A 44,611-nucleotide genomic window follows, 5' to 3' on the forward strand; every position below is an offset into this window, starting at 1 on the left:
CACCACGCGATCGACACCTTGACCCGGGCGGTTGGATCCCCCTCAACCAAGTGTCCACTGTGGATGATCACGACACATCTGTGACACGAACACCCTGTGGGGCTCGTAAATCAGATTCGGCTACGCTGCCTGCGAGTATTCGTTGATCAGTCCGCCCAGGATCGAGCGTCGTTGGACGCGAGCGGCGGTGAGGTCGACGACCTGTGGTGACGGGTTCGGTGGTTGCTGGCCGAGTGATCGGTGTGGGCGGTGGCCGTTGTAGTGCTCGGTGTACTCGGTCAGGACGCTCGTCAGGTGCCGTTCGCCGGCGATGAGGATCCGGTCGGTGCACTCGCGTCGGACCGTACCGACCCAGCGCTCCGCGAAGGCGTTCGCCTTCGGCGCCTGTGGTGGTGTTCGAACCACGTCGATGCCGGCTGCGGTGAAGACCGCATCGAAGGCGGCGGTGAACTTCGCGTCCCGGTCTCGCAGCAGGAACCGCAGCCTGTCGGCGTGCTGGTCGAGGCTCATGAGCAGGTTCCGGGCCTGCTGGGTAACCCAGTCGCCGGTCGGGTGTGCGGTGACACCGACGATGTGGACCTGCCGGGTGGCGAGCTCGATGAAGAACAGCACGTAGATCCGTTTCAGGAGCACGGTGTCTACGGTGAAGAAGTCGCAGGCCAGGATTGTGTGGGCCTGGGCGGTGAGGAACTGCTGCCAGGTCGGTCCCGTTCGGCGTGGGGCCGGGTCGACGCCGGCCTGGTGCAGGATCTTCCAGACCGTGCTGGCCGCTACCTGGTAGCCCAGTCGAGCCAGTTCACCCTGCACCCGGCGATGGCCCCAGGTCGGGTTCTCCGCGGCCAGACGCAGGACCAGTTCCCGGATCTCACGAGCGACGGATGGCCGGCCGGGTCGCGCGTGCGGGAAGGTCCAGTGTCGTGCGATCAGCTGTCGATGCCAGCGCAGCAGGGTCGCGGGGGTGACGAAGAACGCCGCCCAGCGTTGCCGGGGCAGCAGCCGTGACAACGCCGCCAGCACTACCCGGTCAGCGGGTTGCAGATCGGGCCGGTGTACCTGCCGGCGTAACACCGCCACCTGATGCCGTAACACCAGCAGTTCGACGTCCTTTGCTCCACCGTCTCGGGCGAGCTGGGCCAACATCTGCAGGATCTGACGCAGCAGCAGGTACACCAGCGACGCACTCATGGCCTGGATTATCGTCGACGTCCTCCGGTGAGCCTCGCACAAACCGCACGTCACAGCCTTCGGACCAGATTTACGAGCCCCACAGGACGGCCTGCACGACGACACGGTCGCGCGGCGGTGACAGGTCGAGCACAGCGGCGGCCAGCGTCTGAGGTTCCTGTTCGGCGAGCGCACCGCACACGTGGATGTGTGGAGTTGGTATCGCGGTACATCGGTCGGTCCGTACTCGGCGATGAGCGCGCTCCTGGCGATGGAACGTGTCGCTGACCATTGGTTGAGCCAGGGTGCATCGCCGAGGAAAATCGTCGAGATACATCTGGACGGGTGCGAGAATCTGGCGGTCCCAGGGATGCTTTTCGGTCTACTGGTGCGCCACGTGGAGAACCTCGACACCGAGCTCGACCCGTTCCTCGCCGAACCGGTCGTCTGGAAGCTGGAGTTGCACCGCCGCACGAGTGAGTCCTCCGGGTTGCGTGCAACAACTGAAGGGCTCGCAAACCTGGAGCGTCGTCAGTGGACACCGCGTGAGGTGGCCGTATGGCTGATGACTCACGGCGGCGAGGCACGCGCCGAGGTATTGAAGAAGGTCGCCGAGCAATTCGTCAAGAATGGCGACCGGCTCGGCTTCAGCCAGGAGCTTACGAAGAATTGGGCCGCAAGCCTGGACTCCGACCAGTACCGAATCACGCAGCACGGCGACAATTACTACATCGAGGTCGTTGCGCCACCCGAGCTCCAGGCCGCGCAAGAGACGCACGTAGCGTACCAGGAGGTCGTGCAGGCCACCCTGCGACTGCAGAACCGGTACTGAGGCTCGGCCAAGCAAGATGCCAACTACGCGCCCCCTTCCTCGGAGGAGATCGCCGCGGACCTGGCTGCCGGCCGTTCATTACTCGAGTCCGGTGGCGACCAGATGCCGATCCGCCCTGTAGACGCGGTAGCCCACGTCGTCCGTGCAGCGGTCGCACGAGCCGCGGCCGGTGATATGGATGCGTTGGGTGACCAGGAGAGCTTCGCAACTGAGTTCGTTCTCTGGATTGCGTTGTCGTTCCAGGACGCCGAAGACCAGCGCCACGAAGGTCAGTACTTTGACCTAGGCGCCGACCGGGCCGTGGCCCAAGCCCTGCCGGCGTTCCTCACATCTGCGATGACCGCACCCTTGCAGGTGGCGGGACGCTCGACCGACGATGTCGCCGAGGCCGGCCTTGCGATGGCAGGCAAGGCATCCCTGGAGACACGGCTGTATCTGGCGCGCGGATGCGATGTCGTCTGGACGGCGCCCTGCCACGGCGACCCTTGCATCCACCGGACCGCGTTGAACTGGTTGGTCAAGACCGCCCGTGTTGCAGAAGTCGGACCATGGGACCAGCGCGGTCAGCGCCGGCTGAACGTCCAAATCGTTGGCGACGTCGCCGAACGCCTTCAGGAGTTGGCTGGAGACTCCATCGACATCGCCGTGCTCGACGCAGCCATTCGAGGACTCGGCGCAGCCGCGTCCTCGGACCACTGCTGCACCCATGACGCAGCCACAGTGCTCATCAGCCTTCTCGACGTCGAGCGACGTGCCATGGTCACCCAGAAAAAGAAGGGCTGGACAGCGGACCATCAAGGGGCACACAGGCTCGTCGCCGCACGAGCCCTCCTCGAGGGATTTGCAAAGAACGGTGACGTCAGTTCGGTGCTTGAACACCTCGACGTCCTTCGCGCTGACGGAGGACTGATGTCGAACTTCCTCCGCGGTCTCGCGGCAGCCGGCGCAGAGAACGAACGCCTGGCCGAAGCTGCCCGAGAAATCTGGCCACCGTTGCTGCGCCACGCCACCGGGTACTTGCGCGATGACCCGAGCCCTTACCGTGACCGCCACTGGGGCGACTGGGCCGCCGACGCTCTCCTGCCGAACCCGCTTCCGTGGACGCAAGGCCTGTACAACGAGGTCGTCGGTGCACCCATCGACTGGGTCCGTGCTGAGGACCTCGTCGAACTGATCGACGACTGGTTACCCGCTGCTTGCGGAGAGGTCAAGTGCGTCGACGGACTCATCAACATCCTGCACAGGCTGCCGGCAGAGGTGCAGGTCACTCGCGGCCTGCGCTGGGTGTCCGATCTGTGCATCCAAGACGGCCGTGTCACCGTCAAGCAGTCATGGCTGTCGAACAACTGGCTCAAAGAGATTCGCAGCACGGCGGAGGAACTCGACCACCTGAACGAGCGGCAGATGCTTGTCGATGCCTTGGTTGTCGCCGGGAACGAAGGGCTGGCGCCCTACAGCAGGTGACGTCTCAAGCCCTTATCCGAACTCTACTGACGGACTTCTGGATCCACAGCTCGAACGAGCCCGTCCGGCTCGCTGGGTCTGGTCCCGTTGCGCCTGTTCGGGGTTTCGGGGAGGGCGGGGGTAGAGGTGACGGGGAAGGTGTCTCAAGAGTGTTAGCCGTCACCGAAGGTGACGACGAGTTTGTTCTTGTCCGTCATTGATCTTGAGGGTGTCTGTAGCGCGGTCTGGTGGGGTTGCGTTTTTTGGTGCGCGTCATCACCGTGAGGACGTTGTTGCAGGCAGCGGCCCTCCCGGTGTTCCTTGGCCGGTCGTTCGGGAGGGCTGCCTCGGTGCGGAGGCACCTTGGTGATGACGGTAAACGACGACCCGGTTGGGGTCGAACGTCAGCTCGTGGTGGGTGGGTTGCGCTGCGGGGCGTGTGCGGGCCGGTTGACCGGGTGGGGGTGGGCGCGGCCGCGGGTGCTGCGTGGTGAGGCGGGTGCGCGGTGGCTGCTGCGGCCACGGCGTGTTCGCTGTGCTGGGTGCTCGGCGACGCATGTGCTGCTGCCGGTCGGGGTGCTCCTGCGCCGAGCGGACACGGTCGCTGTGATCGGTCGGGCCCTGGCTGCGAAGGCGTCCGGGCTGGGTGCGCGGCCGGTCGCGGTGGTGCTGGATCGCCCGTTGGAGACGGTGCGGGGCTGGTTGCGCCGGTTCGCGGGGAAGGCGGAGCAGGTCCGGGTGTGGTTCACCGGGCTGCTGGTGGCCGTGGCGGCGGATCCGGTGATGCCTGAGGCGGCCGCGACGGTGTTCGCTGATGCCGTGGCTGCGGTCGAGGCCGCGGCGCGGGCGGTTGCCGGCCGGTTCGTGCTGCGCATGGTGACGGCGTGGCGGGTCGCTGGCGTGGTGTCGCAGGGCCGGTTGCTGTCTCCGGACTGGCCACCAGAGTCGATCAACACGAGTTCGCCCTGGCCGGCGGCCGTGTGACCGGCAACCCTCAACATTTGTCGATCTTCAGACGACTGTTGAGGAGGCTGTTGTTGACGACCGTCGATGACGAGACGCGGGTGCGGGCCGACCGCGCCCGCCGGATCGCGTTGTGGCGCTACCAGCTGATCCGGGAACCGGCCGATCCGGCGTATTCCACCCGCCAGCGCGGCCGGATGGTGCGCCAGCTCGCTGGTCCTGGACCGGGCGAACCCGCGGACCAGGGCGACCGCGACGGCGACCCCGACGGCGGCGGAGGTGAAGTTCTGCACGGCGAGGCCCGCCATCTGCACGAGGTGGCCCATCGTCGACTCGCCCGAGTACGACTGCCAGTTGGTGTTGGTGACGAAGCTGACCGCCGTGTTCCACGCCTGGTCGGGCTCGACCGGGTCGAAGCCCAGCGACAGCCACAGGTGCTGCTGGACCCGCTGGAACACGTACAGGAACAGGATCGAGACGGCGGAGAACGCCAGGACGCTGCGGGCGTAGACGCCCCAGGCCTGCGCACCGTCGGGGTTCACGCCGACCGCCTGGTAGACGAGCCGCTCGAAGCGGCTGTGCCGGGTGGCGGTCACCGTCCGGTACATGTGGTCGCCGAACGGCCTGTAGAGCAGCACCAGGGCGATGAGCAGCGAGGCGACGAACACGGCGCCGGCCGTTGTGGTGCTCATCAGAACTTCTCCGGCAGGAGCAGGGCCGTCACCAGGAACGCGGTGAGGGCGACCGCGAGGATGAGACCGATGAGGTTCTCGGCGTTCACAGCCGTTCCACCGCCCGCACCGCCAGGCCGAGGACCGCGAACGCCGCGATCGTCAGCAGTACGAACCACAGGTCAGCCACGAGGGGATCTCCTTGCTTGTCCTTCACGGCGGCCGACGACCGGCCGCACCCGAAGTGCATCCCCGCGGGTCTGCGCTGCCCAGGTGCGTTGACGGATTCCATACGCCGGTCACCCGGTTCTTGACGCCTTCTTAACGAGGTGCCGGCGCCGGCCCGCGTGTACCGGGCGCGGGCGGCCGGGTGATGGGTAGGGTCGTGGGGTGGCGACTGGGATCGTGTTCGAGACGCATTCGTGGAGTGAGGACAATGACCAGGGGGTGGCCACCGGCTGGCTGCCGGGTCGGTTGTCGGCGCGGGGGCGTGACCTCGCGGTGGAGCTGGGTGGGCGGCGCAAGGGTGACGTCGATGTGGTTTTGACGTCTGACCTGCGGCGCGCGGTGGAGACGGCGGAGCTCGCGTTTCCGGACGGTGCGGTGCCGATCCTGCACGACTGGCGGCTGCGGGAGTGCGACTACGGTGACGGCAACGGGATGCCGGCGGCGCAGCTGCACGAGCACCGCGAGCGGTATCTGGACGAGCCGTACCCGAACGGGGAGAGCTGGCGGCAGGCGGTGCGGCGGGTGGAGGGCGCGCTGCGGGACATCGCCGAGCGCTGGGACGGGCGGCGGGTGCTGATCATCGGTCACGTGGCGACCCGCTGGACCCTGGATCATCTCGTCGACGGGGTACCCCTGGAGGAGCTGATCACCGCCGACTTCGGCTGGCGGGAGGGCTGGGAGTACCGGTTGACGGTGTGACGCCGTCGCCGATGCGGCGGTTCGGGTCGTCGACGAAGGCCCGCAGTGCCTCGCACAGGTCCTGGCCGAACCGCCGCACGGTCTCCTCGTCGAACAGGTCGGCGCTGTATTCGAAGTAGCCGCTGATCCCGGCGGGGGTGCCGGCGGCGTCGCGCCGTTCGGTGCCGACGAACCACAGGTCGCACCGGCTGGTGTCGGTGTCGGTGAACTCGACGGACGAGGTCACCCCCGGCAGGTCCAGCAGGTGCTCGGGCCGGTCCGTGAGCGACAGCCCGACCTGGAACAGGGGGTTGCGGTTGCCGGCCCGCTGCGGGTTGACGGCCTGGACGACCTGGTCGAAGGGCAGGTCCTGGTGGTCGTAGGCGGCGAGGTCGACGGCGCGGACGCGGTCGAGCAGGTCGGCGAACGTCGGGTCGCCGGCCGTGTCCGTGCGCAGCACGACGGTGTTGACGAAACAGCCGACGACGTCGAATGTCTCCTCGGTGCGGCCCGCGACGGCGGTGCCGATCGGCAGGTTCGTGCCGGCGCCGTGCCGGGTGAGCAGCGCCGCGAAGGCGGCGTGCAGCAGCATGAAGACCGTCACGCCGCGGGCGCGGGCGAGGCGCTGCATCCGGACGTGGGTGTCGGCGTCGAGGTGCAGGTGGCTGGTCCCGCCCCGGAACGAGGTGATGTCCGGCCGTGGCCGGTCGGTGCGCAGGGGCAGCTCCTGCGGCAGGTTCGCCAGCTGCGCCCGCCAGAACCGGCGTTGCCGGTCGAGGGTCGAGCCGGGCTGTTCGTCGTCGAACAGGTCGCGCTGCCAGCCGGCGTAGTCGATGTACCGCGTCGGCAGCGGCTGCCACGCCGGGGCGCGGCCGCCGGTGCGGGCGGCGTAGGCGACGCTCAGGTCGGCGCCGAGCACCCGCAGCGACCAGCCGTCGGCGGCTCCGTGGTGCAGCAGCAGCATCAGGACGTGCTCCTGCTCGCCGAGCAGGAACAGGGTGGCCCGCAGCGGCGGCTCGCTGTCCAGGGCGAACGCGTGCCGGCTGGCGGCCGCGAGGTGCTGCGGCAGGTCGGCCTCGGTGGTCGTGGTGATCTTCAGCTTCGGCCTGGCCTGCGGCGGCGGCAGCACCCGCTGGTACGGCTCGCCGTCGACCTGCGGCAGGACGGTGCGGAGGATCTCGTGGCGGTCGACGACGTCGGCGAGCGCGGCCCGCAGCGCGGTGAGGTCCAGGCGGCCGGCGAGCCGGATGGTCAGCGGGATGTTGTAGGTCGGGCTCGGGCCCTCCATGGTCTGTGCGAACCACATGCGCCGCTGCGCGTAGGACAGCGGCGGCCGCTGCGGCGCGACCCGGTCGGGTGACGCGACGGTACGGGTCGCCGGCCCGGTCAGCCGGCCTGCCACCGCGGCGGGCGTCGGGTGGTCGAAGACGGCGCTGACCGGCAGGTCGACGCCGAGCAGCGCGCGGATGCGGCTGGTCAGCCGCACGGCGAGCAGCGACTGCCCGCCGAGTTCGAAGAAGTTGTCGTGGACGCCGACGCCGGACAGGCCGAGGACCTGCGCGAAGACGTTGCAGAGCACTTCCTCGTGGGGCGTGCGCGGGCTGGCGGCGCCGCCCCCGATGTCGGGTGCGGGCAGCGCCGAGCGGTCCAGCTTCCCGATCGAGGTGAGCGGCAGCCGGTCGAGCACGACGATCGCCGGCACCATGTAGTCGGGGAGCTGTTCCCGGAACAGGTCGCGCAGGGAGTCCGCCAACGCCGTCAGGCTGTCCGCGGCGGCGCGGTGGTTGGCGTAGCGCGCCAGCGGGGCGTTGTCGTCGGCGGGCGCCGGCCGGTAGACGTTGGTGGGTTGGAACGCCGCCGGGTCCGGCGCCGTCGCGAACAGCACGTCGAGCAGGTCCGCGCGGGGTGGGGGCGACCAGGTGACGGCGGTCCACAGGCCGAGACGCCGGCCGAGGGCGTGGAAGTCCTCCGGTTCGGGTGGTTGCGGCCCGTCGGGGTCCGGTGCCGGGGTGTCGTCGGCGGGCCACAGCCGTGCGGAGGCGGCCAGGTCGGCGGTGAGGCGGCGGTTCGGCACACCTGTGAGCCGCAGCCGCAGCGGTGCGCCGGCGGCGGCTGCGGCGTCGAGGGCGGCGGTGAGCTCGGCGGCGAGGGTGTCCAGGTCGGCGACGCCGGTGCCCCAGGCGCGGGTGGTGGCGGTGCCGAGGTCGGCGTCGTGCGGTGCCGCGGTCCGCAGGACCACCTCGTACCGGTAGCGGCTCAGCTCGTTGTGGGCGCGGCCGTGCTTGAGCCGGACGTCCACGGTGGTCGTCTCCGGCAGGCGGCGGGCGAGCGCGTGGAAGAACTCCGGGTCGAGCAGCAGCTCCTTCTCCAGCAGCACCCGCTGCTCGACCAGCCGCCGCAGCGCCTCCGGCGCGGTGCCGTCCTCCGCGCGGTACACCTCGATCGCGGCGTGGAAGGTGCGCAGCAGGCGGGCGTTGCGGATGTCGCCGATGTACAGCGCGCCGCCCGGTGCGAGCAGCCCGACGGCGCCGCGCACGACGCGCTCCAGGTAGTCCGGCGACGGGAAGTACTGCACGACGGAGTTGAGGATGATCGTGTCGAAGTAGCGGGCCGGCAGCCCGTCGACGTCGTCGGCGGCCTGGTGCCGCAGGTGCACCTTGCGGGCCAGGTCGGGCTGCCCGGCGAGCGCGGCGCCCAGCGCGTCGACGGCCTCGGCGGAGAAGTCGGTGGCCCAGTAGGAGGACGCCTGCGGGGCGAGGTGCGCCAGCAGCAGGCCGCTGCCGACGCCGATCTCCAGGATGCGCGACGGGCGCAGCTGCCGGATGCGGGTCACGGTGGCGTCCCGCCATTCGCGCATCTGCTCCAGCGGGATGGGTGCGGTGTCGTAGCTGGAGTTCCAGCCGGCGAAGTTCTCGCCGAGGGGGAGCTGGCCGGCGTCGCTGTACATCTTCTCGTAGATCTGCAGCCACTCGGCCACCCGGTCCGTCTCGTCAGTGGCCGCTGTGGTGCCGGCAGTGGTGCCGGTGCGGTCGGGGACGACGTATGCCACGACGCGCTTGTCGCCGGTGCCGGTCGGGCGGGCCACCACGGCGGCGTGCGAGACGCCGGGGTGGCTGACCGCCAGCGACTCGATCTCGCTGAGCTGGATGCGGAAGCCGCGGATCTTGACCTGGTCGTCGGCCCTGCCGATGAAGTGCAGCGTGCCGTCGGCGCCCCACCGCACGAGGTCGCCGGTGCGGTACATGCGCTCCTCGGGGTGCAGCAGGTCCTGCAGGAAGCGCTCGGCCGTCGCCTGCGGCTGTCCGAGGTAGCCGAGGGACACGCCGGGGCCGCCGATGAACAGTTCGCCGACCGCGCCGGCGGGCACCGGTTCGAGGTCAGGGTCCAGGACGTAGACGCGGGTGTTGTCCATGGGCAGGCCGATCGGGACCGGGCCGGCCGGTGCGTGCCGCAGGTGCAGCCGGGTGGCGAACGTCGTGGTCTCCGTCGGGCCGTACACCGCGACGACGGTCAGGTCCGGGCAGGTGGCCTGGACGCGACGGACGGCGTCGGGTGACACGATGTCGCCGCCGGTCCACACCTCGGCCGCGCCGGCGAGGCAGCCGGGGTCCTCGTCGGCAAGGACACCGAACAGCCCGGAGGTGAGGAACACCGCGGTGACGCCGGCCGCGCCGATCTGCTCCCGGAGCATCGGCGCGTCGACCGGCCGGTCGGGTGCCACGACGACGGTGCCGCCGTTGAGCAGCGGGATCCACAGCTCGTAGGTCGAGGCGTCGAACGCGTGCGGGGAGTGCAGCAGCACGCCGCGGTGCGCGGGGGTCTGGAAGTCACGGTCGGCGGCAAGGGCCAGGACGTTGCGGTGGGTGACGATGACACCCTTCGGGTGTCCCGTCGACCCCGAGGTGTACATCACGTATGCGACCTGGTCGGCGTCCAGCTGCGGCAGCGTCGTGGCGGCGGCCGGCGCGGGGGTGTCGGGGGTCAGGGTGGTGAGGCCGCGCCGGGCCGCGAACGGGTGCGCGGCGGTGTCCCGGTCGATGACCAGGACCTTGGCGTCGCAGTCCTGCACGACGGTCTGCATGCGCGACGCCGGGTAGCGGATCTCCAGGGGGACGTACACGGCGCCGCTCTGCACGATGCCGAGGACCGCGGCGACCAGGTCGGGGGTGCGGCGCATCAGCACCGCGACGGCGTCGCCGGTCCGCACGTGGCAGGCCGCCAGCCGGGCGCTCCACTCGTCCGCCGCCGCCTGCAGCCGGCGGTAGGTCAGGGTCTGCGCGCCTGATCGGACCGCGACGGCGTCGGGGTGGGCGGCGACCCGGGCGCGGAACGCCTGCGGCAGGGTCCCGGCCGGGACGGGGCGGTCGGTGTCGTTGTGCCGGGTCAGCAGCCGGTCGCGTTCCCCGGCCGGGACGAGCGTCAGGTCGGTGACGAGCCCGTCCGCGCCGTGCTCGACGATGCGGTGCAGGACCCGGGCCAGCCGTTCCCGGTGCGCCGTCACGTCCTGGACCTGGTAGAGGGCGGGATTGGCGTCGAAGTCGATCGTGAGGCTGCCGTCGGCGAAGTCGTAGCAGACGATCGACAGGTCGTCCACCGGCATGATCGAGATGTTGTGCGTCGTCGCGCGGCAGGGGCCGAACGCGACGGACCTGGTGACGGGGATGAAGTTCACCAGGGGTCCGAAGAACCGGCCCGGGACGTCGGGGCGGATCTCGCGCCGCAGGGTCTCGCCGCGGAAGCGCTGATGGCGCCGCATGTCGCGGTAGCCGCCGTTGATGTCACGCGCCAGTGTCCGCCACGTGTGCCGCGGGGTGAGCTGGACCCGCAGCGGCAGCACGTTGGATGCCATCGTGGGCACGGCCCGGCTCGTCGGGGTGGCTCGCCCGGTGACGGACAGGCTCAGCACGACGTCATCGGTGGAGGTGACGCGCCCGACGTAGGCGGCGACGGCGGCGATTAGCAGGCCGAGCCAGGTGGTGCCGGCCTGCCGGGCCGCCGCGCGCAGCGGCTTGGCCTGCTCGGGAGTGAGCGTCCAGCGCTGGCGGATGATGTCGCGGCTGACGTCGGCGGCCCCGTCGGACAGCGTCGGCTGCCGGGTGCGGTCGGCGAACCGGTCGTACCAGTACCGCCGGTCCGCCGCCCACTGCGGCGAGTCGAGGTAGGCGGCCTCCTCGTCGAGGTGTTCCCGCAGGGACGGCAGCGCGCCGCCGGTGTCATCGGGGTCGTCGTACAGCGCGGCGGTCCGGCGGATGAGGAGGTCGACGCCGGCGCCGTCGATCACGAGGTGGTGGTAGTCCATGAAGAACAGGGCCCGCTCGGCGGACAGCCGCAGCAGCGCGAACCGGAACAGCGGCGCGGCGGTGACGTCCATGGTGACGGCCGGCCACTGCCGCATCCACGCGTCCGCGGCGGCGAACGGGTCGGGCTCGCCGGTGAGGTCGAGGACGGGGCAGACGTCGTCGGGGACGTCGCCGACGCACTGCCATGGGACACCGTTGTCGGTGCCGAACCGCGCGCGCAGGCCCTCGGCCTCGGTGACCGTCTGACGCAGGGCGGCGCGGAACCGCTCGGCGTGCAGCGGCCCGGCGAGGTCGACGTATCCGGTGACCTTGTAGACCGGGCTCTGCGGATCGCTCTGCTGGGCGAACCAGACGCCGAGCTGCGCGCTGGACAGTGGGTACTGCTCCCGGGGGGTCCCCGACATGCTGTGCGCTCCCTTCAGTGATGCTCGGACCGCACCGGGCCGGCGACGGCGTCGCGGACCGCGGCGGCCGCCTCCGGGCCGGCCAGCAGGCGCGTCCGGGGCAGCTCCAGGCGGTGGGTCCGTCCGGTGGTGGTGGGTGCGGCGGTACCGCCGGCGGGGTGTTCCTGCGACAGCAGGGTCATCGCGGCGCCGTCCGGCCGGTCGGGGTACGCCGCGGCGGTGAGCAGGTAGCCCGCGTACGCGGTGAGCCGGTCCCGGAGCTGGGCGACGAGGGTGTCGTCGAGCCGCAGCCGTCCGGCGGCCTGCGCGAGCAGATCGGCGTACTGCTCGGCGAGCGTCACAGCGAGGGTGGTGAGCCCGGCGGGGCCGGCGGACTCGGCGTCCTGCAGGGCCTTCCTGGCGATGCTGCGGGCGTGGTCCGCTTCGGCGGGCAGCTGGCCGGCCAGGGAGTCGGTGGCGGCGACGAACGGCCAGTACAGGGTCTGCGGCACGACCGGGCTGGGGTCGATGAGGATCGCCGGCGGGGGGTCCGGCGCGCCGGCGGCCACCGCGGCCGCCAGTGGTGCTGCCAGTGCGGCGCCGGCGCAGTACCCCATGACCCCATGCACCACGACGGCGGCGTCGCGCAGTTCGGCGCACCACGTCGCGAGCTGCGCGTCGGGCGCGGGCAGCCGGTCCAGGCCGCCGGCCGGGGTGGGCGGCAGGAGCTCGAGCACGGCGTAGTCGGGCAGGTTGACGGCCAGGTCGGCGAAGCGGGCGTCGCCCTGTCCGGTGTCGAAGGTGACCGCCAGCAGCGTCGGGTTCTGCTTGCGGCCGCCGAGATACCGCCAGTGGCGCAGCTTCATGGGTGGTGTCCTCTCATCGGTGGGCTGCCGCGGCCCCGCCGGGCGGCGCCGGCAGCGCGGCGCGCAGGTGCCCCTCGGCGGCGTCCCAGGCCTGCGCCATCGCGTCCAGCGCCTCGTCGGCGTGCAACGGCCGGTCGGCGGCGACCGTGCGGGCCGCCTTCAAGGTCAGGCGTTTGGCTTCGGCGGAGATCCGGTCGCACTGCTCGGCGGCCTGCCGCAGCGCCGGTTCGCCGTCGGCGGCGAGCCAGCGCAGGTAGCGTGCGGCCAGGGCGGTCCCGGCGCCGAGCTGGCGCAGGGTGCTGAACGCGTAGCCCTCAAACGCTTCGGGCCGACCGATCCTGGCGGTGACCGCGGCGGGGAACGTCGCCGCGAAGCGGCGCACCGGGTTGTCGGCCGGGCGCAGGGTGACGTGCCGGTGCAGCAGCGCGCGGCTGCGGCCGCGCAGGTCGGCGTCCGTGGTGTGGCGCAGCCGGTCCAGCCGGACGCTCTCGACGTAGGGCGGCAGGATCCGCGGGTCAGGTGCGTGCGGTCCGGTCCGCAGCAGGCCGGCGGTCTCGGTGGGGCCGGCGGTGTGGCAGCCGCTGTTGTGCAGGTAGGTCAGCCGGCCGGCGGCCGGGTCGACGGCGACGACGGCGATGGTGGTCTTGCGGTGCGACCGGCCGAAGGTGCCCGGCACGTCAGGGAGGTGGAACGCGTCGACCTCCACCACCGGGACGCGGTTGTGGCGCAGCTGCGTCACGCAGTGCTCCGGCAGCGACTCGTAGGTGGTCAGTTCGAACAGGTCGATGCCGTACAGCGCCTCGAGGTCCTGCGGCGGGGGTTTGAAGAATGTCCATTGGTCGCCTTCGAAGTCCAGCCGTACCGTGTGGGCGAGCATCGGGTAGGGGTCGGCGCCGATGCCGTGCAGCAGCTCGATCCACAGGTCGGTGTAGCAGTTGGCGTCGATCCAGTCGTTGTCCGGGTCGTCGTGCAGCGGGTGCGGCCGGTGCCGACCGGGTGCGGACCGCCACGCCAGCAGGGTGACGGTCATGTCAGCGCCGTGCTGTCCGACGGGCCGGGGCCGCGTCGGGCGAGCGTGAGGCCGTCGACGAGGTCCACGAGTGCGCGGCGCGAGTCGCGCAGCCGTTCGGTGTTGTCGGCGGTGGACAGCACGGCCTCCCAGTCCGCGCGGTGCGGTGTGCCGATGAGCTCGGTGGTTCTGGTGCGCAGGTAATGCGGGGCCAGGTCGTGGCTGATGGGGAAGAACTGCCGGCCGGAGGCGACGGTCTCCAGGACGGCGTAGCCGTCGGTGTCGCGGCCGAGGTCGCCGACGTCGGACCAGGTGCGCCACGGTGCGCGCTGGCCGAGCCCGAGGGTGGCGATGAGGTCGCCGGCGACCGGCAGCAGGTGGATGTGCGTGTGGTGGCAGATCCGCTCGGTGGGCCGGCGGCGCAGGCAGTGTCCGGTGCGGCCGTGCTCGAACATGGTGAAGGCGCCGTAGCGGTCCAGGTACGCGCCGTGGAGCCGGTCGTAGATGTCGTCGAGCTCGCGGGCGGCGGTGGCGGGCAGGTCGGCGGCGGACGGGTAGTGTCCGACGCTGCAGATGAGTGCGTGGCCGGCGGCCAGCGGTGCGATGTCGGGGACGATGAAGAACTGCTCGCCGCGCCACAGCACGGTGTCGAGGTCCTGGCAAAAGACGCAGCCGTTGACGCGTTCGCTGACGTGTTCGCTCATGCCCGCTCGCTCGGTGTCGACAGGGGTGAGGGCCGGAGGGTGTGCACCGACTCGGCGGTTGCGGCGACACCTTCCAGGGCCGACTTGACGTCGGTGTCGCTGTTGAGGTGTGACAGGCTCAGCCGGACCGTGCCGTGTGCGGCGGTGCCGAGGGTCTCGTGCGCCACCGGGGCGCAGTGCAGGCCGCCGCGGACCATGATGTCGTGCCGCTCCTCGAGCAGCGCGGCGGCGTCGACGGCGGGCAGGCCGTCGATGGTCACGGAGATGACGCCGACGGGTGCTTCGCTGGACGGCTGCTCGTGGACGGTGACGTGCTCGATGTGCCGGAGCCCGTCCAGCAGCGCGGCGCGCAGGGTCCGTTCGCGGTCGGCGATGGCCTCCGGGGTGTGCTCGGCGACGTGACGGACCCCGGCCGCGAGGCCGGCGACGCCGACCCCGTTCGGGGTGCCGGACTCCAGCGCCCACGGCAGCCATCTGGGCTGGTCGCGCAGCTCGGACCGGCCGCCGGTGCCGCCGTGGATGAGGGGCCGGATGGCGACGTGGTCACCGACGTACATCCCTCCGGTCCCCTGCGGACCGAGCAGGCCCTTGTGCCCGGCGAAGACGAGCACGTCGGCGTCGCGGACGCTGACCGGGCGGTGCCCGGCGGTCTGTGCGGCGTCGACGACGAGGGTGGCTCCGTACCGGGTGGTCAGGGCGTGGACGGCGCGCAGCGGCACCACCGCGCCGGTGACGTTGGAGGCGTGGGCGACCGCGACGACGCGGACGCCGCCGCGGCGCAGTTCGGCCTCGAGCCGGTCGAGGTCCACGGGCTCGTCGCTGGTGGGCGGCACCGGGGTCCACGTGACGTCGGACCCGGCGAGCGCGTGGGCCGGCCGGACGACCGAGTTGTGTTCGTAGGCCGTGGACAGGATGCGGTCCCCGGGCTGCACCAGTCCTTTGATGGCGGTGTTGAGTGCGGCCGTGGCGTTGGCGGCGAACACGACCCGGTCGGGGTCGGTGCCGTCGACGAGGTCTGCGATCGCCCGCCGGGCGTTCCAGATGGTCTCCTCACCGGCGCGGGCGAGGCGGTGACCGGAGCGGCCGGGGTTGCCGGCGTCGGTCAGGTAGCGCGCCATCGCCTCCATGACCGCAGCGGGTTTCGGGAACGATGTCGCGGCGTGGTCCAGGTAGATCATCGGCTGGTGGCCTCCAGACCGGCCATGGCGCGGCTGTAGCGCGCTGCGACGGCCGCCTGCCGGTCGGTGTCCAGCGGCACGAGCCCGGGTGCCTGCAGGGTCATGGCCTGGCCGGCGCCGGCCAGCATGAGGGCGCGGGTGAGCTGGAACTCCTGAGGGGAGATGGGTTCGCCGGTGCCGTAGAAGTTGAGCGGGAACCCGCCGGCGACGAGGATCGAGCGGTGGGCGTCCGGCAGGGTGTAGTGGTTGGCCCAGGGCCGGTGCGGGTCGGCGCCGCGCAGGATCGCGTCGGGGGTCCGGTGCTCCCAGAGGGCGAATTCGATGTCTGACGAGGCGCCGTTGGCCAGGACCGTGCGGTCGGCGAGGTGGTGCAGGTCGGCGGTGGTGAGCACGGCGCTGCCGGTGCATCCGATGACGACGCCCGTGCCCGCCAGGATGGTGTCGCGGTCGGTCACGCGCCACCCGTCGGCCCGGGCGGCGTCGGCGCGGTCCGGTATCTGGTCGTGGACGAGGACGTCGAAGTCCTGGGTGAGGGCGCCGGCGAGCTGTCCGCCCATGCGGCCGTAGCCGATGAGGCCGACCGTTGCGGGCCTGACGTCGAGCTCGGCCAGGATGTCGCGGAGGCCGGCCGCCATCGTGCGGGCCACGAGCGGTGCCTCGAGGGTGGCTTTCGCCATCGACCGGGCGACGTCGACGACCGGGAAGGCGGGCTCGATGTCGTCGATCCACCGCGCGCCGCGGGTGGTCTGTTCCACGACGCGGGCCTGTGCGGCGAGGCCGGGCATGCGGGTGAGGACCTTCGCGGCGACCGCTCCCTCGTCGAAGACGAGCAGCGGGGCGTCGGTGCCGAGGCCTTGCAGCACCGTCGTGACGTGCTGCTCCAGCTCGACCTCGTAGCTGCGGCGCGGGTCGGTCATGCGCTGCGGGTCGACGACCCGGACGCCGCGGTGGCGCAGGCCGTCGAGGGCGGCGGGACGGGTCGAGTAGGACTTGCCGACGACGGTCACCCGGCCGGCGTCGGCACCGCCGAGCAGGACCGCGTCGACCAGGGAAAGGATGGATGAATGCAGGTGCTGGACGAACACGATATGGCGGTCGGCGAAGGGTGCGCGGTTGGTCTGGGTCGCCTCGTGCAGGGTGTCATGAAGGACGGGAAACGTTTGCTTGAATTCGTCCGGATTCATTGCAGAGTTCTTCCCCCATTGATAATTTCCGGCCGCGCCAGCGGTAATTGCCTCTCGGCATCGAGGCATGCGTGATCGCCCGTTCTTCGACGGCCGGAATCGCGATTGTGAATCGCAGAGAATTCAGCGGTGCCCGGATGTTCGTGGCTCGCCGCCGGCGGTGTGCATCGAGTCGATTCGACGCCGCCCGGGGCGGCCTGCCAACTTTGCCGGGCAGGCGGCCCGTCCATGGGCTGTGGTCGCAGGCGAAAGTGGCATGGTTGATCCAGCAAGATCAAATTGACATGGCGCCCCCGTGCTGTGCTGCTGTGTCAGAAGATCCGGATGCCAGGCTAGCTCCGTGGCGCCGGTTTCGCCAAGTGTTGTCGGCACGTTTTTGTTTCATGTGAATCGATCATGAATTGCCGACATGCGATGAATCTGCTGCTCAGCAGGCATGGCAGAGGTGTTGTAGATCATGCGGTTTCGCAAAGAAAACATAGCTCGATCCCGATGCGAGCCTTGACACTCCGCAGTGCTCGTGACTACGTTGGCCGGAGCCGCTTGAGCCAGGTTGAGGTGCGCGAACGGGGCGCCGCACTTCATGAAGAATCTGCTCGCGGAGCCGTGCGCCCCAGCACCGTAGACGGTGCTTCGATCTTGTTCGAGGGGTGCGATCGCTTGGAAACCATCCGTGATCTCGGCGAAAAAGGGTTCATCCGGAAACTGCTGTCGCGCTATGCGCTGACGGCACGCATCGAAGCCCTCGACGATTGCGTGATCCTGGATCCGGCGCGGCTGTTCGGCAACGCCGCACTGCCGTACGTCGTCTACTCCATGGACCACCCCTCGCCGATCGACCGGCCCCTGCCCGAGGGGATGTGGTGGCGCTACTGGGGACGCTGGATCGCCGCCTGCACGGCCAACGACGTGCTGGCCATGGGCGGCAAACCCGAAGGCTTCTCGCTCGACCTGGCCATGCCGGCGGACACCGCCACCCAGCACATCGGCGAGCTGTACCAGGGCCTGGGCGACGTGCTGCACGAGTACGGCGCGGCGCTGGAAGGCGGCAACATCGACATCAACGCGCAGCGCGGTGTCGTCGGCATGTGCTGGGGCACCGTGCCGCGGGCCGGCGCCATCCGCCGGCAGGGTGCCCGCTGCGGCGACCACATCGCGGTCACCACCGCCCTCGGCGTCGGCTGGGCCAGCTACGTGCTGCGCAAGCGGGACCTGTTCGACAGCCTCGACCCCGCCACCAGGACGGAGCTCGAGCAGTACAACCTCATGCCGCTGGCGCCGCACCGGGCGATCGTCGAGGCCTCGCACCGCCGCCCGGGTGCCATCACCTCCGGCATGGACATGAGCGACGGCCTCGTCGAGTTCCTGTACACCATCAACGAGAGCAGCGGCCTGGGCGCCCGCGTCGACGAGGAACGGCTGCCGGTGACCTCGGCCCTCGCCGAGAGCGCGAAGCTGCTCGACGTCCCACCGTCGCTGCTGGCGTTCGAGTTCGGCTTCGACATGCCCCGCAGCCACGGCTACACGGTGGCACCCGGCGAGTGGGACGCCGTCGCGGCGATCTTCGAGTCGCACGGGACGCCGCTGTACCGCATCGGCGAGGTCACCGCCGACCCGGCCGTCGTCTTCAACCGCGTCTCCGGACCGCCGCAGGCGCTGCCGCCGTTCTGGGACGACAAGTGCAACCGCGACGACGTCATCGAGCGGTGGGACGCCCTGGTCGAGCAGTACCGCAACTGACCCGCCCGCCCAACCGCGGGAAACCCCAACGAGGGAGGGACACCGACATGTCCACAGGGCACGACTTGGCGCTGCTCGGGGGAACGCCCGTGGCCGGTGCCGCCCCGGCCTGGACCTGGCCGCCGATCGACCAGGACGACGCCCGCGTGCTGGGCGAGATGGCGCTGCGCGGGGAGCTGTCCTACTACGGCCGCGAGGGATGCGTACGTGACCTCGAGGACCGCTTCGCCGAATACATCGGCGTCCCGCACGCCCTGGCCACCACCTCCGGGACGACAGCGCTGCACTCCGCCTACTTCGGTCTCGGACTCGGCCCCGGCGACGAGGTGCTCGCGCCGACCTACACGTTCCTGGCCACCGTGATGCCGCTGTTCGTGGTGAACACGGTGCCGGTCCTGGTCGACGCGGACCCGCACACCGGCAACATCGACCCGGCCGACATCGAACGGCACATCACGGCACGCACCCGGGCGATCGTCGTGACCCACGTGTGGGGCAACCCCGTCGACATGCCGGCGGTCATGGACATCGCCGACCGCCACGGCCTGCGCGTGATCGAGGACTGCTCGCACGCGCACGGCGCCAAGTGCGCCGGCCGCAAGGTAGGGTCCTTCGGCGACGTCGCGGTGTTCAGCCTGCAGGGCAAGAAGCTGGTGGCCGCGGGCCAGGGCGGCCTGATGCTGACGCGGCACCGGGAGGTGTTCGAGCGGGCCGTCCTGCTCGGCCACTTCAAGGTCCGGGCCGAACAGCAGGTGCACAGCCCCGCCTACCGCCCGTACGTCGAGACCGGGTTCGGGCTCAACTACCGGATGCATCCGCTGGCCGGGGCGATCGCGCTGCGCCAGTTCGACCGGCTCGAGGAGTACATCGCGGGCCGGCGGCACAACTTCGACTACCTGACGGCCGAGCTGGCCGACCTGCCCGGTGTCCGGCCACCGGCCGCGGGCGCCCACGTGGACCGGCAGGTGTACTACTCCTACAAGCCCCGCTACCGGCCCGAGGAGCTGGACGGTCTCCCCGTCGACGTGTTCGTGGCCGCCCTGCGCGCCGAGGGCGTGCCGGTCGAACGGTACCGGGCGGTGCCGCTGCACCAGGAACGCATCTTCCAGGACCCGAGCCCGCCGCTGCTCAGCCACGGGGACCCGCAGCGGTTCGCCGGGGGCGCCGACCGCCGCGTCTACCGCACCGGTGACCTGCCGCAGAGCGAGGCGTACGCCGCCGACCTGCTGTCCCTGCCCGCCTACACCGAACCCGACCGGGCACTCATGGACCGGTTCGCGGCGGGCTTCCGCAAGGTCAGCCGGCAGTACCGTGCCCTGCACGAGTATTCGGCCGTGAGCGCCGAGCGGTGACGGCCGGGCCCGCCCGCCCGGTCGTGTCGAGCATCGGCGTCGACATCGTGCTGGTCGCGCGGGTCGCCCGATCCCTGGAACGGTTCGGCAACCGGTTCACCGCCGCCGTCTTCACCCCGGCGGAGCGTGCGTACTGCGACGGCCGCCCGCCGGCGGTGCGGGCCGCCGCGTACGCCGCCCGGTTCGCCGCGAAGGAAGCCGTGATCAAGGCGCTCGGGGCCACCGACGCCACCTTCGCCGAGATCGAGATCGTCCGCGACGGCGACGGCGGCCTGGGCACCCGGCTGCGCGGGTCGGCGGCCGCCCACGCCCGGCGCCGCGGGCTGCACCGGATGGCGGTGTCGATGTCACACGAGGACGAGTATGCGGTCGCCGCGGCCGTCGGGGTCGGGCCGGTCGAGAATCCGTACACGGAGGGAACCCCCATGGCTGAGGAAAGCGTCCGCACCGGCGGGTGTGTGCTGCCGCTGCTGGACCGTCAGGATGCGTTCGCCCGGATCCAGAGCATCTACGACCACGAGCAGCGCGTCGGCGGCACCGTCCGGAACCTCACCAAGGTGACCGCGCACTCACCGGCGGTCTGGGACGCCACCACCCGGGCGCTCGGGCTGTACGGCCGGCTGCGGAAGATCGACCGCAGGCTGGTGGATCTGCTCTGCCTGTACACCTCCCTGCTCAACGGTTGCCGGTACTGCGTGGACGACGCGGCCGGGGAGGCCCTCACCAGCGGCTGGAGCGGTGAGGAGCTGCTCGCGCTGGGCGGCGGGCACCGCGACGTCTACGGCGCGGACGTCGTGGTCGCGTTGCGGTACGCGGCGGTGCTGACCCACGACCCGCACGCGGTCGACGAGCAGCTCATGGCCGCGCTGCGGGACCACTTCGACGACGAGGCGATCCTCGAGCTCGCCTGCGTGGTGTCCATGAAGAACTTCTGGAACCGGCTGGCGAGCGGGCTGCGGATCCCGCCGGAGAGCAAGTGCGCCGACGAGGCCCTGATGGATGCGCTGATGACGACGTCCGCGGTCCTGCGCGACCGGTACCGGGACGGGAGGTAGACCGCATGGACGGGCTCGTCGCCGGGGCAGGACAGGACCGCGCCGCGGTCGTGGCGGTCGGACTGGACCGCGTCCTGCACCCGGACGACCTGCGCCGGGCGCTGCCCGCGATCGCCGGCGTCGATGCGCTGCGCGTCGATGCGCGGACGGTCCCGGACCGGACCGCAGCCGAGGCGGCGGCCCGCGACCGGGCGGACACCGGCGCCGACGCGCGCGTGGAACTGCTGCAGACGGCGACGGGCACCGTCGTGCTGATGAGCGTCCCGGGCGCCGACGGCGCGTCGCTGCTCGTCGCCGTCGGCCGGGCGCTGCAGCACTGCGCGCCGGCCGACACATCCCGCCGGGTGCCGCTGCCCGGAGCGGTCGTCGCCGCCGCCGAGGCCCTCGCGGCGGCGGAGTCCGTCCCGGTGCCGGCCGTGTACCTGGCGGCGTGGCAGGCGTTCGTGCACCGGCACACCGGTGTCGAGGACGCGGCTGTGGAAACGACCGTCAGCGCCGACACCGGCGGAGGTCCGGGGGGCGTGGCGACCGCGTACCGGTCCGGCTGCGCCGCCGGCACCACGCTGCGGCAGCTGCTGCGTGCCGACGGCCCGTGGCAGTCGGCCGAAACCGGGTCCATCACAGCCGGGTCCGCCACCCCCGCGGATGACCGGCCGTCCTGGCGGGTCCGGCTGCTGCTGGGCGGGCCGGCGGGCACCGACGAGCCGACCGCCGCGGAGCAGCTGCCGGGGCTGCTCGCCGCGGTGGCGGGCCGGCCGGGTGCCGCCGTCGACTTCGCCGGGTTCCGGCTGACCCCGCTGCGGGTGCCGGCGCGCGAACCGGCCGCCGGCCCGGACTGGGACCTGACGCTCTCGGTGCGCGGCGCGGACAGGGACGTCGAGGTCGACATCGTGGCCGGGCCGGCCGCCGGCCGGCTCGTCGGCGACGACGTCCGGCGGCTCACCGAACGGTTCGTTCGCCTGCTGGCCGCGGCGGTCGCGGCACCCGACGCCCCGGTCGCCTCGCACCCGTTGCTCGACGCCGACGACCTGGCGCTGCTGGACCGCCTCGGTGCCGGCGCGGCCGTCGACGTCCCGTACACCTCCGTGCTCGAACTGCTCGAGGACGTCACCCGGCGCCACCGTGACGGCATCGCCGTCGACGCACACGACGGCAGCTGGACCTATGCCGAGCTGGACCGGGCGGCGGGGCGGATCGCCGCGGCGCTGCGGGCGCGGGGAGCCGGGCCGGGCGCCGTGGTCGGCGTGCACCTGCGCCGGTCGCGCCGGCTGGTGGCGGCGCTGCTCGGAGTGCTGAAGGCCGGCGCGGTGTATCTGCCGCTGGACCCGGGGTACCCGCGTGACCGGCTGGCGTTCATGGTGCGTGACTCGGGCGCCGGTCATGTCGTGACGGCCGGTGCCGAGGCTGCCGGTGCCGGACTGTCGTGGCCGGACGGCGTCGAGCCGCTGGACGTCGACGACCTTCCCGACGCGGCCGGCGAACCGGTGCCGGCAGGGGTCGCGGCGGCGGATCCGCCCGCCTACCTGATCTACACGTCCGGCTCCACCGGCACGCCGAAGGGCGTGCTCGTCGGGCACCGCGGGCTGGTGAACCTGGCGCTGTGGCAGCGGGAACAGTTCGCGGTGGACGCCACCTGCACGGTGCTGCAGTTCGCGCCGGCCAGCTTCGACGCGTCGGTGTGGGAGATCTTCATGGCGCTCGGCTCGGGTGCCCGGCTGTTCGTACCGCCTCCTGAGCCGCCGCTGACCGGTGAGTTCCTCGCCGAGGCTGTCGTCCGCGGCGGCGTGACCCATCTGACGCTGCCGCCGTCCGTTGCCGCCACCGTCACACCGGGCGAGGTGCCGGGGCTCAGGGACCTCGTCGTCGCCGGTGAGGCATGCCCGGCGTCGCTGGTGGCGTCGTGGGCCGCGGCGGTGCGGTGCTTCAACGCCTACGGACCGACCGAGACGACCGTGTGCGCGACCGCGCACCGGTGCGTCCCGGGCGAGGGCGCACCACCGATCGGGCAGGCGGTGCACAACCTGCGGCTACGGGTCGCGGACGCCTGCGGCGAACCGGTGCCGCTCGGGGTGCCCGGCGAGCTCCTCGTCGCCGGGGTGGCCGTGGCGCACGGCTACCTGGGCCGTCCCAACCTGACCGCCGAACGGTTCGTCGAGCACCCCGGCGACCCAGCTGTGCGCTGGTACCGCACCGGCGACGTCGTGTGCTGGGACGGCGGCGAACTGCGGTTCCTCGGCCGCCGTGACGACCAGGTCAAGCTGCGCGGGTTCCGGGTCGAGCCGGGTGAGGTGGCCGCCGTCCTGGAACGGCGCGCGGAGGTCCGCGCCGCGGTCGTGCGGGTCGAAGCCGCGACACCGACCGGCACACCGGACCCGGCGGACGGCGGCCTGCTCGTCGCCTACGTCGTGCTGGAGCCCGGCACGGCCGAGGACGCGGCCGAGCGCCTGCACGAGCACCTCCGCGAGGTCCTGCCGGGTCACCTGGTCCCGGCCGAGGTGACGCCGATCCACGCCGTGCCGCTCACCCCGAGCGGCAAGGTCGACGGCGCGGCCCTGCGCGCGGCCGCCCGTGCCCGTGGCAGGTCCGCTGGCAGGGCCCGCCGGGTCGTTGCGGCCCGCGACGACACGGAACAGGCCCTCGTCGAGCTGTTCGCGGCCGTCCTCGACCGTGAGCGCGGCACCGTCGGTACCGACGACAACTTCTTCGAACTGGGCGGGCACTCGCTGCTGGCCACCCGGCTGGCCGCCCGGATCCGCGGCGCCTTCGGCGTGGAGCTGCCGCTGCGGGAGTTCTTCGCGCGGCCGACCCCGGCCGCCGTGCGTGACCTGCTGGACGGCGGTGGGCTGGCCGCGGCGGCCGCGCCGGAGACCATCCCGGTCGTGGACCGCACGGGGCCGGTCGCGGCGTCCTCCGGGCAGCGCCGGTTCTGGTTCCTGGACCAGTTCACCCCCGGGTCGGCGGTGAACTCGATGCCGCTGGTCCTGGCCGGTGAGGGCGAGCTGTCGGTCCCGGCGCTGCGCCGGGCCGCGGACGAGGTCGTGGCCCGCCACGAGACGTTGCGGACGCGGTTCGTCGTCGTCGGCGGCGAACCGCACCAGCAGATCCTGCCGACCGCCACCGCCGACCTGACCGTCGACGACCTGACCGAGGTACCCCCGGCCGTGCGGGACGCGACGGCCGACGAGCTCGTCCGGGCCGAGATCGGCACACCGTTCCGCCTGGACACCGGCCCGCTGATCCGGTTCCGCGTCGTGCACCTCACCCCGCGGTCGCACCTGCTGGTCATCGCCATGCATCACAGCATCAGCGACGGCTGGTCCACCGAGGTGCTGCTGCGTGACCTGCTGGCGTGCTACGACGCCGCGCTGACCGGCGCCCGGCCGGCGCTGCCCGCGCTGCCGGTGCAGTACGCCGACTTCGCGGCGTGGCAGGTGGACCGGTACCGCGGCCGCCTGCTCGACGAGCGGCTCGACTACTGGCGGGAACGGTTGGCCGGCGCGCCGGCGGCGCTGGACCTGCCGACCGACCGGCCCCGCCCGCCCCGGCAGACGTTCGTCGGCGCCGCCGAGGCGTTCGACGTCCCACCGGCGACCGTCCGGGCGCTGCGGGAGCTCGGCGGCCGCGAGGGGGCGACCCTGTTCATGACGACCATGGCGGTGTTCGCCGCCGTGCTGTCACGCACGACGGGAGCCGCCGACATCGTCGTCGGTACCCCGATGACCGGCCGCGACCGGGCGGAGTGGGAGCACCTCGTCGGCTTCTTCGTCAACACGGTCGCCGTGCGGGTCGACGCCGCCGGCGACCCGGCGTTTGACGTGCTGCTGCGGCGGGTCCGCGACGCGGTGCTGCAGGACTTCGCCCACGCCGACGTGCCGTTCGAGCACGTCGTGGAGCACCTCACGCCCGTGCGTGACCTGTCGCGCAGCCCGCTGTTCCAGGTGATGTTCCTGCACCAGCACGCCGCGCCGCCGGTACCGTCCGGCACAGGTCTTCGGCTGCGGCCGGCGCCGCGGCACCCGGGGACGGCGAAGTTCGACCTGCTGGTGTCCCTGGCGGAGGACGGCGAGCGGTGCACCGGGTTCGTCGAGTACAACACCGACCTGTTCGAGCCGGCGACCGTCCGGCGATTCATCACGCACCTGCTTACCCTGGCGGCGGCCGCCGCGACCGGACCGGGCACCGCGCTGTCGGCGCTGCCGATGCTCACCCCGGCGCAGGAACGGCAGCTCGTCCACACGTACAACGACACCGACGTCGACTTCCCGGCCGACCGCTGCGTGCACGACCTGGTCGCGGAGCAGGCCGCCCGGACCCCCGACGCCGTCGCCGTGACCGACGACGCCACGACGCTGACCTACCGCGCCCTGAACGAGCGGGCGGTGGCCCTCGCCGGGACGCTGCGCTCGCACGGCGCCGCCCCCGGCGGATTCGTCGGCGTGTGTGTCGGCCGCTCGGTGGACCTGATGACGAGCCTGCTCGCCGTGTGGAAGACCGGCGCCGCCTACGTGCCGCTGGACCCCGCGTACCCGGCCGAGCGGCTGCGGTTCATGCTGGCCGACTGCGGCGCGTCGCTGCTGCTGACCGAGGGCCGTCTCGGTGTCGAGGTCCCCGCCGGGATCACCGTGATCGACCTGGACCGGTTGACCTTCGAGGCGGGCGCGGGCGGTACCGCACCGTCCACGGCCGGCGATCCGGCGGGCCTCGCCTACGTCATCTACACGTCCGGGTCCACCGGCCGGCCCAAGGGCGTCATGGTCGGGCACCGGGCCCTGTGCAACTTCGTGACGGCGTTCTGCCGGGCGCCGGGCCTGGGCCCGCACGACCGGGTGCTGTCGGTGACGACGTTCTCGTTCGACATCTTCGGCGCCGAGGCGTTCGGCCCGCTGACGGTGGGGGCGACGCTGCGGATCGCCTCGGCGCAGACGGCGACCGACGGCTGGCGCCTCGCCGAGGAGGTCGAGCGCCACCGCATCACGTTCATGCAGGCGACGCCGACCACCTGGCGGATGCTGACCAACGCGCGCTGGCGGGGCCGGCCGGACTTCCGGGCGGGCAACGCGGGTGAGGCGTTCCCGCCGGACCTCGCCGCCGCGCTGTTGCCGCGGTGCGGCGAGGTGTGGAACCTGTACGGACCGACGGAGACCACCGTGTACTCCACGGTGTTCCGGGTCCGTGAACCGGTCAGCGGCACCGTGCCGATCGGGCGGCCGATCGCGAACACCTACGTCTACGTGCTCGACGACGCGTTGCGGCCCGTGCCGGTCGGTGTCCGCGGGCACCTGTTCATCGGCGGCGCGGGCGTGGCCGAGGGGTACCTGGGCCGGCCGGACCTGACCGCGGAACGGTTCGTCCGGGACCCGTTCCACGCGCGGCACGGCGCCCGGATGTACCGCACCGGCGACTTCGCCCGCTGGCTGGCCGACGGGACGATCGAGTACCTCGGCCGCCAGGACGACCAGGTGAAGGTGCGGGGGCACCGCATCGAGCTGGCCGAGATCGACGCGGCGCTCGCCGCACACCCCCTGGTCCGGCAGGCGGTCACCGTGGTCCGTGAGGACTCGCGGGGGGACCAGACGCTGATCGGCTACGTCGTGCCGGCCGAGCCGTCGGCGCAGCTGCTCGAGCAGGCGCAGCGCACCCACGTGGCCGGATGGCGGCAGTCCTGGGACCGGCACTTCACCGAAGGCACGGCCCCGCCCCCCGACCGCTGCGACGCCGAGGCGCTCGTCGTGGAGCGCCTCGCGGCCGCTCCGGGCGGCCGGCTGCTCGACGTCGGCTGCGGCCACGGCACCCTGCTGCAGGCGGCGGCCGGCCGGCTGACCGGCTATGTGGGCGTGGACGCCAGCGGGCCCGCGGTGCAGCGGCTGCTGGCGGCCGGTGGCGGCACGGCCGACGTGACGGTGCTGCACGCGACGGCGGACGACCTGCCGGAGACCGCCGGCGGTTGCGCGGTGGCGGTGCTGGACGGCGTGGTCTCCTACCTGCCGAGCGCGCGGCACCTGCTGCAGGTACTGGACCGCATGCGGACAGCGGTGACGCCGGGCGGAACCCTGGTGGTCACCGACGTGTGGTCGCTGCCGCTGCTGCCGGTCCGGCACGCGGCGCTGGAGGCCGGCCGCGGCGCGGCGGGCACACCGGCGGCGCGACGGCTGAACGTCGAATGGTCGGTGTTGCGCGACCGCGAACTGTACATCGATCCGCTACTGTTCGTACAGTGGGCAGAACGGACAGGCGGCACGGCGTCGATCCGGTGCAAGCCGTCCGCCGGGGAGCACGACGAGGCCCGGTTCCAGTACGACGTCGTCATCGCCTTCAACCCTGCCGATGTGCTGGCCGACGGCCTCGCCCAGGAATGGGGCGCCGACGAACTGGACCTCGGTGGTGTCGCTGCGCTGCTGCGGTCGTCGTCGTGCGATGCGGTGGTCGTGCGGGACATGCGCGACGCCCGGCTGGTCGCGGACCTGGCCCTCGACACGCTGCCGGACGTTACGCCGCCGCCGGCCCACGACGAGAACGCAGTTGCGATGCCGACCATGCTACGGCAGCTCGCCGCGGACAGCGGCCACGTCCTGATCGCCGGGTGGCCGCTGTCGGGGCTGCCGGGCCGGTTCGACGCGTGGTTCGTGCGTCCCGGCCGGGACGGGCGCGTACCGCTGCCCGCCACCCGGACCGGGGCCGATGGCACCGGGGTCGATCTCATCGGGGTCGACGAGCTCGGCAACGCACCGTGGCGGTCCGGCCTGGAGCAGCTGGTCGAGGGCACCCTGCGGGAGGATCTGCGGCGGACGTTGCCGGAGTACATGGTCCCGTCGGCGGTGCTGCTGACCGATGCGCTCCCACTGACCGGCAGCGGCAAGGTCGACCGCCGGGCGCTGCCCGCGCCGGAGCGGGTCCGGCCCCGGCTCGGCGGCGAGCTGGTCGCACCGGCCACGGCGCGCGAACGGCAGATGACGCACCTGTGGGCGGACCTGCTCGGCATGGACCCGTTCCAGGTCGGCATCAACGACAACTTCTTCGATCTCGGCGGGCATTCACTGCTGGCCATGCAGCTGGTCGCGCGGGTCGAGGAGACGTCCGGGGTGCGGCTGCCGCTGCGGTTGGTGTTCGAACAGCCCACCCCGTCCGCGCTGGCCGCGGTGCTGGAGCGGGGATACCTGGAGGAGGACGATGAGCAGGTCGGTACGCATGTCGAAGAGCGGGAAGGCTGACCGGGCACCGTTGCCGCGGCGGTTCACCAGATTCTGGCTCGCCACGGCGGTCAGCGGGTTCGGTGACGGTCTGCGGCTCACCGCCCTGCCGCTGCTGGCGGCGTACAGCTCCGGCGGCGACCCGGCGGCGGTGGCGTACGTGACCGCCGCCGGGTCGTTGCCGTGGCTGCTGTTCGGGCTGGGCGCCGGTCTCGTGGTGGACCGCACCGACCGCCGGCGGCTGATGTGGGCGGTGGACTCGGTGCGCGCCCTGTTCACGGCCGGGTTCGCCGCGATGGTCTTCCTCGGTGCGCAGCACGTGGCGCTGCTGTGCGCGCTCGCGTTCGCGGTCGGCACCGGGCACACCCTGTTCAGCAGCGCGTCGGCGGCCTATCTGCCGTCGGTCGTCGGTCCCGACGGTCTCGACCGGGCCAACGGCCGGCTGATGAGCGTGCAGGTCCTGACGATGCAGCTGGTCGGTCCCGCGGCGGCCGGGTTCCTGTTCGCCGTCGCCCACGGGCTGCCGTTCGCGTTGGACGGCGTGTCCTTCGCGGCGTCGGCGGTGCTGATCCTGGCAATGGGCGCGGCGACAGGGTCGGCGACAGGGTCGGCTGCAGGGCCGGCGTCGCAGGGCACCGGCCGGCCGCGGGTCTCCGGTGGTGAGGTGCTGGCGGGCCTGCGGTGGACGTTCGGTCACCCGGCGATCCGCGCGCAGTCCACGATCCTGCTCATCATCAACGTGCTGAGCGGGATGGTGCTGGCCGTGTTCGTCGTCTACGCGACCGGCCCGCTCGGGCTCGGCAGCCGCGGCTACGGGATGCTGATGGCGCTGCTGGCCGTCGGTGCGATGGTCGGTGCGCTGGCGGCGCCGATGCTGCGGGCACGTCTGTCGGACCGGGCGACGCTGATGATGTCGGCACTGCTGGTCGGCGGCGTGCTGATCCTGCTCGGTGCCGTTGCCGCCGTCTGGGCGGCGGCGGTGTCGGTGCTGCTGTTCGGGCTGGCCTCGATGCTGTGGAACGTGGTGACGGTGTCCATCCGGCAGCGGGTGGTGCCCGACGCGGTCCTCGGTCGGGCGTCGGCGGCGGTACGGATGCTCAGCGCCGGTGCGGTGCCGCTCGGCGCGCTCATCGCCGCCGTGGCGGTCGGGCCGGTGGGGTTGCGTCCGCTGTTCGTCATCGCCGGCTGCGTGGTCCTGGCCGCCACCGTGCTGCTGGCCCGGGACCTCGGGCGGCCACTGCCGCAGCGCCCCACCGGGGACGCCGAGGCTGCCGGTGCGGCGTCGCCGGACCGGCTGGAGGAGTCGTCAGGGCGGCCCTGACCCGCGCGCCGGCTCCGCCGGGATGACCCCGGTCAGCACCAGCCGCTCGCCGAATCCGCCGCGCTCGACCAGTTTGGCGGGGCGGATGCGGTCGAGGCCGCCGGCGTCGGTGCCGAGCGCCGCCGCGAGCGCGTAGACGACCTCGAGGATGTCGGCGAGTTCGGTGACGTCGTTGCCGTCGAGGAACTCGGCGACCTCCTCGGCGAGCTTGTCCCGCAGCAGGGGCAGGTGCTCGCCGGCGGCGGCGACGCGGGTGAGCGCGACGCCGCCGTCGGCGCTGATGAGGTGCGGGATACGGTCCCGGACCAGCTTGCCGCGACCGGCTGTCGTCGGCTGCGGCTCGGCTGCTTTGTCGGGTCCGGCTGTCGTCGGTCGCCGGTCGGCTGCGTTGTCGGGTCCGGACGTCGTCGGTTGCGGCACCGCTGCGTTGTCGGGTCTGGACGTCATCGGTCGGCGGTCGGCTGCGGTGCGTCCGGCGTGTTCCACAGTGCGCGGCGGACGTGGTCGGGCCAGGCGTCGAGGTCCGCGCCGTGGGCGGCGACGAGGGCGAACGCGAGGCGCTCCTGACCGAAGCCGACACAGGCGGCGTGCGCGATGCCGCCGTCCGCGGTGTGGATGCCGAAGACCCGCCCGAAGTGGTCGCGGTGGGAGTTGCAGGAGGCGACCGCGACCGGGTGTCCGTCGCCGATCGGGGCGATGATCTCCATCTTGAGCTGTTGCTCCTGCTGGCTGGCGGCGAGCAGCTTGCCGCCGGAGGCGCCGAAGAACGGGTCGGAGGCCACCTCGGCGTGCGCGTCGAGGCCGAGCTGCCGGACGAACGCCAACGCCCGGCTGTGCCACCCGGTGACCCAGTCGGCGACCTCTTCCGGGGTGCCCAGGCGGACGAATTCGCGCTGGCGGAACGACACGAGGCGGCCCGCCTCGTCGGACGGTTCGTGGCGGAAGCAGTGGCCGAGGACGTCGACCTCGACGCCGCCGGCGGGCAGGGTGCCGGTGTAGAAGGGGTAGACCGGGTAGCAGGCCGCGGGCGTGAGGACGTACTGGCTGAGGGCCATGAGATCGCCCCAGTCCGCGCCGCTGCTGACCGCGCTCTTGAGCTGCTGGTGCTCGCGGCGGCCGCCGTGGAAGGCGTGCACCGACCCGACCAGGTGGGGGAACGAGTCGGCGAACTCGCACCGTTCGAACACCGGCCGGCTCAGCAGCGGCGGGAACCGCAGCACGCGGGTGGCGGACCGGCGGCCGGTGCCGGTGAGCGCGCCGGCCAGACCGTCGAAGACCTGTTCCAGGCGGTGGTCCCAGCCGTAGAGGCCGGTGGACGCGGGCAGGAGGATGCCGTCGTCGCGCAGCGGCGCCGGGAACGACGCGGGGATGGCACCGGTCAGCTGGTGGGTGGTCGCGGTCATGCTCTGCTCCGATCGTCTGTGCTTGGGGGAGCGCCGGTCATGCGTCGGCGGCGGTGAGGGCGAAGGACACCGGCCCGTCGGCGTTGAGTGCTTCGACCCGGCCGACCGTGCCGGCGCGGCCGCCGGTGCGGCGCAGCCGGATGCTGCGGCGGCGGCCCGGAAGGACGGTGTAGTAGTTGTCGTCGGGTGCGAACCCGGCGACGTCGATGTGCAGCGCGTAGGCGAGTCGTTCGGCGGCGACGTGCAGCACCATCGTGCCGCTGCCATCGCCATCGCCATCGCCATCGCCATTGTCATCGCCGTCGCCGGTGTCGATGCTGGTGGTGACGGTGAGTCCGAGGTCGTTGCGGCGGTCGGCCGGGGGACCGCCCGGCAGGTAGCAGTCCTCCGCGAGGACCTCGCCGTCGGGCCCGACGAGCTCGGCCAGGACCGCCTGCACCGGCGGCGGTCCGAAGCCGTAGGCGGCGGTGAGGTCCCGGAACGCGCCGAACAGGGCGTCGACGGAGTGCTCGAACGGGGTGTCCGCGGCGAGCCGGACACGCCGTTCGACGGCCGAGGACGCGGTGCCGCCGTCCGGGTACAGCGCGACGCGGACGGTGGCGTCCACCGGTTCGCGGCGCTCGTGCACGGCGACGACCCACAGCCCGTCCAGGCCCCGGTCCTCGAGGTGGACGGCGGTCGGTCGCCAGGCCCGGCGCAGGTAGTGGTAGGCGGCCTTCGGCACGCCGTCGGCGTCGACGACGCCCCAGCCGGCGCCCGGGACGATGTCGCGCCAGAACCAGACGAGGGCGCCGCCGCAGGGGTCGGCGGGCGCCCGCCAGAGCGCGAAGACGCGGGCCATCAGCTCGCCGGTGGTGACCCGGCCGAGCGCTGCGTACCGGTCCGGGTCGCGGTAGCGGACCTGGAGGGGGTCGACTCGGAACAGCCGTCGCAGGTATTCGTCGCGGACGTCGTCGAAGTCCCACCCGGCGCCGCTGTCGCGTGGGCTGCCGGCCTTCCAGCGCGGGTCGTGTACGGCGGGGGTGCGGGGGCCGAAGAACCGTTGCATGGAGCGGGGTTCGGGGATGTTGGCGAAGGCGAGGCACTCGCTGGCGAACCGGACCCGGCTGACCCGCACGTCGCTGAGGTCGCGCAGGTACGCGCCGACGCCGTAGTAGTGGGCGTCGCCCGCGCCGACGTGGACCGGCAGGGCACCGCCGCTGGGGCTGGACGGCCAGTAGGGGACGCCGGGCAGGTGGGCGGCGCACAGGTCGCGCAGCTCCTCGGCGAACCATGCGTTGATCCGTCCGTCCGGCCCCGCCCCGGCGAAGGTCGCCTGCTGGGCGACCTCGCTGCCGCCGCACAGGACGGTGACGCACGGGTGCGGGGCCAGGGCGGTGAGGACCTGGACGGCCTCGGCGCGGATCGAGGCACGGAACGCGGGGTCGTGGACCGGGTAGTCCATGTTCGCGAACATGAAGTCGTGCCAGACGGCGATGCCCAGCTCGTCGCAGGCGTCGTAGAAGGCGTCGGACTCGTAGGTCAACGGGCCGCAGACGCGCACCATGTTCCCGCCGGCGTCGCGCAGTGCCCGGAGGGCGTCGCGGTGCTCCTGCGGGCTCGCGGCGAGGCGGGCCGGGTCGAGCGGTGTCCAGCAGCCGCCGCGGAAGAACACGTCGGTGTCGTTGTGGGCGATGGGGAACGTGCCGCCGGCGCCGGTCAGCGTGACGCTGCGGAAGCCGACCGCCGGCAGCGGCCATCGGCTGGTGCGGGCGTCGAGGACGAGCTCGACCTCGGCGGGGTAGCGGGGCTGCTCGCCGTGGGTGTGCGGGGACCAGCGCCGGGCGTCCGGCACGCGGACCTCCCCGGCGATCCGGCCGTCCTCGATGCGCAGGGTGCCGCGGTGGTCGCCGACGTGCAGGTGCGCGCCGGTCAGCCGGTGGCCGCCGAGCGGCCGGACCGCGGCCTGGAACTCCACGATGCCGTCGCCGTCCTCGAGGCGGCACGTCAGGCGGGGCGTCGCGACGTCCACGGTGCTGTGCTGGACCAGCTCGACGGGGCGCCACGGTCCGACCGGTGGCGGGCCGGGCGACCAGCCGGGCATGCGACCGAGCAGGGTGGTGCGGTGCCAGCGCAGCTGCTGCTGGGTGACGAGGCGGGTGGTCCAGGCCGGGCGGGGCAGGCGGCGGCGCAGGAGCGCGGCGAGGGACCGGAAGCAGATCACGACGTCGGCCGGTGCGGTGGGCGGGTGCTCGTCGAGCGGCACGTCGTAGGCGCGGAACATGTTGTCGGTGCGGTGGACGTGGCGGGCGCCGACCCAGATGTCGGCGACGCTGGCGAGCCCGTGGAACCGCAGCAGGGCGGTGCCGGTGCGGGTGGTCGGGGGGAGAGTGCAGCGGAACCACCAGTCGTGCTCGTCCGGGTCGGCGAGCAGGCCGGCCATGCGGGTCCGTGCGGGCTCCGGCCAGGTCCGGGCGGCATGGGTGACCGTGCCGGGCGCCGGCGCCGGCAGCCATCCGTCCCGGGGGAGCTGCGTCGGGTCGGCGAGCTCGTCCGGGGCGGTCGCGAGCAGGTGCCATCGGGTCAGCGGGCTGGTTGTCGAACCGTCGGGCAGGGGCACGTGCGAGGTCACCACGGCCGGTCGATCGTCTTGCCGCTGACGAGGATGGCGCCGTTGGTGGACAGGAGCCGGTCGTTGGAGATCATGAGCGGCGCGGACAGGGCGTCGCGGAGGTGGCGGGCGACGCTGAGCGCGGAGCGTTCCTGGTAGCCGGCGAAGCCGCACAGATGCAGGGCCTCGAGGGTGACCTCGACGGCGGTCTGGGAGGCGGCGTACTTGATCTCGTTGAGTCCGACGGCGGTCGGCCAGCTGCCGGCCTGCTCGGCGGTGTGCGGCTCGGTGTGGTGGCGGGCGGCGGCGTCGACGGCTGAGCGGGTCACGGCGAGGCGGGACGCGACGTGCGCGAGGCGGCTGACGGCGGGGGCGGCGTCCGCGGGGCTCTTGCGGGCCCGGCGGCGCAGGCTCTGCCGGGCCCGGTCGAGCGCGGCGTCGGCGAGGCCGAGCCAGCACGCCGACCACAGCAGGTGGGAGTAGGGGACCATGGTCTGGGCGGCGATGTCGCCGAACGGGTCCGGTAGGACGCGTTCGGCGTCGACGTCGGCGCGCAGCGTGAAGCCGCCGCTGCAGGTGCCGCGCATCCCGAGGGTGTCCCATCCGGACAGTGGCTCCAGTGTCGTCTCCGCGGCCAGCAGCAGGACGAGGACCTGGTCGCCGGGTGCGGCGTCGGGGGACCGGCGCAGGGTGGCCAGGACACCGTCGGCGTGGGCGCCGTAGGAGACCGTCGCGGCCTGCTTGGTGATGCGCCGGCCCGCGGGGTGTGTCTCGACGGCGGCGATGCTGGAGCGCAGGTCGCCCCCGGTGCCGACCTCGGAGGTCGCGGACGCGAGCAGCAGCTGCCCGGTGCAGACGTCCCGGGTGACGGCGCGCAGCGCGGGGGTGTGGCCGTGGCGGGTCAGGCAGGCGAGCTGGATCTGGTGCATCGCCCAGATCATCGCGGTCGAGGCGCAGGCGCGGGCCAGGGTGTCGGCCACGGCGAGCAGGTCCGGCAGGGCGGCGCCGTCGCCGCCGTCGGCGGTGGGGGCGCACGCGGACAGCAGCCGGTGGGTGCGCATGGCGGCGACCGCCTCGTGCGGGAACCGGGCGAGCTGGTCGACGTCGTCGGCGTGGGCGGCGGCCGTCTGCGCGACGGTGCGGGCCCGGTCGAGCAGGTGCCCCGCCGGTGTCCGGACGCCGACGGTGGTGCCCGCGCTCACGCGGTCTCCAGCAGCTCGGTCAGGCCGTGCCGGATGGTCTCGATCGAGGAGAACGCGCCGCGGGTGAGCATGCGGTCGGGGTATTCGACGTCGAAGTGTTCCTCGAGGGCGAGCATGACGTTGACGCTGGCGTGCGACGTCAGCCCGGCGCGGTAAAGGTCGTCGGTCACGTCGACGGTCTCGACGTCGACGGGAAGGTTGCCGTGCTCGCGCAGCACTTGCCGGATGTCTTCGATCACCGTGTGGGTCCCTTTCCTGTGCGGAGGCGTGCAGGTGCGAGGAGCGTCGAGAGGAGGCGCTCCTCGCCGTAGCCGGCGTCGTGCAGCAGCCGGGTCACGCGCCGGCGGTGCCGGGCCGTCGTGCTCGCCGGGTGGGTGGTGAGCATGTGGACGAGGTACCAGGCGTCGCTGAGCTCGCGCAGCGTCCGGGCGGTGCCGGCGGCGCCGGGCTGGTCGTGCTCGGCGAGCCAGTCGAACAGCAGCGCGGCCTGGAAGCGTTCGGCGGCGGGGCGGCAGACGTTGACCGGGGTGCTGCCGGTCTCGTGGGCGTCGGTGAACGCCCGGATGGCGGCCAGGTCGGCGGCCGCGTGGGTGGTGAGGTCGGTGACGACGGCGTCGAGGACGACGGCGGCGGTGGGTTGGCGGGCGGTGCGGGCGCCGCTGGGGGCGTAGAGCTTGAACGGTTCGGTGCGTCCTTCGCAGGGTGATGACCGCATCTGCTGGTAGGCGTCGATGGTGAGCCGCACCGGCCGCGGGTTGTTGGTGGAGTCGACGATGGTTGCGTGCTCGGCGCCGCGGTCGGTGACGATGACGGTGTGCACGACGTGCTCCCGGCCCTGGTAGGGCGACGGGAGGTGGAAGGCGTCGACCTCGGCGACGAACGGTGTGCCGCGGCGGGTCAGGTCGAGCTCGAGTGCTGCCGCGGCCGGGCCGTCGGGTGCGGTGTGCTGGACGACGTCGATGCCGGTGATGGTGTGCAGCTGCCGGGCCCAGCGCCCGCCGCCGTAGAGGATGCCGTCGCCGTGCCACCGGGCGCCCCAGGAGGCGCCGAGCCATCGCAGCGGCTCGGCGACGGGGTGGCAGGCGAGGATGTTTGCGAGGCCCTGCCAGTGGCAGGAGGCGATCGGTGCGAACCCCGTGTAGCGCGGTTCGGAGACTGTCGACAATGGACGATCAAAGTCAAGATTCACCGATGCACCCCCGTGATCCGGCTGTTGCTCAACCCTTTCGGGTCTACACGAGTGTCAATGGATTGTAAAGCGCTGCGGATTGGCTGCCGCAGTTGATGATCGACGATCTTCGCGTGTTGACACATCGGAAGATGTGTTAGTCTTGTCGCTGCCCGCCGCCTTCGTGTACCGTAATGTCGGTGCTTGAAGGATCATGGGGGAAAGATGTCGTCGAGCAGTATATGCGCAAATATTTGCCGCGTCAAGGAAAAGCGGCGTCCCAGGCGGAGGTAGTGGCCGCCATGAGTCTGGTCGGCATGTCGCCGCCGGCGGATGTTCTTGATATTCCTTGCGGATTCGGCAGGCATTCGTCAGCACTGGCGGAGCTCGGCTACCGGGTCCACGGCGTCGACAGTTCTGCGGCAATGATTGCCGAGGCGCGCTGCCGGACGGGAGTGCAGGAGCACTGGACGGTGGCCGATTATCGGCAGACCGGAATTTCTTCGGAAAGCTTCGATTGTATCGTGAACCTCTTTACCTCGATCGGCTTCTGTGGTACCGATGGAGACTCGGCGGCGATTCGCGAGTTTCACCGTCTGCTGCGACCCGGCGGAGCGGTCCTGATCGAGACCGCGCATCGCGACCAGATCGCCCGCAAGATGCGCGAAGCCGCCGAAGACGCCGAGGGTGCCGGCACCGCGGCGCCGGAGGAAGCCGTTGCGCTGCGGGAATCGCGCACCTTCGACGTGGTCGAGGGCATGCTGGTGACCGAGCACGGCTACCCGGCCGACGGTGCCGAGCGCCGGTCCTACACGTCGCGGATCCGGATCTACTCGGTGACCGAACTGGTCGGCATGCTGACCGCCGCCGGTTTCAAGAATATCCGGGTGCACGGCGGGCTCGCCGGCGGCCGGGTCGGCCTCGACACCCGCCTGGCGGTCGTCGCGGAGAAGTAACCAAACGGGGAGGGCGCTGTCAGTGAATGATGCCATGCGGCCTGCACAACGGACATACGTCGGCCCGAGATACGGCGTGGAACGACAACTGCGAAACATCTGGTCCGACATCGTCGGCGTCGCCGAAGTCGGCGTGCACGACAATTTCTTCGACGTCGGCGGCACATCCGTGATGGCCCTGCAGGTGCTGTCCAGAATCAAATCGGAGTTCGGCTACGACATTCCACTTGCCGCCGTTCTGCAGGCGCCGACCATCGCCGGACTGGCGATGCTCATGCGAGGTTCGGCAACCACCGAGCCGACGCCGCTGGTGACCATTCGACACGGCGGCGATGAGCCTCCGATATTCTGTTTCCATCCCCTCGGCGGCAGCGTGGCACGATATTTCTCCCTCGCCCGGCTGCTCGGTGACCGGCAGCCGGTGTATGGGCTGCAGGCCCTCGGCCTGTTCGACGGCGCACTCGCACAACGGTCCATTCCGCAGATGGCGCGCACCTACGCCGAGCAGATCCTGCGGGTCCAGCCACGACCACCCTACCGCCTGGTCGGCTACTCCCTCGGCGGCACGATCGCCTTCGAGACCGCCCGGCTGCTGGCCCAGCGGGGTGCGGCGCCGCCGCTGGTGGTGCTGATCGACACGGAGTTCACGTACCCGCCGTTCGACACCGCGCAGCTGCCCTACACCGCACTGGCCGACTTCGCGCTCAAGGTCGACGTGCCCGACGGCGCGTTCGACGGCCTCGACCGCGAGCAGACGTTGCGTGCCATCTTCGACGTGGCGGTCCGGCAGGAGGTCATCGGACCGGATTTCCCGATCGCGCGGCTGGAGAGCATCTACGAAACCGTGGCCGGGACGCTGACCGCCGTCGCCGAATATCAGCCGGGTCCGTATTCAGGGCCGGTCGTGCTCATCCGCAGCGCCCGCGAGACACCGACCGACGAGGGCGCACCGGCCGACCTCGGCTGGAGCACGGTGGCGCCGGCGGTGCGGACGCACTTCGTCGGCCTCGGCCACTTCGTGATCATGGAGGCGAAAGGGGCCGCCCGGATCGCGACCATGCTCCGGCCGTATCTCGACGGCGTCCCCGCGGCCTGATGACCCGGCGAACCCGCCGCCCCGCGTGCGGCCCGGCCGCGGGCCCGTGCACAGCGCAGGAAGGTGACAGCTCGTGTCCCAGGCGTCCGGAGTCGTCGTGTACCAGATGGGCAAGGTCGGCTCGTCTACCGTCCACCGCACCCTGCGCGAGGCGCGGCTGCCCGTTCCCGTCTACAAGACGCACTATCTCTCCGACGAGGGCGTGGCCCGGGCCCGGCGGCTGTACGCCAACCTGCGCACCTCGGTGCCGCTGCCCCACGAGCAGACCGTCGACCGGCTGCGCGAGACCCTGCGTACCGTCGGCGTCCCGCCCTGGAAGGTGATCACCCTCGTGCGGGAGCCCGTCGCCCGCGACGTCTCCGCCTACCTGCAGATGGTCGACGTGCTGCACCCCCAGATCGTCGGCGACGACCGCACACCGCGCCGCGCCGCACGGGCCGCCACGGCGCAGTTCCTGTCCTTCGACGAGCACCGCAACTACACCTGCACATGGTTCGACGTCGAACTCAAGGCGGCACTCGGCGTGGACGTCTTCGCCCAGCCGTTCGACCACACCGCCGGATGCGTGCGGCTGCGCCGCGGTGACCTCGAGGTCCTGGTGCTGCGCACCGAGGACCTCGACAGCCACGGCGCGGAGACGATCAGCGACTTCCTCGGCGTGCGGGTCCCGCTGCGCCACGCCAGCTCCCGCGCGCCGGACAAGCTGCAGTCGGTCTACACCGAGGACATCTACCGCCAGGTGGTCAGCCGGGTGCGGCTGCCCGAGCCGGTCTGCCGACGCATCTACAGCTCCCGCTACGCCCGGCACTTCTACCTGGACGAGGAACGCGAGCGCTTCATCGCGAAGTGGTCCGGTCCGCGTCCATAGCATGACGGAAAGGCAGGACATGACAGCCATCGACCTCCGGGACAAGGTGCACCAGATCCTCCGGTCCCATCTGCCGATCGAGAACGCGAAACCGCTCGTGCCCGACGCCCGCCTCGTCGACCTCGGACTGGACTCGCTGCGCTCGGTGAACCTGGTCCTCGACCTCGAGGACACCTTCGACATCGAGTTCCCCGACAGCATGCTCACCGACGCCACCTTCGGCACGGTCGCGGACCTCGAGCAGGCCATCGAGCGGCTGGTCACCGCGTCGACCGGGGCGCAGCAGCGATGAGCGCGCCCGACGGCGCCGCCGATCGCGGACCGGAGTGGGCACTGCTGGAGGCACTGGCCCGGGGCACCGGCCCGGCGCAGCGCGCCACGGCCGCCGCCCGGCTCGTGCGGGCCGGACTCGACTGGGGTGAACTGGTCGAGCACGCCCTGCGGCACCGGATGCTGCCCATGGTGGCTTCGTTGCTGGAGGAGCAGCGCCTGCACGACGCCGTGCCGATGCGGGTGTCGGAGCACCTGCGGTCGGTCCTGGCGCTGAACCGGCACCGCCGCGGCGTCTGGTACGGCGAGGTGTACCGCGTCGTCACAGCGCTGCAGGCGGCCGGCATCGACGTGCTCACCCGCAAGGGCGCCGCGTATGAGGTCGACCTCTACGGCGGCAACGGCAGCCGCTGGCTCGGCGACATCGACCTGCTGGTGCGGCCCGACCAGCGGCAGGCCGCCGCCGATCTCATGCCCGGGCTGGGATACGTCTGCGGGCTCTACGACTTCGACGAGGGTGTCGTGGTGCCGTTCGACCGGACCGAACTGATGAAGTACCGGCTGAACCCCGACCACCTGCCCACGCAGAGCCTGCGGACCGACGATCCGCTGGTCCCGGTCCTGGAGGTCGACTACGCCAACAGCCTCACCTGGGCAAGGTCCGTGTACCAGGTGCCGATCGAGCCGGTGTTCGATAGCATCGAACGCTACGAGGTTCCGGGCATGGGCACCCTGACCCGGGCCGGTGCGCCGTACCGGTTCCTGGACACGGTGCTGCACCTGTTCCGCGAGGCGTGGGTCGAGTGGTGGCTGGAGAAGGAGCAGGACGTCGACCTGATGAAGTTCGGCGACGTGCTGCGGCTGTGGCAACGGCACCGCGAGCAGCTGCGGCAGCCGGACTTCGTCCAGGCGCTGGAGCGGTTCGGCGTCCTCGACCCGGTGTGCTGGGTGCTCGAGCACCTGGACCGGACCTTCGCCACCACCACGGTCGCCGACCTCGGCCTGACCGGCCGCATCGACGAGGAGTTCCTGCACTCGGCGGGCGGCGACGCCGGGCGGCCCCGGCAGTGGACCGGCTCGATGCGCGACCGGCTGTACGCCAAGAACCGGCGGGCGGTGTTCGCGGGACCGGCCACGCCATGAGCTGGGCACAGCACCGCCGGCGCCGGGCCGTCGAGGCGGGCCTGCCACCGCTGGTGCGCACCTCCCGGGGTCCAGACCACCCCGTCACACCGGCGCAGCACCGGCTGTGGCTGCTGGACCAGGCCGGGCCCCGCATCGCGTACAACATCACCCTCAGCAGACGGCTGCGCGGTCCGATCGACCTCGTCGCGCTGCGGCACGCGACCCGGGTCGTCAGCCGGCGGCACGAGGCGCTGCGCACGACGTTCGCGGAGGCCGGCGGCCAGGTCCGGCAACGCCTCCACGCCGACCTGCCCCCGGAGGTGGTGCTGCGCGAACCACCGCCCGGCGGTCCCCCGTTCACCGAGGCCGACATCCGGCGGATGGTCGACGCGGAGGCCACGAGGCCGATGTGCCTGCGCACCGGGCCGCTGCTGCGCCTGTGGCTGGTGCGGTGCGCCCCGACCGAGCACGTGCTCGTGCTCTCGGTGCACCACATCGTCGCCGACGGCTGGTCGCTGCGGGTGATCGCCGCCGAGCTCGCCGCGGTGTACCGGGCGCGGGTCGACGGCGACGAGGCCGGCCTGCCCCCGGTCGACCTGCACCTCGTGGACGTCGTCGACTGGCGGCGCTCCTGGCTGCGCGGCGAACACCTGCAGCGCTACCTGGACTTCGCCGACCGCAGCGGCGTCCTGCGGGCCGTCGCGTCGCCGCCACTGCCGCCGACCCGATCGGATCCGGTGGCCGGCACCGGGGTGCGGCACGGGTTCGACGTGGCGCCCGGCGTCGCCGACCGCCTGCGCCGGTACGCCGCTGACCTCGGCCTCACCCTGTTCACCGTCATGCTGGCGGCCTACGCGCTGCTGCTCACCCGGCACGGCGGCGGCCGGGACCTGCTGATCGGCTCGCCCGCGGCGAACCGGTCCCGCCCGGAACTGGCCCGCGTGGTCGGCTACCTGGTCACGATCATGCCGCTGCGGCTCGTGATGGACGCCGACGAACGGGTCGCGGACCTCCTCACCCGCGTCGGCGCCGCCGTCACCGACGCGTTCGCGCACCAGGCCGCGACCATCGAAGACCTGCTCACCGCCGCGGACCCGCACACCGACCTGCGCACCGCCTACCCGATCACGGCGCTGTTCGCGCTGCACAGCTTCCACCGCGGCGACACGGTCCTGGCCGCAACGACCGACGAGCCGTACCCGATCCACGCCAAGGACACCGAGTTCCCGTTGGCGCTGTCGATCCTGGACGGCGGCCCGGAGCTGCACGGATATCTCGGGTACGACCCGCGGCAGTACGACGCGGCGCTCGCCGACCGGCTGGTCACCGACTACCGCAGCATCCTGACGGCCATGGCGGCCGCGGACCCGGACGCACGGACCGCGGCGCTGCTGACCGCCCGCGACGACCCGGGGCGCCCATGACGCCGCCACGGCCCTCGACGGCCGGCCGCCCGGCCGTCGACCCGTTGCGCTTCCGGCAGGTGATCGGCCACTTCGCCAGCGGCGTCGCGGTGCTGACCACGTCCGAGGCGGGGCAGGCGTACGGCACGACGGTCAGCGCGCTGTGCTCGCTCTCGGCCGACCCGCCGATGCTGCTGGCGTGCCTGCACGCAGACTCCGCCACCGGCCGGGCGGTGGCCCGCACGGGCGTGCTGGCGGTCAACCTGCTCGCGGCCGACCAGGCGGACCTCGCGCACCGCTTCGCCCGCAAGGGCGGGGACAAGTTCGCCGGGATGCGGCTGAGTATTGGCGACCTCGGCCTGCCGGTGCTCTGCGGCGCGCTGGCCACGCTGCAGTGCAGGGTGGTCGGCGAGACCGAGGGCGGCACGCACCGCGTGTACCTCGCGGAGGTGGTGACGGTGCAGGCCCGTCCGGGGCGTCCACTGGTGTACTACCGCGGACGGTTCGGGGACTTCCACCAGTTCGACCGACCTGCGCAGCCGGACGACAAATGACCGATCCTGAGGCGCCTCCGCACCCTGGGAGACCGCCTTAGGGGGCGTCTCACTTGGTGAGTTTGGTGAGTCGTCGGTGGCAGATGAGGATGGCTGCGAGGTCGGCGAAGGCTTGGAAGTGCTCGGCTTTGCGTTCATAGCGGCGGGTTAACCGGCGGTTGTTCATGAACCAGGACAGGCACGACTCGACGACCCACCGGTGCCGGCCCAGCCGCTCGGATGACTCCACGCCCTTGCGGGCGATCCGGACCCGGATACCGCGGCGTTTGACCTCGGCCCGGATCGCCTGCTGGTCATAGGCCTTGTCCGCATGGAGCTTCTCCGGGCGGCGGCGAGGCCGACCGCACCGCCCGCGAACCGGCGTGAACGCGTCCAGCAATGGGAACAACAGCTGCGCGTCGGGGGTGTTCGCCGCGGAGATCAGCACCTGCAGCGGAATCCCGCGCCGGTCACACAGGACGTGGATCTTCGAGCCCGGTTTGCCGCGGTCGACCGGGTTTGGCCCGGTCAGGTCCCCCTTTTCACCGCGCGGACACTGATCGAGTCGACGATCGCCCGGGTCCAGTCGATCCCACCGGCGACCTGCAGGCGGTGCAGCAGCTCGTGGTGGATCTGTTCCCACAGCCCGTACTTGGTCCATTCGGTGAACCGGCGGTGCACCGTCGGCCGGGCGACCCCGAAGAACACTGCGGGCAGCTTCCGCCACGAGCAGCCTGCCTGCACCATGTACGCGATCGCGGCCAGCACCGTCCGGTCGTCCGCCCGGCGCTTCCCACCACCCTGAGGTCGTTTCGCAGCAACCGGAATCAACGGCTGCGCGACCTGCCACAGGTCGTCCGGCGCCCAGGTCTGGATCATGTCCTCGACAACATCCGCCACAAACAGCACATCATGCCCGAGGCCACAACCTCACCAAGTGAGACACCCCCTTAAGCGCGTCGTCGGCTTTCACCTCTGCGAGGACCTGGCGGCCGTCGACGCGGGGCATGTTCAGATCGAGCAGGATCAGGTCGGGGCGTGGCGCGTCCGGAAATGGCTCGAGGCCGCGCAAGAACGCTAGGGCGTCGGCTCCGTCGGCGACATGATGCGTCCGTAGCGGTACACGTTGCGTGGCGAGGGCTTCTTCGATGAGGGCGACGTCCGCTGGGTCGTCTTCCACGAGGAGGATCTCCAGCGGCGACGTCCGCACCTCTGATCCTCCATGCATGGCGGCTATCCGATCTTCAGCACCAGCCGTTGGACACTGATCAGTGTAGGCGGCGGTCCGCTGTCATACACACAGCCAGCGAGCACGGGCGCTCAACAACTGCGCTGCGGCGTCTCGCAGCGTCGTCACCTGGTGAGGTATCCCTCGACATCCCATGTCGCCTCGTCACAGTCGACGATGTCGGGTGCACCGTCGTTGGTGGGCCCGTCCCAGGTGGCCCGCAACGTGAACCGCCCGGTCAGTTCGACGTCGCCTTGTAGTTCGTCCAGCCCGATCCCGTCCATGCTGTCCTGCACCACGGACAGCGAGTAGCTGCCGGTGAAGGTCCCGGCGAATGAGACGTCCAGGATCGGGCCCTGCCGGTCGAAGTCCACGGCGTCGATCTGGATCTCCACGAAGTGCGTCGTTGGAGGGCCGGCGTACATGGGGCCACCTTCGGCCGACTCGTCGTTGAACTCCGCCTGGGCTCGGGCCTGGGCCAGCTCGATGAGCGTCGGCAGACCCTCGCCCAGCACCTCGATCACCGGGCGGCCGTACACGTCTTCAACGATCGTCAGCGTCGTCCGGCCCCGAGCGTTGAGTAGCAGCTCCACCTCGAGCGGTTCGCTGAGGCCCAGCGCGAACTCCACGATCCGGGACGTGTGGTAGTCGGCCAAGCTCTCGTCGAGCATGGCAAGTTTCTGCACGACACCGGGGGCGTGGGCCGTGAAAGCGGCACGTGCGCGCGGGTCGTTCAGGTCGGTCTCGATAGCCCTGAGAAGGCTCTCGGCGGTCCTGCGACTGTTGCCGAACTCCGTCACCATCTGGATGACCTTCGGACGCAAGGCGTCGGCTTGGCGCAGCTTACGCAACAGCATCGGGGTATCGCTGAGATCAGCGGCGCCCTTGCCGGCCGACCCGTTGCATGGCGCGCAAATGGGTGCAAGATTCCGCGGGTCGTCGACATCGAAGTCGGCGGGCAGGCGGCATGCATGCAACAGCGCGGCCCGGTCGGTGGCACACTGCGAGCGTGGAATGATGTGGTCGATTTGGGTGTCGTTGTAGTCCTTCGGCGCATTGCACCAGTAGCACTTCTGGCCCCAGAGCGTATGCAGCGCGAGTCGCAGGACCGGATTCTTTCCGGCCCCATACCGGACCATCGCTGCCAAGCCCGAAGATGCGACCACGCTCAGATTTTAGGCCGCCCACGGCGGCAGCCGCTGACACTATCGACTGCGCAAGAGGGCCCGCGCGGCAGCGCCCTGCATGGCACTGCCTGGCCGGCTGGGCTGGCATCTTCGCTGTTCGAGGCGAAATGCTGGGAAGCCGTGATCGATCTGGGTGACGTGCGGAGCGATTCGGTGCGCGGAGCCGGCCACGGGCCGTGCGCACATTTCGACATGGGCGCCAACAGGCAATCCGGCGAGAGAACCATGGCGGGTCTTCGAACTTGGTGGGGGTCTGACTGCCCGGCAGGACTCCATTGTGGACCCTGATTGATAGATGCCCGTAGCTCTTGTGGATCATGTTGT

At 71.8% G+C, this 44,611-nt stretch carries 33 protein-coding genes and 1 pseudogene; 15 read left to right on the forward strand and 19 right to left on the reverse strand.

The features are described from left to right. Positions 1 to 120 precede the first annotated feature (120 nt). Positions 121 to 1,359: an integrase core domain-containing protein gene (locus AB0H83_RS44490; RefSeq protein ID WP_360107454.1), complete on the reverse strand. Its 1,239-nt coding sequence runs from the start codon at positions 1,357 to 1,359 to the stop codon at positions 121 to 123. 58 nt (positions 1,360 to 1,417) lie between these two features. On the opposite strand from AB0H83_RS44490, the gene AB0H83_RS44495 reads away from it, so the two are divergent. Both AB0H83_RS44495 and AB0H83_RS44500 read left to right on the forward strand, forming a co-directional pair. Continuing rightward, positions 1,418 to 1,996 carry a hypothetical protein gene (locus AB0H83_RS44495; RefSeq protein WP_360107457.1) on the forward strand — a complete coding sequence of 193 codons (579 nt, stop codon included), beginning with the start codon at positions 1,418 to 1,420 and terminating at the stop codon, positions 1,994 to 1,996. Positions 1,997 to 2,098: 102 nt separating this feature from the next. Further along, entirely contained in the window at positions 2,099 to 3,460 is a 1,362-nt protein-coding gene (locus AB0H83_RS44500; protein WP_360107460.1) for a hypothetical protein, read from the forward strand. Between the two features lie 1,148 nt (positions 3,461 to 4,608). Here the strand turns inward: AB0H83_RS44500 and AB0H83_RS44505 are convergent. From AB0H83_RS44505 to AB0H83_RS44515, 3 genes and pseudogenes are all read right to left on the reverse strand, one after another. Beyond that, positions 4,609 to 5,094 (reverse strand): annotated as a pseudogene (locus AB0H83_RS44505) (potassium-transporting ATPase subunit KdpA); the annotation flags it as partial. Further along, positions 5,094 to 5,183 carry a K(+)-transporting ATPase subunit F gene (gene kdpF / locus AB0H83_RS44510; RefSeq protein ID WP_360107463.1) on the reverse strand — a complete coding sequence of 30 codons (90 nt, stop codon included), beginning with the start codon at positions 5,181 to 5,183 and terminating at the stop codon, positions 5,094 to 5,096. The gene kdpF and the pseudogene AB0H83_RS44505, both read right to left, overlap by 1 nt. Beyond that, entirely contained in the window at positions 5,180 to 5,365 is a 186-nt protein-coding gene (locus AB0H83_RS44515) for a hypothetical protein (protein ID WP_360107466.1), read from the reverse strand. The genes kdpF and AB0H83_RS44515 overlap by 4 nt, the downstream gene beginning before the upstream one ends. 98 nt (positions 5,366 to 5,463) lie before the next feature. On the opposite strand from AB0H83_RS44515, the gene AB0H83_RS44520 reads away from it, so the two are divergent. Next, a complete protein-coding gene (locus AB0H83_RS44520; RefSeq protein WP_360107469.1) occupies positions 5,464 to 6,000 on the forward strand; it encodes a histidine phosphatase family protein in 537 nt (178 codons plus the stop codon). Here the strand turns inward: AB0H83_RS44520 and AB0H83_RS44525 are convergent. The 6 genes from AB0H83_RS44525 to AB0H83_RS44550 are packed head-to-tail and all read right to left on the reverse strand — an operon-like array spanning position 5,948 to position 16,603. After that, on the reverse strand, positions 5,948 to 11,683 hold the full coding sequence (locus tag AB0H83_RS44525) for an amino acid adenylation domain-containing protein (protein WP_360107472.1): 5,736 nt from the start codon (positions 11,681 to 11,683) through the stop codon (positions 5,948 to 5,950). The two genes, AB0H83_RS44520 and AB0H83_RS44525, sit on opposite strands and share 53 nt — an antisense overlap. 14 nt (positions 11,684 to 11,697) lie before the next feature. After that, a complete protein-coding gene (locus tag AB0H83_RS44530) occupies positions 11,698 to 12,528 on the reverse strand; it encodes a hypothetical protein (RefSeq protein WP_360107475.1) in 831 nt (276 codons plus the stop codon). Positions 12,529 to 12,541: 13 nt separating this feature from the next. Further along, the gene (locus tag AB0H83_RS44535; RefSeq protein WP_360107478.1) at positions 12,542 to 13,558 is read right to left on the reverse strand and encodes a DUF1839 family protein; all 1,017 of its coding nucleotides are present in this window, start codon (positions 13,556 to 13,558) and stop codon (positions 12,542 to 12,544) included. Beyond that, positions 13,555 to 14,241, reverse strand: a complete 687-nt coding sequence (locus AB0H83_RS44540; protein ID WP_360107481.1) for a hypothetical protein — start codon at positions 14,239 to 14,241, stop codon at positions 13,555 to 13,557. The genes AB0H83_RS44535 and AB0H83_RS44540 overlap by 4 nt, the downstream gene beginning before the upstream one ends. Next, a complete protein-coding gene (locus AB0H83_RS44545) occupies positions 14,238 to 15,419 on the reverse strand; it encodes an aminotransferase class V-fold PLP-dependent enzyme (RefSeq protein ID WP_360107484.1) in 1,182 nt (393 codons plus the stop codon). Before AB0H83_RS44545 ends, AB0H83_RS44540 begins: the two co-directional genes overlap by 4 nt. Continuing rightward, a complete protein-coding gene (locus AB0H83_RS44550; RefSeq protein ID WP_360107487.1) occupies positions 15,416 to 16,603 on the reverse strand; it encodes a hypothetical protein in 1,188 nt (395 codons plus the stop codon). Before AB0H83_RS44550 ends, AB0H83_RS44545 begins: the two co-directional genes overlap by 4 nt. Positions 16,604 to 17,263: 660 nt before the next feature. On the opposite strand from AB0H83_RS44550, the gene AB0H83_RS44555 reads away from it, so the two are divergent. Genes AB0H83_RS44555 through AB0H83_RS44575 form a run of 5 tightly spaced genes read left to right on the forward strand, consistent with a single transcriptional unit; the run spans position 17,264 to position 29,258 of the window. Continuing rightward, a complete protein-coding gene (locus AB0H83_RS44555; protein ID WP_360107490.1) occupies positions 17,264 to 18,343 on the forward strand; it encodes an AIR synthase-related protein in 1,080 nt (359 codons plus the stop codon). 47 nt (positions 18,344 to 18,390) lie between these two features. After that, complete coding sequence (locus AB0H83_RS44560) at positions 18,391 to 19,695, forward strand: DegT/DnrJ/EryC1/StrS family aminotransferase (RefSeq protein WP_360107493.1); 1,305 nt, start codon at positions 18,391 to 18,393, stop codon at positions 19,693 to 19,695. Beyond that, positions 19,692 to 20,750 carry a 4'-phosphopantetheinyl transferase superfamily protein gene (locus tag AB0H83_RS44565; RefSeq protein ID WP_360107496.1) on the forward strand — a complete coding sequence of 353 codons (1,059 nt, stop codon included), beginning with the start codon at positions 19,692 to 19,694 and terminating at the stop codon, positions 20,748 to 20,750. Before AB0H83_RS44560 ends, AB0H83_RS44565 begins: the two co-directional genes overlap by 4 nt. A 5-nt stretch (positions 20,751 to 20,755) precedes the next feature. Continuing rightward, positions 20,756 to 27,958, forward strand: a complete 7,203-nt coding sequence (locus tag AB0H83_RS44570; RefSeq protein ID WP_360107499.1) for an amino acid adenylation domain-containing protein — start codon at positions 20,756 to 20,758, stop codon at positions 27,956 to 27,958. After that, on the forward strand, positions 27,918 to 29,258 hold the full coding sequence (locus AB0H83_RS44575) for an MFS transporter (RefSeq protein ID WP_360107502.1): 1,341 nt from the start codon (positions 27,918 to 27,920) through the stop codon (positions 29,256 to 29,258). Before AB0H83_RS44570 ends, AB0H83_RS44575 begins: the two co-directional genes overlap by 41 nt. On the opposite strand, the gene AB0H83_RS44580 is transcribed toward AB0H83_RS44575, so the two are convergent. Genes AB0H83_RS44580 through AB0H83_RS44605 form a run of 6 tightly spaced genes read right to left on the reverse strand, consistent with a single transcriptional unit; the run spans position 29,244 to position 35,618 of the window. Beyond that, a complete protein-coding gene (locus AB0H83_RS44580) occupies positions 29,244 to 29,705 on the reverse strand; it encodes a nucleoside triphosphate pyrophosphohydrolase (protein WP_360107505.1) in 462 nt (153 codons plus the stop codon). The two genes, AB0H83_RS44575 and AB0H83_RS44580, sit on opposite strands and share 15 nt — an antisense overlap. Continuing rightward, complete coding sequence (locus tag AB0H83_RS44585; RefSeq protein ID WP_360107508.1) at positions 29,702 to 30,661, reverse strand: hypothetical protein; 960 nt, start codon at positions 30,659 to 30,661, stop codon at positions 29,702 to 29,704. Before AB0H83_RS44585 ends, AB0H83_RS44580 begins: the two co-directional genes overlap by 4 nt. Before the next feature lie 37 nt (positions 30,662 to 30,698). Further along, complete coding sequence (locus tag AB0H83_RS44590; RefSeq protein ID WP_360107511.1) at positions 30,699 to 33,275, reverse strand: hypothetical protein; 2,577 nt, start codon at positions 33,273 to 33,275, stop codon at positions 30,699 to 30,701. After that, entirely contained in the window at positions 33,269 to 34,453 is a 1,185-nt protein-coding gene (locus AB0H83_RS44595) for an acyl-CoA dehydrogenase family protein (protein WP_360107514.1), read from the reverse strand. The genes AB0H83_RS44590 and AB0H83_RS44595 overlap by 7 nt, the downstream gene beginning before the upstream one ends. Continuing rightward, a complete protein-coding gene (locus AB0H83_RS44600; protein WP_360107517.1) occupies positions 34,450 to 34,692 on the reverse strand; it encodes an acyl carrier protein in 243 nt (80 codons plus the stop codon). Before AB0H83_RS44600 ends, AB0H83_RS44595 begins: the two co-directional genes overlap by 4 nt. Then, on the reverse strand, positions 34,689 to 35,618 hold the full coding sequence (locus AB0H83_RS44605) for a hypothetical protein (protein ID WP_360107520.1): 930 nt from the start codon (positions 35,616 to 35,618) through the stop codon (positions 34,689 to 34,691). Before AB0H83_RS44605 ends, AB0H83_RS44600 begins: the two co-directional genes overlap by 4 nt. Positions 35,619 to 35,821: 203 nt before the next feature. Here AB0H83_RS44605 and AB0H83_RS44610 point away from each other — a divergent pair, with 203 nt between their 5' ends. The 7 genes from AB0H83_RS44610 to AB0H83_RS44640 all read left to right on the forward strand — a co-directional run bounded on the left by AB0H83_RS44610 (position 35,822) and on the right by AB0H83_RS44640 (position 41,893). Continuing rightward, a complete protein-coding gene (locus AB0H83_RS44610) occupies positions 35,822 to 36,577 on the forward strand; it encodes a methyltransferase domain-containing protein (RefSeq protein WP_360107523.1) in 756 nt (251 codons plus the stop codon). Positions 36,578 to 36,653: 76 nt separating this feature from the next. Further along, the gene (locus AB0H83_RS44615) at positions 36,654 to 37,673 is read left to right on the forward strand and encodes a thioesterase domain-containing protein (protein WP_360107525.1); all 1,020 of its coding nucleotides are present in this window, start codon (positions 36,654 to 36,656) and stop codon (positions 37,671 to 37,673) included. A 73-nt stretch (positions 37,674 to 37,746) separates the two neighbouring features. After that, entirely contained in the window at positions 37,747 to 38,541 is a 795-nt protein-coding gene (locus AB0H83_RS44620) for a putative capsular polysaccharide synthesis family protein (RefSeq protein ID WP_360107528.1), read from the forward strand. Between the two features lie 19 nt (positions 38,542 to 38,560). Continuing rightward, the gene (locus AB0H83_RS44625) at positions 38,561 to 38,833 is read left to right on the forward strand and encodes a phosphopantetheine-binding protein (RefSeq protein ID WP_360107531.1); all 273 of its coding nucleotides are present in this window, start codon (positions 38,561 to 38,563) and stop codon (positions 38,831 to 38,833) included. Further along, entirely contained in the window at positions 38,830 to 39,954 is a 1,125-nt protein-coding gene (locus AB0H83_RS44630; protein WP_360107534.1) for a nucleotidyltransferase family protein, read from the forward strand. The genes AB0H83_RS44625 and AB0H83_RS44630 overlap by 4 nt, the downstream gene beginning before the upstream one ends. Next, positions 39,951 to 41,360, forward strand: a complete 1,410-nt coding sequence (locus AB0H83_RS44635; protein WP_360107537.1) for a condensation domain-containing protein — start codon at positions 39,951 to 39,953, stop codon at positions 41,358 to 41,360. The genes AB0H83_RS44630 and AB0H83_RS44635 overlap by 4 nt, the downstream gene beginning before the upstream one ends. Continuing rightward, the gene (locus AB0H83_RS44640) at positions 41,357 to 41,893 is read left to right on the forward strand and encodes a flavin reductase family protein (protein ID WP_360107540.1); all 537 of its coding nucleotides are present in this window, start codon (positions 41,357 to 41,359) and stop codon (positions 41,891 to 41,893) included. The genes AB0H83_RS44635 and AB0H83_RS44640 overlap by 4 nt, the downstream gene beginning before the upstream one ends. 49 nt (positions 41,894 to 41,942) lie before the next feature. Here the strand turns inward: AB0H83_RS44640 and AB0H83_RS44645 are convergent. The 3 genes from AB0H83_RS44645 to AB0H83_RS44655 form a co-directional block, all read right to left on the reverse strand. After that, positions 41,943 to 42,751, reverse strand: a protein-coding gene (locus AB0H83_RS44645) for an IS5 family transposase (protein ID WP_360107549.1) whose coding sequence is annotated in 2 segments (ribosomal slippage) — positions 41,943 to 42,413 and positions 42,416 to 42,751 — 807 coding nt in all. Because the reading frame shifts where the segments join, the coding sequence is not laid out codon by codon here. 31 nt (positions 42,752 to 42,782) lie between these two features. After that, on the reverse strand, positions 42,783 to 43,082 hold the full coding sequence (locus tag AB0H83_RS44650; RefSeq protein ID WP_360107543.1) for a response regulator: 300 nt from the start codon (positions 43,080 to 43,082) through the stop codon (positions 42,783 to 42,785). A gap of 143 nt (positions 43,083 to 43,225) precedes the next feature. Beyond that, the gene (locus tag AB0H83_RS44655; protein ID WP_360107546.1) at positions 43,226 to 44,266 is read right to left on the reverse strand and encodes an HNH endonuclease signature motif containing protein; all 1,041 of its coding nucleotides are present in this window, start codon (positions 44,264 to 44,266) and stop codon (positions 43,226 to 43,228) included. Positions 44,267 to 44,611: the final 345 nt, after the last annotated feature.

The organism is Dactylosporangium sp. NPDC050688 (genome assembly GCF_040654515.1).
Lineage (GTDB): Bacteria > Actinomycetota > Actinomycetes > Mycobacteriales > Micromonosporaceae > Dactylosporangium.

What these genes read in the sequence shown, in the direction of transcription:
- AB0H83_RS44530 (WP_360107475.1), bottom strand. Translation starts at nt 12,528, where the DNA reads ATGAAGCTGCGCCACTGGCGGTATCTCGGCGGCCGCAAGCAGAACCCG.
- AB0H83_RS44545 (WP_360107484.1), bottom strand. Translation starts at nt 15,419, where the DNA reads ATGATCTACCTGGACCACGCCGCGACATCGTTCCCGAAACCCGCTGCG.
- AB0H83_RS44635 (WP_360107537.1), top strand. Translation starts at nt 39,951, where the DNA reads ATGAGCTGGGCACAGCACCGCCGGCGCCGGGCCGTCGAGGCGGGCCTG.
- AB0H83_RS44515 (WP_360107466.1), bottom strand. Translation starts at nt 5,365, where the DNA reads ATGGAATCCGTCAACGCACCTGGGCAGCGCAGACCCGCGGGGATGCAC.
- AB0H83_RS44575 (WP_360107502.1), top strand. Translation starts at nt 27,918, where the DNA reads ATGAGCAGGTCGGTACGCATGTCGAAGAGCGGGAAGGCTGACCGGGCA.
- AB0H83_RS44540 (WP_360107481.1), bottom strand. Translation starts at nt 14,241, where the DNA reads ATGAGCGAACACGTCAGCGAACGCGTCAACGGCTGCGTCTTTTGCCAG.
- AB0H83_RS44625 (WP_360107531.1), top strand. Translation starts at nt 38,561, where the DNA reads ATGACAGCCATCGACCTCCGGGACAAGGTGCACCAGATCCTCCGGTCC.
- AB0H83_RS44580 (WP_360107505.1), bottom strand. Translation starts at nt 29,705, where the DNA reads ATGACGTCCAGACCCGACAACGCAGCGGTGCCGCAACCGACGACGTCC.
- AB0H83_RS44630 (WP_360107534.1), top strand. Translation starts at nt 38,830, where the DNA reads ATGAGCGCGCCCGACGGCGCCGCCGATCGCGGACCGGAGTGGGCACTG.
- AB0H83_RS44525 (WP_360107472.1), bottom strand. Translation starts at nt 11,683, where the DNA reads ATGTCGGGGACCCCCCGGGAGCAGTACCCACTGTCCAGCGCGCAGCTC.
- AB0H83_RS44585 (WP_360107508.1), bottom strand. Translation starts at nt 30,661, where the DNA reads ATGACCGCGACCACCCACCAGCTGACCGGTGCCATCCCCGCGTCGTTC.
- AB0H83_RS44500 (WP_360107460.1), top strand. Translation starts at nt 2,099, where the DNA reads ATGCCGATCCGCCCTGTAGACGCGGTAGCCCACGTCGTCCGTGCAGCG.
- AB0H83_RS44570 (WP_360107499.1), top strand. Translation starts at nt 20,756, where the DNA reads ATGGACGGGCTCGTCGCCGGGGCAGGACAGGACCGCGCCGCGGTCGTG.
- AB0H83_RS44640 (WP_360107540.1), top strand. Translation starts at nt 41,357, where the DNA reads ATGACGCCGCCACGGCCCTCGACGGCCGGCCGCCCGGCCGTCGACCCG.
- AB0H83_RS44535 (WP_360107478.1), bottom strand. Translation starts at nt 13,558, where the DNA reads ATGACCGTCACCCTGCTGGCGTGGCGGTCCGCACCCGGTCGGCACCGG.
- AB0H83_RS44550 (WP_360107487.1), bottom strand. Translation starts at nt 16,603, where the DNA reads ATGAATCCGGACGAATTCAAGCAAACGTTTCCCGTCCTTCATGACACC.
- AB0H83_RS44560 (WP_360107493.1), top strand. Translation starts at nt 18,391, where the DNA reads ATGTCCACAGGGCACGACTTGGCGCTGCTCGGGGGAACGCCCGTGGCC.
- AB0H83_RS44495 (WP_360107457.1), top strand. Translation starts at nt 1,418, where the DNA reads ATGAGCGCGCTCCTGGCGATGGAACGTGTCGCTGACCATTGGTTGAGC.